The sequence below is a fragment of the Nitratireductor sp. B36 genome, assembly GCF_020833685.1.
GTDB lineage: Bacteria > Pseudomonadota > Alphaproteobacteria > Rhizobiales > Rhizobiaceae > Nitratireductor.
Genome location: NZ_JACKZY010000001.1, coordinates 1136748 through 1192217 on the forward strand (window position 1 = coordinate 1136748; position 55470 = coordinate 1192217).

The following is a 55470-nucleotide window of genomic DNA, read 5'->3' on the forward strand; positions in this document are numbered from 1 at the left end:
TTGCACTCCTGACGCCTGAGCGGAGCATACAGCATCCTATGTCAAATTGCTTCAAGCTTAAAATGATTTTTTGGAAGGGGATTGTGACGGGAGGGGATGGATGGGGGGCGAACCGATCACTCCGAAGATACGAAGCAACCTCCAGATGCCGCTGTGAGATTGAGATGGAGAAACAATCAACCCTGAACAGAACCTGAATACGCGTTCGATTAGAGGGTGGGAGAGTTTGAAACATCGCTACTGCTATTTGCAGCGCGGCATCAATCAGTAAATATCCAACGTCCGTAATAACCGTAGGGCCCGTCCCAACCTTTCGAAAGCAGCTTTTTTATCTTGTTCGCGTACGCTCTCATCATCGCGCAATATTTTTCCCAGAGCTTCTTTGTGAATTGGCCTTCCGGCTGAATATCATCGGCGTTGCGGCCGCACGGGTAGCGTGCCCAACTCTCGTTGCCCAGCGAAAGCGCCTCAAACACCCATCGATCACGATCCTTGTAAGGTATCAAGGACGAGCGATTGGCCAGCCTCCACAGGTCGTGAGTGGTGATCTCCTTGAGATAGCCATCTGAGATTGAAGATGGATTTTCGTATACAAGAAATGCCTTAAGCATGTTCTCCATAGCGAAAGCGGCCAACAAAAAAGTACCCCGGTTGGTATCATCCCAAGTGACTGATGCACGCCCCGATTGAGACAGTGTGGTTTGGCTCCGCCCGCGATTGCTCCAGAGGGCATATGCCTGATTATGCAAGTTCTCAGCAGTATAGAACCATTGATGTGGATTCGCCGCATCGACGAATGCAAGCTTCTGTTCTTGGGTGAAATTCCTTTTCCGACTAGCCGGCCCGTTCACACATCGAATCCCTAATCTCCAACAGACGCTAATCTATCATCCACATTTGTGGATCGACAGGGTTGCGCCCTAGTAACGTCAACGCAACCCATTCTCACGTTCTATTGGAACGTCGAGGTCCCACAGACGAAAGATTTCTTTCCGTTCAAGCGCGCCGAGAAGCCTTCCGCCGGTCTTGGCTTCCAAGAGGGTAAGTTCCCCAAGAATGCGATTGCGGGCATTAAGGGTGAAAGGCCCCGGTCGCAAAACACCGTTCCGCCGGAACGGCCACCGCCAATCAGGTTTATTGCGAACCTCGGCGAGCCAGTTGCGAAAGTCTAGATAAGGTTTGAGACTAGTTTCACCAGCTTCAATTAGTGCTTCGGCGGACCGGTCCCGCCGAACGACGGTGCAAGTCCAACAGCCGAACCTTCCCGAAGCGCAGGGCGGAGCATCCGGTGCTTTTATCATCGGGCATTCCCCCGAAGCACCTCTATAGATAGCTTCCAATTTTCTGTGGTCGATGCTGATGGGCCTCCCAAGCATAAAGACAGCGTCCCAGACGTTCCCGAGGTCGAGATCGATGATCGGAAGAAACAAGCGATATGCGTGCTTCCCCTCGCGCTGGAGCTGCCACATGCTGCCACCAGATTTCTTGATTGATCGGTCGCGCTGAGCACTTTCCGACCGACGCATGCCAAGAACGACGATGGCATCTTCCGCAGCTGCTTTCCCGATGAATTTTGCAACGGGTTTAATCCGCAGATTTTTTGTACACCACCTAAAACTGTTGGTAGGTGGTGGGTAACCTCGGCCTATTACCTTGACAAAAAACCGGTCACTTACCGGTGCTGTTAGAATATTTACTCTGAACGGAAGTCCTTCTTCACGGAATTCTTTTTTTAAACTGCGGAAAAGTGATCTAACGTATTGATCGAGTACGACATTTTCCACACCGGTGTCGCAGTATACGATGTCGACGAAACTTGGTCTCGGCCTCGCCTTTTGAAACGCTGCAGTGAAGATTTTAAGTGCCGCAGTAGAGTCCTTGCCCCCTGAGAAGCCAATGATCCACCGAGCGGACGCATTGTCCTCAAGTGCTGTCCTAGTCGCGGCTATTGCTTGGAGCGGATCGCTCATAGACACCCCGCAGCTTGTCCCGAAGCGTGTCGAGATGATTGTGCTCAATTATTTCGATCTGCTGCTCACCGATTGATTGATGATACTTTGTGACACTAGAAGAACAGGGAAGAGTTATAAGCGATATGCTGGCAAATAGGATTGCAGCATACCACCCTCCACTAAGCCCAACAAAGCCGCAGCCCAAGCTTGGTAATACCATCAAACCAGCTAGGACGCGTAAATCCGCAAGAGATGTCCATATATATCCATTAAAGTATGCTTGAGACGACTTTACTTTCAAACTTTGATCACCATCAACCAGTGAAAAGAAGATACCACGAATTTTCTTCCATGAATAAATGTCGGGATCGTCATTCTCCCCTGCAATTTCTATCAGACGTTTGCGAAGCGCTTCGGTAACTTTTTTGAAATAATGACGATTTGACCACCGGCGGAACGGAAGAATATAATAGACCGCGCCTATAAGTAGAATATTGACCCCTCCCGCGGCCTCCTGGGCGTTTTCGGGCCAGTAGAATCCCCAAAGCCCAGTAGCGCATCCAAGTAGTCCATTGAGGATCAGAATAATGATGCCAGGCGTAACAAGCCTGAGCCATTTAAGTGTCCCATGGGACATCCCATTTCCCGCCCCGAGCTATTTGTTCAGTTCCCCAAAGCCTGCGATTAATAAGCTATTCAATCATTGGCAACCAAGCTAGGCAATATCTGGTACCGCACGATAGTGCAGATTGTTGCTTCGGTTATCTATCTTGGTGCTGGGCTCGCGCTATCCCCATTCACCACTCGTTTAGCCCAATTTTATCCCCGCCCCCAAAACCTCACCTATAATCCCCCCCATCGCCCTTGTCGGGAACCGGGTCCGGAGCCGGGGATCAGGAAGGGCGGCGGCAGCCTCCCCCTTGGGCATCGGTGGCTCAAGGCTTGTGAGGGCCCGCGAAAGGCCGGCGGCCGGTTGCAAGACCGGTTGCGGAGAAGCCGCTAGGGCGCACCCCGCCCGAGTGATCGGCCAACAGTCGGGACAGCGGCCGGACGGGCGGCCCGAGGGTCGCATAACTACTTAAGACGCGCGACGCTTTGGCCGCCCGTCTTCCCGAAACTGTTCAAACCCCGGCGGCGAAGCCGCGCGGGAGCGGAGGTGTGCCCCCATGGAAAGCCGACCCTGCCCGCATCTCCACCCCCGTCATCCCGGAAGCCGCAGGCTATCCGGGACCCATTGGAAGAGCATGCAGGGCGCGGCCCGGGTCTCGCTCCCGCGCCAGCGCTTGCGCCCTCTGCGGCACCCGGCCCCGCTTCTCAATGGGTCCCGGGTCACGCCCGGGATGACGGGGCGTGGGGAGGGTGAACGCCGACACAGCCCTCATCCTGAGCTTGTCGAAGGGCGAGGGCGGCATGAAGTGCGGCAGCGGCAAACGTGCTGCATGCCTTCACCCCCGCCCTTCGACAAGCTCAGGATGAGGGTGAAGGCACGGTGATGCGGCGATTGAAGGAAACGCACCAGCGCTCGCCCCTCATCCGCCTACCGGCACCTTCTCCCCACAGGTGGGGAGAAGGCGGCCTTCATCACCGCCCCACCCTTCTCCCCACCCCCGAATCCCCTTAAAATCGCGGCCATGACCACAGCCCCCCGCACCATCCGCCAGCTCACCGATACCGTGATCAACCAGATCGCCGCTGGCGAGGTGATCGAGCGGCCGGCGAGTGTGGTGAAGGAGCTGGTGGAAAACGCGCTCGATGCGGGCGCGACACGCATCGAGGTGGCGACAGCCGGCGGCGGGCTTTCGCTGATCCGCGTCACCGACAATGGCGGCGGCATGCCGCCGGAAGAGCTGCCGCTCGCCGTCTCGCGCCATTGCACGTCGAAACTCACCGACGACATTCACGACATTCGCTCGCTCGGCTTTCGTGGCGAGGCGCTGCCCTCCATCGGCTCGGTGGCGCGGCTTTCGCTGCGCTCGCGGCCCGAAGGGGCCGACAGTGCGGCGGAGATTTCCGTTGAGGGCGGGCGCGTTTCGGCGGTGAAGCCCGTCGCCGCCAATCGCGGCACGACGGTGGAGGTGCGCGACCTCTTTTTCGCCACGCCCGCAAGGCTGAAATTCATGAAAAGCGAGCGCGCCGAAACCGCCGCCATCACCGAGGTGGTGAAGCGCATGGCGCTCGCCTTCCCCCATGTGCGCTTCACGCTGACAGGCACCGACCGCAACACGCTGGAGCTGCCCGCCGTGCCCGCCGATGGCGAGGGGCTTCTGCGCCGCATCGCGCAGGTGATGGGCCGCGACTTTGCCGAAAACACGCTGCCCATCGAGGCCGAACGTGAAGGCGTTGCCCTTTCAGGCCATGCGTCGATCCCCTCCTTTTCGCGCGGCAATGCGATGCTGCAATATTTCTATGTGAATGGCCGGCCCGTGCGCGACAAGCTTCTGACCGGGGCCATTCGCGGCGCCTATATGGATGCGCTGCCGCGCGACCGGCATGCGGTGGCGGCGCTGTTCATCACGCTCGATCCGGCGCTGGTCGATGTCAATGTGCACCCGGCCAAGGCCGATGTGCGCTTTCGCGATCCGGGGCTGGTGCGCGGGCTGATCGTCGGCGCGATCCGCCATGCGCTGGAAATCAGCGGCATGCGCGCCTCCACCTCCGGGGCCGACGCCATGCTCGCCGCCTTCCAGAGGACGGAGCAGCGGGCAGCGGGCCACGCCGCACCGCAGCGCTATACGCCGCCGCCGCGCCCTGAGCATGGCTGGAGTGCGACCACCTCCCCCACCCGCCCGCTGGAGATGAGCACGGCACCGGGCTTTGCCGAGCCCGGCCAGGCGGCGTTCGATGTGGGGTCGGCCCTTTCCGCCGATGCGCGTGCGGGCGAAGCGGAGGCGGCACCCGAATTGATGCGCACCCCGCTGGGGGCCGCGCGGGCGCAGGTGCATGAGAATTACATCGTCGCGCAGACGGAGGATTCGCTCGTCATCGTCGACCAGCACGCCGCCCATGAGCGGCTTGTCTATGAGGCGCTGAAAGAGGCGCTGCATGCCCGTCCGCTCCCCGCGCAGATGCTGCTGTTGCCGGAGATCGTCGACATGCCGGAGGAGGATGCCGACCGGCTGTCCGCCCATGCGGACTTCCTCGCCCGGTTCGGGCTGGGGCTGGAGCGGTTCGGCCCCGGCGCCATCGCCGTGCGCGAAACGCCCTCCATGCTTGGCAAGGTGGATGTGCCGCAGCTTGTGCGCGATCTCGCCGACGAGATTGCCGAAAACGACACCGCCGACACGCTGAAGGAGCGGATCGACCACATCGCCGCCACCATGGCCTGCCATGGCTCGGTGCGCTCTGGCCGGCGGCTCAGGGCGGAAGAGATGAACGCGCTGCTCCGCCAGATGGAGGCGACGCCCGGCTCCGGCACGTGCAATCACGGCCGCCCGACCTATATCGAGTTGAAGCTGACCGATATTGAACGGTTGTTCGGGCGGCGGTGAGGCGAGATGCTTGACCTCTGCTTCGAAATATGGCGCAAGGAACCCGATGAGAGGTTTTACCGATGAACCGTTTTGAAGGACCCGGCGCCCGCGAGGCGCGCATTCGCTATCTGGATGGCGATTTTCAGGTCATGACGCCCGGCGCCTTCGTGCGCTGCGCCGTGACCGAACAGCCGATCCAGCTCGACGATCTGAAATACTGGAGTGTTGAGCGACAGGAAGCCTATGTGAACGCCGACACCTCGCTCGCCCGCGAGCTGGAAATGCATCCGGAACTCAGGAAGCGCGGATAGAGCATTTTGCAGTCAGGTGGCATCACCTGACGTCCGCACAAATGCGGAAAAACAAGAGACACCTATTTCAGAATGCGCTCGCGCCAGGCCTCTATCGTGCTTTCGATGATGGTCACCGGCATGTCGGGCGCATCGAACTGCGCTTCCACCTGCAGCACGCGGCAGTGTTCGGCCAGCGCAGAAAGCGCCTCGCTCCCGCCGCGCAGCCGCACCATGTCCTTCTCGGTGGTGATGAGCTGAAGCTCCCCCTTCTCCGCCGCCGCGATCAGGTCGCGCGCATCGTCATCGTCAAAGGGGTGGTGATCGGGGAAACTCCGCGCCTCCACCACCGCGCCGCCGGCTTGCGCGACACTGTCGAAGAATTTCGTCGGATTGCCGATCCCGGCAAAGGCCAGAAACCGCCCGCCCTTGATCGCGCGCACGCCGCGCGGCTTGAGTCGGGCCTGAAACACCGGTCGCCCCGCCCGCGAGGCCTTGCGCACCACATGGTCGGCAGCACTCCCTTCGCCCATTGTGAGAAGGGCGTCGGCATAGCGCAGCTGGTCGATCAGCCGTGCTCTCAAAGGCCCGCCGGGAATGACATGGCCATTGCCCAGCCCGCGCCGCGCATCCACCACCATCACCGCATAATCCATGTGCAGCCGCGCGCTCTGGAACCCATCGTCCATGATGATGAAGTCGCAGCCCATGCCGATCAGCTCCCGCGCGCCCGTCAGGCGGTCGGGGGCGACCAGTGTGGGCGCATGCCGCGCCAGAAGCAGGGGCTCGTCGCCGACATGGCGCGAAAGATCCTTCTTCGCATCCACCAGATGCGCCACCGTCATCGAGCCGCCATGCCCGCGGGTGAGGAACCCGGGCTTGCGTCCGAGTTTCTTCGCCTGTTTTGCGAGCGCGATGGAAACCGGCGTCTTGCCCTCGCCGCCGACGGTGAAGTTGCCGACACACAGGACTGGCACAGCCACCTTCGCCCGCTTTGCCGAGGCCATCCGGTATCCGGCCACGAGGCCATAGAGCGCTGACAGCGGCGAAAGGCTCCAGGCCCGCCAGTCTGCCGCCTCCCACCAGAATGGAGGTGCCTCGCTAGCCATGCCCCTCGCCGCCCTCAAGCCTGCTCTTGACGATCAGCGGATGGATATAGGGGTCGAGCGCCTGCAGCGTGCGGTTCAGCGCGCCAGACATATCGTCGACTGCAGCGCGCCCCGCCTTGATCATGGTGCGGCGCGCCGAATAATTGTTGAGAAGGAAGTTCACGCCACCGGCCAGCATCTCGCCATCGCGCACCAGCCGCGCCCCGCCGGCGTCGATCAGCCGGCGATAGGCATCGCGGAAGTTCTGCACATTGCAGCCAGAAAGCACCGCTGTACCGAGCCGAGCCGGCTCGATCGGGTTTTGCCCCCCCGATTGCGCCAGAGAGCGTCCGACAAAGGCCACTTCGGTCAGTCTGAGATAAAGTCCCATCTCACCGATCGTATCGCCGAGAAGAATGTCCGTCTCCGGCAGGACCGTATCGTTACGGCTGCGCCGCGCCACCTTCAGGCCGCGCGCCGTGAATTCCTCTTCCAGCCCCTCGGCCCGCTCGGGGTGCCGGGGGACGATGATGGTCAGCAGATCGGGATGACGGGACTTGAGTTTCGTATGCACATCGGCGGCAATCGTCTCCTCGCCTTCATGGGTGGAGACGGCAGCCCAGGTTTCGCGTTCGCCGATCTGCTCTTCGAGTGTGGCGAGCGCTTCCTGCTCCACCGGCGGCGCATGGGTGTCGACCTTGAGGTTGCCCGAAACCGTCACCGGTCTCGCCCCCAGTGTGCGGAAACGTTCTCCATCCACTTCAGACTGGGCCACCACATGGGCGAGGTTCTCAAAAAGCGCCTCGGCAAGAAAGGCCCGTTTTTTCCAGCGCTCGAAGGATCGGTCCGAAAGCCGGCCATTGACGAGCACCTGCGGCACACGCCGTGCACCGAGTTCGAGAATCGTCATCGGCCAGATTTCCGACTCGGCCATGATGGCGAGATCCGGCTGCCAGTGGTTGAGAAAACGGCTGACAGCCGGTTTCAGATCGAGCGGCACATATTGATGGATCACGTCACCACCAAGGCGCTCTTCGGCCACTTGAGCCGAGGTCACCGTGCCGGTGGTCAAAACGATGTTGATCCCGTAGCCCAGAAGATGCTCGATCAGGCCGATCACGGCCATGGTTTCGCCCACACTGGCCGCATGCATCCAGATAAGAGGGCCATCGGGACGCGGGTGGCCTGCCCGGCCATAGCGCTCATGACGGCGCACACGGTCTTCCTTGCCCTTGCCGGCACGCCAGACAATGTAGCCTCCAACCATGGGAAAGGCTGCGGCACCGGCCCAGCGATAGGTTGTGAGGATGGCGCGCGCCCAGCGTTCACTCATGGCTCACTGACCGTCGACCAGAGAATAAGCCTGCCGCGTCGCTTCGTTGAGTGCCTTGGTCACCTCGCGGCGCTTTTCTTCCATCACCGTCTCATCGGCGTCCGGCGTCACATAGATAGGCTCGCCCAGGATCACCGCGCTGCGGCCGAATGGCAGGTTGATCGTGGTCTTGTCCCAGGTCCGCTCCAGCACCTTGCGGCGGCTCGTGGCAATTGCGACAGGCACGATCGGGCGGCCCGAAATGCGCGCCAGGGTGACGATGCCAAGCCCCGCCTCACGCGGCGTGCCATGCGGTATGTCCGCGATCATCGCCACATTGCATCCGCGGTCGATCGTCCTTTTCAGCATGATCAGCGCTTTGGCGCCGCCTTTGCGGATATCGCGTTCGCCTTTCCGGCCACCGGATCCGCGCACGGTCTCGAAACCGAGTTTCTCCGCCACCAGCGCGTTCAGCTCTGCATCGGCGCTGCGCGAGAAAAGCGCCACGATCTTGTGTTTTCTGGGATTGATGGCCGGGCCCAGAATGTGCTGTCCATGCCAGAGTGCGGCAATGGCGGGCGAATGTGCATCGATGGCCGCCTGCAGGTCATGCGATCCCTTGACGCGCGGATTGGTGCGGTCGATCAGGCGAATTGCGCCCGCCATGAGCGTTGCCAGCGCCTGTTTTACAAAGCGCGACTTCGCCAGCGGCTTGCGGACGCGGCGCCAGAGCTCCTTTAAGGGGCGGCGGCCAGTCTTCTTGCGATTGGCGGTCATGGCAGGAGAAGGCGCGGTCGCCTTGTTTTCCATATGCGGTTCCTTGCTACCCCTGGGGCTATCCCCGGGTCTCATCGGAGGCGGGGTCGAGCAGGCGGTGAAGATGAACAATGAAATAACGCATATGTGCGTTGTCAACGGTCTCCTGCGCCTTGGCGCGCCAGGCTTTTTCCGCGGATTTGTAATCCGGATAGATGCCGACGATATCGACATCGTCGAGATCGCGGAAAGTCACCCCGGTGAGGGACGTCAACTCGCCGCCAAAAACCAGGTGCAGAAGCTGGGAGTTCTCTTTTTTCTCGGACATGGTCAAGCCCATTTGCAGACGAATGTGGCAATAAGCAAATCGCTAATCGCCCGTGTAGAGTAATTCCTGCGATTTTGGAACCTTTTAGACCGGCTTTCCTCGCTTGCAGGCGTATCACACTCTCTCAAAGGCTACGCGCCAGGGCTTGTGTCATGATCTCAAGAAGCGGGCCGCTACCGGCGGCGAGAGCGCCCTTTTTCGGATCTCCGCACGCATAGGACGGCGCATTTCCCTCGGCATCCCGGATCGCACCGCCCGCCTCGCGCAAAATGACGTCGGCAGCGGCCAGATCCCAGTCATGGGAATTCGGTTTCACGAAAGTGGCGTCAAGCGCGCCGCTCGCAACCATGGCGATACGGTAAGCAAGAGAAGGGACATACCCATGAGCCTTGTTCTTCTGTCGAATATCGGTCGGCAGTTCAGAGACCATGGCTTTGGGGCCACCGATGACGAAACCCTCGCCAACAGGCTTCACCGCCAGCCGCTCTCCATTGCGAAATGCGCCACCGCCCGTCAGCGCGTGGTAGGTTTCGGAAAGCTCAGGACACTCAAGCACGCCCACAACGCTCACACCACGATGCACGACACCGATGCTGACACACCAGATCGGCCGCCCATCGATAAACGCCCTGGTTCCGTCGATCGGATCAACCACGAAGACCCGATCGCGGTTGAGCTCCTGCTCTGCAAGCGCGGTCTCCTCCGATAGCCAGCCATAATCAGGACGCGCTGCCAGAAGCTCGCTCCGCAAGAAACGGTCGACCGCGTAGTCGGCTTCACTGACCGGCGAAACACCTTCTTTCCACCAGACTTCCGGGTCACGGCGGAAATAACTGAGTGCAATGTTACCCGCCTCCCGCGCCACGGCTGCAATGAGATCGACATCGGCCTGAAGTGTCTGGTCGTGCGGGCTATTTTCCGGCAAGCGTCATGCCTTCCACAAGCAGCGTGGGCGCGGCTGTCCCGAAGTTGCGATCAATGTCGTTGGCCGCCGTCATGTTGAAGAACATGTCCTTAAGGTTCGAGGCGATGGTGACCTCCGAGACCGGATAGGTGATCTCGCCATTCTCGATCCAGAACCCGGCCGCACCGCGGCTATATTCTCCCGTTACAAGATTGACCCCCTGCCCGAACACTTCGGTCACGTAAAATCCAGCCCGGATTCCCTTGATCAGAGCCTCCGGGGTCTGTGTGCCGGGTTCAAGCGCGAGGTTGGTGGAAGATGGATTGACCGAAGAAGATCCACGCGTGCCGCGTCCATTGGTGGCCGGCAAACCCAACTGGCGCGCGACCGAAGTCGACAGGAACCAGTGTTTCAGGACACCGTCTTCGATCATGACAAGTTTCTCGCCGGCAACGCCCTCGCCATCGAATGGGCGAGAAGAAGAGCCCCGCCGGCGTTGCGGATCATCCGTCACCGTGATGCCGGCCGCCGCGACCTTTTTGCCCATCATGTCGCGCAGGAAACTCGATTTGCGCGCAACTGCCGCGCCATTAATGGCGGCGGCCAGATGGCCGGCGATGCCGCGCGCAACACGTGGATCGTAAACCACCGGATAGCGGCCTGTGTGCACTTTGCGCGGGTTGAGCCGCCGAACAGCCCGTTCACCAGCGCTGCGGCCAATCTTCTCCGGGGCATCGAGATCCAGAAAATGCAGGCGAGAGGAATAGTCGTAATCGCGTTCCATGCCGGTGCCTTCGCCAGCCAGAACACTCACCGATCGGGAGAAACGCGTCGCTTCATAGGCACCGATAAATCCTTCAGACGTGGCCAGCACCAGGCCGCCCGAACCGGCGCTCGCCCCGGAGCCTGATGAATTGGTAACGCCAAACACATCGAGCGCTGCTGCCTCTGCAGCCAGCGCGTCTTCCTTCAGCCGCTCGGCAGAGACTTCCGTACCATCAAAAAGATCGAGGTCGGGGATGGTGCGGGCGAGGAGGCTCTCCTCGGCCAGTCCCTGATACGGGTCTTCGGGGGATGCCTTCGCCATGGCGACGGCGCGTTCAGCCAGCGGAGCCGGGTCTGCATTGGCCGGAGCCGACACACTGGCAACCCGCCTCCCGACAAAAACCCGCAGAGACATGTCATCGCTCTCAGACGCCTCGGTTCCCTCAACCTTGCCGAGCCGCACCGATACGCTCCTGGAGCGCGCGCGCACCACCACCGCATCGGAAGCATCAGCGCCCGCCCGTTTTGCGGCCTCCACAAGCGCAACGACCCGCTCGGTGAGCTGCTTCTTTTCATTCTGATCTGTCATCACAATCCTGGCTGGAATTTGATCGCGCGTGGGGAATACCGGTCTGATCCATTTATGATTCGCAGCGCATATGTGCAATGGTAAGCTGAGATTCCTCAGTTGCGCCCTCAGATATGCCGGAGACCCGATGGCCGTCGAAACTGCTGCACCGCTTTACTATGAACCGCTGCTGCTCCTGGGCGGTGCAGTTATCGCCGCGCCACTCTTCGCACGCATAGGGCTTGGCACTATCCTCGGTTATCTTGCCGCCGGCATCGCCATCGGACCTGTGCTCCTGCTCATATCGGATGGAGAGGAGTTGCTGCACGTGGCCGAACTGGGCGTGGTGCTGCTGCTTTTCATCATCGGTCTCGAGCTCAAACCTGCGCGTCTGTGGGCCATGCGGCGCAGCATATTCGGCATGGGGTTGATCCAGGTGATGGTCACGGGCATTGCCCTTGCCGCAATCACCCTCCTGCTGACAGATATGTCCTATGGTGCGGCTTTTGTCGTCGGTTTCGGCCTTGCTCTGTCCTCCACTGCATTTTCGGTGCAAACACTTGAATCTCAAGGCGCGCTGAACAGCCGGTACGGGCAGACATCATTTTCTATCCTGCTGTTTCAGGATCTCGCCATTGCTCCCCTTCTGGCCCTGGTTCCACTACTTTCTCCCGGCGGAGAGGGTGCTGATGCCATCAGCCTTGAACGGTTCGCGCTTGCCATAGCCAGCGTGGTGGCGCTGGTTGTTGCCGGCCGCTACCTGCTCAATCCGCTCTTTCGCATCATCGCCAATACAGGCGCGAAGGAGGTGATGATCGCCGCAGCCTTGCTCGTCGTTTTGGGCTCAGCCACCATCATGCAGATGGCCGGGCTTTCCATGGCGCTTGGCGCTTTTATCGCAGGTGTTTTGCTCGCCGAATCCTCTTTCCGACACGAGTTGGAAGCCGATATCGAGCCGTTTCGCGGCATTCTTCTCGGCCTGTTTTTCATGGCAATCGGCCTTTCGCTGGATCTGAGAATCGTGCTCGAGAACTGGCTGTCCATTCTTATTGCCGTGCCAATCCTCATGCTGGTGAAAGCTGCGGTTCTCTATGGGATAAGCCGTGGCTTCGGCAGCGATCACAATTGCGCCGTGCGTGTTGCTGCGCTTTTGCCGCAAGGAGGCGAGTTCGGGTTTGTCCTGTTCACCGCAGCGGCGTCCGCCTTCATCTTTCCGCAGTCCACCGCCTCGCTGCTCATCGCCATCGTCACCGTGTCCATGGCTTTGACGCCGCTGTCCGTGCGCCTCGGAGAAATGCTGATCCGGACAGAGCCGGCTGAAGAGATGGATGAGGATTTCGAAGGTGCTGGCGCCGACGTGATGATGATCGGCTTCTCCCGCTTCGGGCAGATGGTGTCGCAGGTCTTGCTCTCCGGCGGTACGGACGTGACCATCATCGATCATTCCGCTGATCGTGTACGCGCTGCCGAGCGTTTCGGCTTCCGCATCTATTTCGGAGATGGCCGCCGCAAGGAGGTGCTGGAGGCGGCGGGTATCCGCAACGCCAAGATCGTGGCGGTGTGCACCAACGGCGCGACGGCCACGGACCAGATCGTCAACCTGATCCGCGACGAGTATCCCCATGTGCGTCTTTACGTGCGCTCCTACGATCGGGCCCACACACTCTCGCTGCGTGATCGCGACGTGGACTACGAGTTACGTGAAACGGTTGAATCGGCTCTCGTATTCGGCGGAAAAACCCTGCAGGCGCTGGGAACCAGCGAGGAAATCGCCAGCGAAATCGTCGAGGATGTGCGCCGGCGTGACGAGGAACGGTTGGCCATTCAGTCGGTCGAAGGCATCTACGCAGGAAACGACAAGATGCGTGTGCGCCCTGTCACCCCGGAACCACTGATCAAGCCAAAGCGCGAGAGCCAGCGCATTGACCAGGATGACGAACCGGTCGGCTGATGCCGACTACACCCGCTCCTTCTCATAATCGTGGACGGCAGCGTCGATCGCCTGTTTCAATTCGTCGCGAATGGCTTGTGTCTCCGCGAGAATCGCGTCGATTTTCATGAAATCAAGCACGCGAAATCGCGAAACGGCAGGGCGAATGAGAATATCGGGCCGCCCATGCTCCAGCTTCATGGCAATGATGGACTGCATCATGAGCTGACTTGCGCCGAACATGAGCTCGATGGAGGTCGGAGGCTTGCCGCCCGTGTCGTTTGGAGCGCCGACCACGTCGATGGCGATCAGTATATCGGCCTTGCCCTCGACCAGATCGAACGGCACAGGGTTGTAGATGCCGCCATCGATCAGGGTGCGCCCGCCCCGCTCCACGGGACGGAAGACCGCGGGAATGGCGGCGGAGGCCGCAAGCGCTTCCGCCAAGGCGCCGCTTTCAAGGATGGCGAGCTCATGGCGGAAGTAATCCGTGGCCGTGACGCGCAGCGGGATTTTCAGTTCTTCGAAGGTTTGCGGGACACCTTCCGGCAGGAAGGCGCTGATGATGCGTTCGGCATTGAACTGGCCAAAGCGAAACCCGCCTTCCATCATTTCCGCGAAGTTTCCGGGTCTGGCTTTCCACAGGCGGCTCGCCACCTCCGCGCGGCTTCCCAGGATGGAACGGGCATGTGCGTGAATGTCCTTGCCGCTGATCCCGGCGGCAAAGCCTGCGCCCATAAGGGCGCCGATGGAGGAACCGGCGATGACGGTCGGCGTGATGCCCAGGTCATTGAGGGTCTCGATGATATGGATGTGCGCGAGGCCGCGCGCGCCACCACCGCCGAGCGCAAGCGCGAAACTTGGGCCGCCGGTGGGCGCCTGCTGCTTCGTTTCATCGTTCGCCAACGCCGTTTCCATTCGCTAGCCTCCGTTCTGAGCCTGCTCGGCAGGTCCGATCACCAGCAGCGCTGGTTCCTGCGAAAGAATACGCTTTGCCGTTTGCTTCACATCGTCCAGCGTGACAGCGTTGATAAGGTCAGCGCGCCGCTCGATGTAATCAATTCCCAGGTCGTCCTGCTGCAGGCCGACCAGCGTCCGTGCGATGGCCATGGAAGAGTCCAGATTGTTGATCGCGTAGGAACCGATCACATAGGTCTTGGCGGCCTCGAGTTCCTCTTGCGTGGGGCCCTCGTCACGCAGGCTCGCGACCACATCCTCGATCACTGAAAGCGTTTCACCTGCCCGTTCGGCGGCGGTGGCCGTCTGAATGGCAAGCGACTGCGCATGATCGCTGGTGTTGAGGTAGGAGGACGCGCCATAGGCGAGACCGCGCTTCTCACGCACCTCGTTGAACAGGCGCGAGGAAAACACGCCCCCGCCTAGGATCTGGTTGAACAGGTAGGCCGAGAAGAACTCCGGATCGTCCCGTTTCACACCCGGATAGACAAGCTGAAGTGTGGCCTGCGGCAGGGGATAGTCGACGCGGATTTCCTGCCCGAGCTTCGGCTCGATGTCGGCAACGGGCTGGAGCTCGGCTTTCTCAGGCAGATCCCCGAACACTGTGTCGAGAACGCCGGCCAGGCGTTCAGCGTCAATTGCACCCACAACACCGATGGTGAGGTTCGAGCGGGCGAAGACGCGGGCGTGGAAGGCTTTCAGGTCTTCCGGAGAAATGTTCGACAGACTTTCGAGCGTTCCCACGTCAGGATGGGCGTATGGGTGATCACCGTAGAGTGCCTCGGAAAGCTTGAGTGCCCCCTGTTTGCGCGGATCGCGTTCATCGGCGCGGATGCCGACGGCGATCTGGCTGCGGATGCGTTCGACAGGGTCGGGATCGAAACGCGGGCTCGTGATGGCAAGCCTCACCAGTTCGAGGACCTCATCGCTGTTTTCGGCCAACATCCGTACCTGGCCGGAAATCTCGTCGGAATTGGTGCGAAACGCCATTTCAGCGCCCAGTTCCTCCAGCTTCACCTGGAACGCATCGGAATCGAGATCGCCCGCGCCTTCGTCAAAGAGGCTGGTCATGAGATTGGCCAAACCTTCCTTGCCCTCAGGATCCTGAGCGGACCCGCTCTTGAACGAGAACTGGAAGCTGATGATCGGCAGGGAATGATCCTCCACCAGCCAGGCTTCTATGCCTTTCTGTGAGGTCACATCCTGAATCTGAACGGCGGCCTGAGCCGGAACGACAACAAGGATAAGCGCGAACAGCGCGCCGGCATTGAGCAAACTGCGCATAAAGGTACCTGGACGAAAATTCGAGGTCTGTTTCACGAGCGGCCTCCCTCTTCGGGAAGGAGATAGCCCTTAACGGCGTGGCCCATGTCGAGATAGCGTTTGGCGACGGCCTGCACGGCCTCGACGGTCACTGCGTCCAGCCGCTCCGGGAGGCCGGTGATATCCTCGACCGTGCCGCCCGTCGCCAGGACAGCGCCGAAGAGATTGGCGCTGCGCACCTGGCTGTCGCGCATGAAGATCTGATCCCGCAGGATCTTCGTTCGGGCCGTGTCCAGCTCCTTCTGCGTGATGCCTTCACTTTTGATCTTCTCGATCTGGGCCACAAGCGCGGCCTCGACCGTTTCGAGATCAGCCTCACCACGGGGTTCACCGTAAATGACCAGAGCGGAGTAATCATACGAAGCGCCTTGCAAATAGCTGCCGGCGCTGGATGCGATCCCCTGTTTGACCACGAGATCCTGATAGAGGCGGCTGCGCAGCCCCTCTCCCAGCACCTCCGAAAGAATGGCAAGCGCTTCAAACTCGCCCTTCTCGGCCCTGCGAGCAGACGGCACATACCAATTGATCGACATGTTCGGGACGGTAACGCGCGGGTCCCGGAGTGTGACGTCCCGCGTGGTCTTCTGATCAGGCTCCATTGGCCGGGCGCGCGGTGGCAAATCGGGGCCGCGTGCGACCTTGCCGTAGGTCTCTTCGGCCATAGCCCGCACCTGATCGGCGTTCACATCGCCGGCCACCACCAACACCGCATTGTTGGGCGTATAGTAGCGGTCGTAGAAGCTCTTGAGGTCGTCGTGGGTGAGGCCTTCTATCTCCTGCTGCCAGCCAATGACCGGAATCCCATACGGATGGTTCTGGTAGAGCGTGGCGTTGAGTTCCTCCGACAGGATCGAAGAGGGCACATTGTCGGTGCGCTGGCGCCGCTCCTCGAGCACAACCTGGCGCTCGGTCTCGATGTTTTCTTCCGAAAGCACCAGATTGCGCATCCGGTCCGCCTCGAAGCGCATCATGTCTTGCAATTCTGTCGGAGCGATCTGCTGGTAGTAGGCCGTGTAGTCGTAGGAGGTGAAGGCGTTCTCACTGCCGCCCACGGCAGCAATCGCTGCTGAGAATTCACCCGAGGGATAAGTGCTTGTTCCCTTGAACATCAGGTGCTCGAAGAAATGAGCAATGCCGGACTTGCCGGGCTCCTCATCGGCGCTGCCAACCTTGTACCAGAGCATGTGCGTGGCGACAGGTGCGCGGTGGTCCGGGATGACAACGACTTCAAGGCCGTTCTCCAGGGTGAAGTTGGAAACGGCAGTGTCGTCCCCGGATTCCTGCGCGGGGGCGATCGACGGCACCGCGACGGTGAGGACTAAGGCGAATGCCGCGCTCAAAGCGACGCTCGCTATGGAATTTCTCATAGACAGGCCCTGTACGGTTTGTGGTGCGCCCGCGCACAATGCCACGAGCTCATGACAAGGCAAAGCTATCGGCGCAAAAGTGACGAAACTCAGGCGCACTCAGCAAAGGTTGCGCAGGAACTACCGTATTCACGCCGTTCGATAAGACGAAAGCCTTCCGGTGACTGAAAGGGCGAGTTTGCAGCTTCCTCGACCATGACCAGGGCCCCAGGCACGAGCCAGCCGCCAGCCAGCGCTGCGGCGAGCGCCTTCTCGCCCAGGCCCTTGCCGTAGGGTGGATCGGCCAGAACAACATCGAAGGGCTGGATCGTTCCCACCTCCCCGATACGGCTCGCATCGCGGCGGAAAATCTTGCTGCGCCCCTGGAGACCAAAATTCTCCACATTGGTGCGGATCAGAGCCCGGGCAGCAGCAGCCTCTTCGATGAAGAGCGCAAAGGCTGCACCGCGTGACAGCGCTTCGAGTCCCAGCGCACCCGTGCCGGCAAAAAGGTCGAGCACACGCGCATTCTCAAGTCGGCCGGCATAGCGGTGCTCGAAAATATTGAACAGCGCCTGGCGGGTCCGGTCCGTCGTCGGCCGGATCGCGTCTGACTTCGGCGTCGCCAGAGTGCGGCCGCGAAACTCACCGCCCACAATGCGCATGGGTCAGCTTTCCCCGCCGGATTTGCCCGGCTTGCGGCCGCCGGGGCGGCCCTTGCCGGGACGCGATCCACCACCCGGCTTGCCTGAGAACCTGCCTGCCGGCTTTCCCGAGGGCTTGCCGCCGGGTTTGCCGCCCTTAGAGAAGCGAGGTTTGTCGCCCGAATCCGGTCGGTCGTCGCGTGAACGGAAAGGCCTTTTCTCGCGCGTATCGCCCTCAGGCTTGCCCCCTTTTGAGAAACGGGGTCTGTCGCCACTGCGCTCGCCGCGCTCAGAACGATCACGGTCGAAAGGTTTGTCACCGCGCGGACGGAACGGCTTGTCACCACGCGCGGGAGCAGCGCCTTCCCGACGCGGTTTGCGCGCTGACTGCGAACGCTCATCCTTCTCTGCCTCGGCGGCGGCCTGTTTGCGTTTTCCCTGCGGGCGCGCGCCGGGAGCCATCCACACATGGCTGCCACGGTTCTGGCGTGGCCCGCGATCATCCTCGCGGCGGCCGGGACGAGACGTCTGCAGACGATCGCGCGCAGCCTCTCGCTTTTCCTCGCGGTCGCGCTTGCGGTTTTTGACAAAGGTCTTGCCGCCCTCGCGCTCACGGGTGCCCTGTTTTTCCGCAGCCTCGCCGTCACGCGGCTTGCGTTGGGCACGAACAGGCTTGTTGGAAAAGGGATTCACAATCGGCGCATCGAAATTGGCGCCTGCCTTTTCGATCAGACGCTCGCCAAGCTGGTCACGCAGAGTGCGACCCTTGACCTCCTGTACCTCGCCCTCGCCCAGCGTACCAAGCTGAAATGGACCGTAGGAGATGCGGATCAGACGGGTGACCTCAAGGCCAAGCGCCCCGAGCACATTCTTGACCTCGCGGTTCTTGCCTTCACGCAAACCGAGTGTCAGCCAGGCATTGCTGCCCTGCTCCCGGTCGAGGGTGGCCTCGATCGCGCCATAGAAAACACCGTCCACGGCAATCCCGTCCTTGAGACCCTCGAGTGCCGCGGCATCGACCTTGCCATGCACACGCACACGGTAGCGGCGCAACCAGCCCGTTTCCGGCAGTTCCAGCGCCCGCGCCAAGCCGCCATCATTGGTCAGGACGATCAGGCCTTCCGTGTTGATGTCGAGACGGCCGACCGTGATCAGGCGCGGCAGGCCCTCCGGCAACACGTCGAAAATGGTTTTTCGACCTTCCGGATCGCGATTCGTGGTGACCACGCCACCGGGCTTGTGGAAGAGAAAGAGCCGCGTGCGCTCAACCGCAGGCAACGGCTCGCCATCAACCAGGATACGGTCGGAGGCGCTTACATTGAACGCCGGGGACTCCAGCACCTTCCCGTTGACGCTGACGCGGCCCGCCTCGATCATCGCTTCCGCGTCGCGGCGTGAGGCAACGCCGGCCCGTGCAAGGCGCTTTGCAATGCGCTCGGCCCCTGCCTTATCGGCGTCGTTCGGGGTCGCATCTCTCCCCTTGCCCGGCTTCTTTTCCCGCTTGCTATCGTTGGGTCGGTCTTTGGTCATGATGGCCTTTTGCCCTGGGATTCCGTGTTGCGCCCCATGCGCCGGAACCACTCCAGTGTTTTAAATCAGAGATCGGATGGAAGGAAAATCCATTCCGCTTTCGCACCCGATGCTATAGAGGCGGCTGAAGCATTTGGCTGTCGGGAGAAATCATCTGGTATTCACGTTGATGCGCGAAACAACGAGATGACGCACCCTTCCGGCCGCGTGGCGCTCTAGGTATCAATTCGCACCGGCAGTTGCGAGCAAAAAGATTGATGAGACCGACGAAAGCGAACTACACCAGTTTCATGGATGACGCGCTCGAACAGGCGCGTCTCGCTGCAGCTCGCGGTGAGGTGCCGGTCGGCGCGGTGATCGTGCATGAAGGAAAGGTGATCGCGCGCGCGGGTAACCGTACCCGCGAATGCAACGATCCGACAGCGCATGCGGAAATCGTGGCGATTCGCGAAGCCTGCGCGGTGCTCGATTCGGAGCGTCTTGTCGATGCCGATCTCTATGTGACGCTGGAACCATGCGCCATGTGCGCCGCGGCCATCTCGTTTGCGCGGATCCGCCGGCTCTATTTTGGGGCAGGCGATGAGAAGGGGGGCGCGGTGACGAACGGTGCCCGCTTTTACACACAAAACACATGCCATCATGCGCCGGATGTCTATCCGGGCATCGGTGATGCAGAAGCCGCCGCTTTGTTGAGGGGCTTTTTCAGGCAGCAGCGCTAAAAAGAAAAGCGGGCACATGGCCCGCTTCTCGGAATTTCAATCAGGATCCCCAAGGCCATAGACGGCGCAGGTCGAAACCGCCGCCATCCTTCTGCGCGGCACGTTTTGCGGCGCGCTCCTTTTTGGCCTCGTCTTCACCGAGTTCACCGGTGGGGGCAGTGTCCGCAGGCTGGCGATAATCGACCGGTGGCTCGCTCAAATAACGGCGCGTGGTCGGGCTTCCCTGTGCGGTGGCAGCGCGGCGCTTGAAATACTCCTCACGCTGTTTCTTGGCTATCTCGGGGTTCACGAAGCCATCTTCGCCCCGGGCATTGACGCCAATGTCACGAACCACCGGCGATTTGTAGAACGGGTTATCCTGGTTCTCGGTCGCTTCTGCACGGATCCGGGCGAGGCGTTGTTCCGGCGATTCGGGCCAGGCAGGATTGCCGGCAGAGGCAACCTCTTCCTGAGGCGGGGGCAGAACCTCGGTTGAAGACGGCATGACAATGCCCGCGCGCGGCTTGTATTCAACGCGAGGCTTGTCTTTCGGACCAAGCGACAGAACGCCCGTCACATCTTCGAGCAATTGCTGGTCGGCGGGCTTGTCGGTTCCGTAAGTCGGTGCGCCAATACACCCGGACAAAAGAACGGCCGAGAGGCACAAAGTGCCTGAAGCTGCAACCATGCGCGCGGAACGCCGCGACGTTGTGGTTTCCGTTCTCTTCACTGCCACCTCTCTCCCAGAACGCCGCCCGTCAGGCGATGCGTTCTGCTTGTCGTCCCGTTAAATCAGACCATCGGGAAACTCAAATCACGCATGTCGCGCACGAATCCGGCGACAACGTGGCATCCTTAACCCGGCGGCATTTGTAGCGAAGGAGCGAGCGGGAAGCAATCGGCAGTGCCGAAGCGCCCCGCTGACTCCGTTCAAAGTCGGCCCAGCGCCTTGAGCTCGCGCAGCGCCGCGGCATCGCGTGCCGACACATCCGGAAATTCCGGATCGGACCCCACATCGTCCGTGTAGCGCCAGGAACGCGCGCATTTTTCGCCCGTGGCCCGCGCAAACACGACGCCGACACCCGGCACCTCATCCAGCGTGAAGGCATCCGCCGGCGGCGCCTCATGACGAATATCGATGCCGGAGGTGATGCAGATTTCGGCCATGTCGCGGTCGGCGATGGCCTGTTGCAGCCCCTCATCGTTGACATAGACGACCGGCGCGGCCTCAAGAGACGAACCGATGGTCTTTTCCTTGCGCTCGATCTCCAGCGCACCGGTCACGACGCGGCGGACCTGCCGGATTTTCTTCCACTTCTCTGCAAGTGCTGCATCGCGCCATTCCTGCGGCACGCCGGGGAACTGCTCCAAATGCACCGAACGCGCCTCCGGGTGACGCTCAAGCCATGCCTCTTCCATGGTGAAGGGCAGCATGGGCGCAAGCCAGGTCACGACACAGTCAAACAGGGTGCGGACCACCTGAAGCGAGGCCTTGCGGCGCGTGCTCGAAGGCGCATCGCAGTAAAGCGCATCCTTGCGGACATCGAAATAGAAGGCCGAAAGCTCGACCACCATGAAATCGAGCAGCGAGCGGATGATGCGCTTGAAGTCGAAATTGTCATAGCCCTTGCGCACCAGCTCATCGAGCTCGGCCAGACGATGGAGCATCAGGCGCTCCAGCTCCGGCATCTCGGCCAGCGGCACGGTTTCGCCCGTGTCATGCGCCAGCGTGCCGAGCATCCAGCGGATGGTGTTTCTGAGCTTGCGATAGGCATCGACATTGGTCTGGATAATCGCCTTGCCGAGACGCTGGTCTTCCCAGTAATCGGTGGTGGCGACCCACAGGCGCAGAATGTCCGCGCCCGACTGGTTCATGATGTCCTGCGGAAAAGTCTGGTTGCCGAGCGATTTCGACATCTTGCGGCCGTCTTCCGCCATGGTGAAACCATGGGTGATGACCGTATCGTAAGGCGCCCTGCCCCGCGTGGCGCAGCTTTCCAGAAGCGAGGAGTGGAACCAGCCGCGGTGCTGGTCGGATCCTTCCAGATACACATCGGCGGGCCATTTCAGGTCTGGCCGGTCTTCCAGTGTGAACGTGTGGGTGGAGCCGGAATCGAACCACACATCGAGAATGTCCATGACCTGCTGCCACGGCTCGCCGGCACGCTCGCCAAGGAAGCGCTCGCGCGCGCCTTCGGCAAACCACGCGTCCGCGCCCTCGGCCTCGAAGGCGTCGAGAATGCGCTGGTTGACGGCCTCGTCCTGCAGCACATTGCCGTCTTCATCGGCAAACACACAGATCGGCACGCCCCAGGCGCGCTGGCGCGAGAGCACCCAGTCGGGCCGGTCGGCGATCATGGCGCGCAGGCGCGACTGACCGGCAGCAGGCACGAAGCGGGTCTCGTCAATGGCTTTTAGGGCACGGGAGCGCAGTGTTGTAGCGTCGCCAAGGTCCTTGTCCATATAGACGAACCATTGCGGCGTGTTGCGGAAGATGACCGGCTTTTTCGACCGCCAGGAATGCGGATAGGAGTGTTTGAGCCGCCCCCGCGCGAAGAGCATGTCGCGCGCGATCAGCGCCTCAATGACGGCCTTGTTGGCGTCACCCTTCTTGCCCTTGTCGTCGATGACACGCGCCGCGCCGCCTTCGCGGTCGGGACCGAAGCCGGGAGCGTCCTTGGTGTAGTAGCCTGCGTCATCCACGGGGAACGGGATCGTGCTGTCTATGCCGCGCGCCTCAAGCTCAGCGCGGGCGTCCATCCATGCGTCAAAGTCCTCACGGCCATGGCTGGGCGCGGTGTGCACGAAACCCGTACCGGCGTCGTCGGTGACGTGATCGCCGGCAAGCAGCGGCACGGTGAACTCATAACCGCCGCCGAGGCCCTTGAGGGGGTGGGTGCAAGTGATGGCGCCAAGTTCATCGGCTGAAACATCGCGCAGGCGCTTGTACTCAAGCTTCGCCTTGGCGAAAGACTCTTCTGCCAGCGCATCAGCGAAGATCAGCTTTTCACCTGCCTGCGGGCCAAAATCGTTTTCCGCTGCGGTAACCTCGAAGAGACAGTAGGAGATGCGCGGGGAATACGCGACAGCCCTGTTGCCGGGGATGGTCCAGGGGGTCGTCGTCCAGATGACCACAAAGGCATCGGAAAGCTCGCCCTCCGCCACCGGAAACTTCACCCAGATCATGTCGCTTTCGACATCCTGGTATTCCACTTCCGCCTCGGCGAGCGCGGTCCGCTCCACCACACTCCACATCACCGGCTTGGAGCCGCGATAAAGCTGGCCGGACATGGCGAATTTCAGAAGCTCGCCGGCGATCCGCGCCTCGGCGTGGAAGTTCATCGTCGTGTAGGGGTTCTTGAAATCGCCCTCGATGCCCAGACGCAGAAACTCTTCCGACTGGACCTTGATCCAGTGGCTGGCGAAGTCGCGGCATTCCTGGCGGAACTCGTTGACCGGAACCTCGTCCTTGTTCTTGCCCTTGGCGCGGTACTGTTCCTCGATCTTCCATTCAATGGGCAGGCCGTGGCAGTCCCAGCCGGGCACGTAATTGGCATCATAGCCGCGCATCTGGAAGGAGCGCGTGATGATGTCCTTCAAAACCTTGTTCAGCGCGTGGCCGATATGGATGTTGCCATTGGCATAGGGCGGGCCGTCATGGAGTACGAACTTTTCGCGTCCCTTCGCGTCGTCGCGCAGGAGGCGGTAAAGGTCCATCTCCTGCCAGCGGGCGACGATCTCGGGCTCTTTCTTCGGCAGCCCCGCGCGCATCGGGAACTCGGTCTGCGGCAGGTTGAGGGTCTTGGAATAGTCGATCTTTTCGGACGTATCGGTCATGTTATCGCCGTGAGGTGGGCAAAGCGTCGGAGGGCCTCGCCATAGCCATTATGGAAAATCGGAAAATGCGCGTGTGACGCGCGGCAGAACCCGGACCTTCCGCAGCACTCAGGCCGCACGGAAGGCCGGGCCAATAATTCGTATGGCAATCGGTATGAAACCGGCGCGTGTCATCATGGCAACGGCTTTTAGCCGAGGCAGGCCGAAGAATAAAGAGGCGATTGCCCTCACGCCGCCAGCCCCTCAAAAGCAAGCCGCAGATCGAGGGCTGCGATGGGCTTCACCTCGGCGAGCAGAGCGCGGGCTTCCGCCTCGTCGCGCTTCATCTGGGCCACCAGCGCATCCAGCCCGTCAAACTTTTCCTCGCCACGCAGGAAGGAAAACAGAGAAACCGAGCAGGTTTCCCCGTAAAGATCACCGTCGAAATCGAACAGGAAGGTTTCCAGAAGCGGCGCACCATCCTCCATCACGGTGGGGCGGCCACCAAAACTCGCCACGCCATTGTAGAGCCTGCCATCGGCCCGGCGAAAGCGCACCGCATAGATGCCGTGGCGGAGTTCCGTTTCCAACGGCAACGCCATGTTTGCCGTCGGAAAGCCCAGCGTGCGGCCAAGCTTTTGGCCACCTGCAACTTCAGCCTCGACCGTATAGCGATAGCCAAGAAGCCCGGCAGCCTCTGCCACTTCGCCTTCCTCCAAAAGGCCACGAATGCGGCTTGATGAAATCACCGTGCCGCCTTCGTCGGAATAGGCGTCCACCACGGTCACGCCAAAACCGTTTTCCTGTCCGGCCGCCTTGAGAAGCTCGGGCGTGCCACTGCGGTTCTTTCCGAAATGAAAGTCGAACCCCGTCACCACATGGGTGATGCCTAGCCCCTCGACCAGTACGGAGCGAACGAACGCCTGCGGCGACAGGCCGGAGAATGCGCGGTCGAATTGCTGCTCGACAACCGCATCGAAGCCGAGCGCTCCCAGCAGCGCTGCCTTCATGGGCGCCGGCGTCAGACGGAAAAGCGGGACATCGGGCCGGAAGACCTGTCGCGGATGCGGTTCAAAGGTCAGTACGAGAGCGGGAACGCTGTCGCGTCGGGCAATCTCCAGTGCCGGTTCGAGCACTGACTGGTGCCCGCGATGCACGCCATCAAAATTGCCGATGGCCACCACGCCGCCGCGCAAGTCAGCGGGCATCTTGATCAGATCTGCAATGCGCTTGATCGGTCCGGCCACGCGCGCACCCTATCTGAGACGTGGTATGGCCGCCACGGGATTGTGGCCGTGGGTTTCGAGAAACGCCGCAAGGCGGTCGGGCTCCGGCCCTTCGCCATTGCCATATTCGCGCGCGTGAATGCCGTCGGTCACGAACAGAACATCGATGCCATACTGGTCGGCCCCCTTCACGTCCGTCAGCACGCCATCGCCGATGGCAAGCGCCTTTTCGCGCGCAAGTTCGCGTCCCATGATCTCGGCGGCGGCCTTGAACGCGGCCTCATAGATCGGGCGATGCGGCTTGCCGGCAATCAGCGTCCGGCCGCCCAAAAGCCCGTAATCACGTGCCAGCGCCCCGGCGCACCAGATGTGCCGGTCGCCGCGCTCTACGATAATGTCTGGGTTGGCGCAGATAAACGGCAGGTCGCGCATTCTCAGGCGCTCCAGCATGTCCGCATAATCTTCCGGCGTTTCGTTCTCATCGTCAAAGAGGCCCGTGCAGACGACACCGGAGGCTTCGAAGTCCTCCACCAGATCCACGTCGATTCCGTCGAAAATCGCCTGGTCCCGATCAGGACCGATGTGGAAAAGGCGCCGCGGCGCTGTGCGGATCAGGTCGCGTGTCACATCACCAGACGTGACGACACGATCCCACGCATCATCAGGAACACCAAGCGCTCCAAGCTGCTCTTCCACACCTCGATGCGGGCGCGGTGAGTTGGTGATTAGAACAACCGCCTTGCCGGCGGCCCTCGCCCTTGAAAGGGCGGCGCAGGCCTCGGGAAAGACGGTGACACCGTTGTGAACCACACCCCACACATCGCACAGGACGGCGTCATAAGAACCGGTGAGGCGGTCGAGCGTATCGATGATCTGCGGAGCTTGAGGCATGGGGGAACGGTCGTCTCGGATTGTTTGAAGTGCGGTGAGAATGGCTCAGGCCGGAATTATCGGATGCTGGCTTTCCTGTCACCCGGTTTTATCGCCACGGTCAGAATGCACTGCATTTGAGACAAGGAGTTAACACCCCGGGAACCACGATCACATCCGCGATCGCACCAGTTACGTCCGGTTAAGCACTTCGGGGGGATTTTGGACCAGTACCTTTAGTGGGGTGGCACAGATGTTCAGGAAATTCGCGCATGACCGTCGCGGCAATTTTGCCATGATGACGGCGCTTGCCATGGCGCCGATCATGGGGGTTGCCGCCCTCGTGGTGGACTATAGCCAGATTTCCCGACAGCGGCAGATGACACTGAACGCGCTGGACGCGGCAGGCATTGCCACGGCTCGCTATCTCACCCAGGGCGCAAGCGATGAAGACGCCAAGGCCTATGCGCAGGATTTTTTCGAAGCCAATCTTGGCAGCGTAAAACCCGAGAACACCAAGCTTCTCATCACACTGCCCAACCAGAACACTGGTGGCGGCACACTGAAGCTTGAAGCGGAGCTGAAATATGCGCCGATATTCTATCCGGTTTTCCAGAAGCTGCGGAAAGAGGCTGTCGATGAGGAAACCAAGATCGATTTTCGCGCTCAAAGCGAAATTCGCCTGAAGAACACGCTGGAAGTGGCGCTTGTGCTCGATAATTCCGGTTCGATGGACTACACCTCGACCGGATCTTTCGAGAAACGTCTGACAATCCTGAAGAAGGCCGCCAAGGAACTGGTGAAGACCATCGCCGCCGAGGGCGCGCAGATGAAACAGATCCAGAAGCCCGTGCAGTTCGGTGTCGTGCCGTTCGCGGCATCCGTGAATGTGGGGCCGGACAACGCCAGTGCAAGCTGGATGGACACGGACGGCGTCTCGCCCGTTCATCATGAGAATTTCGACTGGTCGACCATGAAGGCGGCCGATCCGAACAAGCGCGTCGAATTGTCAGGCGGCGTCTATTACAAGCGTGGCAGCGGCTGGGGAGACGAGGAAGGCCAGAAGGTCACGCGTTTTACGCTCTATGACCAGATGAAGCGCATTTCGGGCACCTCCTCGGAATGGAACTATGAATGCACCCGCTATCGAAACAACGGCTCCTGCCGGACCTGGGGGTGGGTGGAGACGAAAACCACGACATATGACCGCTTTACAAGCTGGGCCGGTTGCGTGGAGATGCGCCCCTATCCGCTGAACATAAACGACGATGCGCCCGACAGCAGCAATCCAAAGAGCCTTTTCGTGCCGATGTTCGCGCCGGATGAAACGGACCAGACCGATTCAAGCTGGCGTCCCGCCAACAACAACTGGTGGGACGATTTCACCAGCGGCTCAACCTCGGCAGCCTATGATCAGGCCTATATGCCGAAATATTTCACACCCTATGAAACAGGCAGCATGGGCATCAATGAGGGTCCGAACGCGAGTTGCAGCACCAAGCCGATCACTCCCCTCACCGATGTTGGCAAGACCGAAGGACTGAACAAGATCAATGCCGCCATCGACAGTATGGACGCCGGCGGCGCCACCAATGTGACCGAGGGTCTCGCATGGGGTTGGCGCGTTGTTTCCGGCCGCGCGCCTTTCACCGAGGGGCGGCCTGATAATGAGAAGGGCAATGACAAGGTGGTCATCGTCCTGACCGACGGGGCGAACACCTATTACACGCCCACCAGCATCACGGCCCAAAGCTATTCGGGCACCTACTACCGCTCGGGCGGCAACGACCTTGCCGGAAACAAGTCGATCTATTCAAATTATGGTTATGTGCGCAATCGCGCCGGTGAAAGCCGCCTTTTCAAGGGCGCTACCGGTGTCAGCGAATACAACTACTCCAACAGCAACTACTCGGCGGCAATGACCAGTCATATGAGCGCCATCTGTGAGAACGCGAAGAGCGACAACATCATCGTGATGACGGTCGCGCTCGATCTCGACAGCCGCGATTCCACAGAGAAAAAGCAGATCGATGCCCTGAAGGCCTGTTCGTCCGACTCGCGCACGCGCAAGGACGGAAACGGCAAGCCGGTGAAACTCTTCTGGAACGCCACGGGCGGCGATCTTGACGATGCCTTCAAGGCCATTGGCGACGAGCTTTCCAACCTGCGCATCGTCGGCTGACGCCAAGCGACCTCCCGCGTCGGCCTTGCCGCTTCGGTTCTGATCGGCTAGGACAGCCGCGCCCCCTTTCAGGGCGCGGTTTTCTTCTTTTCACGGACGGATTTCGACATGGCGAAAAAGGCTGACAAGACCCGGGCGAGGCTCCCACGCGGCTTTGTCGACCGCCATGCGAGCGACATTCGCGCGGTGGACGAGATGTGCGCGAAGATCCGCGAGGTCTATGAGCGCTATGGTTTCGACCCGGTCGAGACCCCGATCTTCGAATACACCGACGCGCTCGGCAAATTCCTGCCGGATCAGGACCGGCCCAACGAGGGCGTGTTCTCCGTTCAGGACGATGACGAGCAGTGGCTCTCGCTGCGCTACGACCTGACCGCCCCGCTGGCCCGCCACGTGGCCGAGAATTTCAACGACATCCAGCTTCCCTACCGCACCTACCGGGCGGGCTATGTGTTCCGCAACGAGAAGCCGGGACCGGGCCGTTTCCGCCAGTTCATGCAGTTCGACGCCGACACGGTGGGCGCGCCCGGCGTCGCCGCCGATGCCGAGATGTGCATGATGATGGCCGATGTCATGGAGGCGCTCGGCATTGCCCGCGGCGACTATGTGATCCGCGTCAACAACCGCAAGGTGCTCGACGGCGTGATGGAGGCCATCGGCGTCACCGACGAGGCGCAGAAGCTGACCGTGCTGCGGGCCATCGACAAGCTGGACAAGTTCGGGCCCGAGGGCGTGAAGCTCCTTCTGGGCGAAGGCCGCTGGGACGGCGGCAAGGAAGGCGAAGGCGACTTTACTAAGGGTGCTGGGCTGGATGAAGCGAATGCCCAGATCGTTCTCGACTATGTCGATGGCAAGACTGACCAGCTCGACAATGAGACCTTTCAGGCCGGTGTTTCAGAACTCGCGCAAATCGAAAACCTCTGCCGCGCAGCAGGCTACGATGAAAGCCGCATCACCATAGACCCCTCCGTCGTGCGTGGCCTCGAATATTACACCGGCCCCGTTTTCGAGGCCGAGCTGACCGCTGAAATTCCCAATGAGAAGGGCGAGATCGTGCGCTTCGGTTCCGTTGGCGGTGGCGGGCGGTATGACGGGCTCGTCTCGCGCTTTCGCGGCCAGCCGGTTCCGGCGACGGGCTTTTCCATCGGCGTGTCGCGTCTGGCGACCGCGCTCAAGAATCTCGGCAAGCTCGGTCAGGACGGCGTCCTGCCGCCGGTCCTCGTCACCGTCATGGATGGCGACACGGAGGCAATGGCGAAATACCAGCAGTTCACGCAGGCGCTGCGCGCTGCAGGCATTCGCGCAGAGATGTATCAGGGCAATTGGAAGAAGTTCGGCAACCAGCTCAAATATGCCGACCGCCGCGGTTCGCCGCTTGCCATCATCCAGGGCGCGGACGAGCGCGCCAATGGCGAGGTGCAGATCAAGGATCTGATCGAGGGCAAGAAGCTTTCCGCCGAGATCGAAAGCAACGAGGAATGGCGCGAGGCCCGCGTGGCGCAGCTGACCGTCAGCGAGGACGAGCTCGTCGAGACAGTGCACAAGATGCTCGCCGCGCAGGCCGGCGGGGCTGCGTGATGAAAGCTGCCGATGCCAACGCCGTCATCCCGGCCGACCGGAGGGAGAGCCGGGACCCATTGGAAGACCGCGACAGTGCGCGGCCCGGTTCCGATCTTGGCACCCGTCAGCGCGGCGGGCTTCTTCTGCGGTGGCCGGCCGCACCTCTCAATGGGTCCCGGCTCTCCCTCCGGTCGGCCGGGATGACGGACGTCAGCTTCTTCAGGGACACGCCCCAATGACCCTGCGCGCACCCGACTTCGCCGACGACATCTTCGCGCTCTTTGCCGAACGCGATGCGGCGCTGACCGACATCGCCATCATCCAGCCCGCCGATCCCTTTCTGGACATGGCGGGCGAGGATCTGCGCCGCCGCATCTTCCTGACGGAGAGCGAGACCGGCGCCAATCTCTGCCTCAGGCCGGAGTTCACCATTCCCGTCTGCCGCGACCATATCGAAAAGCGCGCCGCGACCCCGCAGCGCTATGCCTATCTGGGCGAGGTGTTCCGCCAGCAGCGCGAAGGCGGAGCAGAGTTCTTTCAGGCGGGCATCGAGGATCTCGGCGCGAGCGACCGCGCCGGCGCGGATGCGCGCTCTCTGGCCGATGCGCACGCGCTTTTGACGCGTGTTCTGCCGGGCCACGCGCTCTCCGTCACGCTTGGCGATCAGGCCGTGTTCGAGGCGGTGCTTTCGGCCCTTGGCCTGCCGCGCGGCTGGCAGATGCGCCTGACCCGCGCTTTCGGCTCGCAGAAGCTTCTGCAGGCCGCCCTCGATGATCTCGCCAACCCGCAGACCGCCGCAAACCTGCCTCGCACGGTTGCCGGACTTGTGGCCCGTGGCGACGAGGCGGGCCTTGCCGATCACATTGCCACGGTGATGGACGAAACCGGGATTTCTCCTTCTGCCGGTCGCACGCCACAGGAGATCGCCCGGCGGCTGATCGAGAAGGCGGAACTGCGCAGCGTGCGACTAACGGACGAAGCCATGAGCGCGCTGAAGGCTTTCGTTTCCATGCGCGTGCCCTTTGCCGAGGCCGGCGAGCGGCTCTCGGCCTTCGCCGCAGACAATGGGCTGATCCTCGACGACGCGCTCGAAACCTTCGCCGCGCGCGCTGAGCGGATTTCTGCCGAGGGCCTGCCGCTCGACGCGCTGACTTATGATGCCGGCTTTGGCCGTCCGCTCGATTATTACACCGGGTTCGTGTTCGAGATCGCCTCTCCCACAGGCACGGTGTTGGCCGGCGGCGGGCGCTATGACCGTCTTCTGACCCTTCTGGGCGCGGAGACGCCCATTCCCGGCGTCGGTTTTTCCATCTGGCTCGATCGCGTGGCAGGTCTGAAGGAGACGGCGGCATGAGCATCACCCTTGCCCTGCCCTCCAAGGGCCGCCTGAAGGAAAACGCGCTGGCACAGCTCGAAAAGGCCGGCCTGACCGTGCACCTGCCGGAAAACGACCGGCGCTACCGCGCCACGCTCGAAGGCGTGGACGGTGTCGAGATCGCCTTCCTTTCCGCATCCGAAATCGCCCGCGAACTGGAGCGCGGCACGGTCGATCTCGGCGTGACCGGCGAGGACCTGGTGCGCGAAACCATTCCCGACTGGCAGCGCAAGGTGGAGATCGCCGCGAGGCTGGGCTTTGGTCGCGCAGACGTGGTGGTTGCGGTACCGGAGGTCTGGTTCGACGTGTCGACCATGGCCGATCTCGACGATGTCGCCGCCGATTTCCGCCACCGGCACGGACGCCGGCTCAGGATCGCCACCAAATACTGGCGGCTGACCCAGCAGTTCTTCTCGCAAAAGCACGGCATTCAGGTCTACCGGATCGTGGAAAGCCTCGGCGCCACCGAAGGCGCGCCGGCGTCCGGATCGGCCGACGTGATTGTCGACATCACCTCGACCGGATCGACGCTCACGGCCAACCATCTGAAGGTGCTTGACGACGGAATCATCCTGCGTTCCGAGGCCTGTCTCGTGACAGCACTTCGGGAGCGATCGGCGTCTGACCAGGCGGCTCTTGACGCGCTGACGGAGCGGTTTTCAGGCTAGGTTCGTTTTCTGCAGTTTCGACCGGAACTCCGGAAAAATCCGCGAAATGAAACGGAATTTCCCCGTTTCAGGCGGTTTTCGGAAATTTCGGGCGCGCCATGAATGACGCCGTCCAGAACGCCCCGACCATGACCAGCGTCGCGGCGAAAGCGAGCATCAGATAAAGGTCATATCCGCCGCTTGCCGCCCACAAGGCGGCAACGCCCAGAGGCGCAACCGCCTCCACCATGCGGGATGGGGTGATCAGCGCGCCATTGATCGCGCCATAGGCCTCGCGGCTCAGCATTTCCGGTACGGCAAGCCCGCGCACGATGGTCATCATGCCATTGGCAGCGCCATAGAATGCGGCAATGGCAGCAATTACAAACATTTGCGGCGGCGCGAAAGCGTAGCCGATGAGCACCAGCGGAAAGACCCCCACCATAATCGCGCCGATGCGGCGGACGGGCGCTTCCGGAGCGAAAGTCCAGATGGCGATGCGGCCGGCAACCTGCGCCGGGCCGATGACGGCGACGATGCTGACGACTTCCCCTGCACTCAATCCACGTTCGAGGAGAAGCGGGTAAAGGTGAAAGCTCAGGCTGGAGAAAACGCCGGCATAAAGCACGAGAAACAGAACCAGCGCCCAGAAGACCGGCTGGCGAAACGCCCAGAAAACGGCAGCACGGCCGGCGAGTTCGGGCGTTCCGGTGTCCCTTGCCGGCTCTTTCGGCCTGTCTTTTGTGGGGTCGATCACCGCGAAGTAGAGGCTGGCGCACAGGAAGGCGTTGATTGCGCCCAGCACCATCAGCGCACCGCGCCATTCGAGCATGTCGATAAGCCATTGAACCAGCGGCACAAATACCGTGCTGGCGAAGCCGCCCCAAAGCGTGAGCGCGGTGATTGCGCGCCGCGCCTCCAGTGCGCCGACACGGCGGGCGAGCACAGCGAAGGCCGGTTCATAGAGGGTTGCCGCCTGCAGCGCGCCAAGCAGCGGGACGACCACGTAGAACATGGCAATGCTGTCGACCTGCGACCACAGGAGGTAGAGAAGCCCGGCTATGAGGGACGCGCCGCTCATCACCCAGCGGCCCTGCCCCCGGTCGATCGCCGCCCCGACCGGATAGGCGGCAAGTGCAGCGAGGATCAGGCCCGCCGTGGCACCGCCATAGAGAAGCGGTTTTGACCAGCCAAGCTCAATGCGCATCGCTTCGGCGATCAAAGGAAAACTGTAGAAGATCGAGCCCCAGGAACAAATCTGGGCAATGCCGAGCGCCGTGATCATGCGCCGGTATCCAGGCCGTGCGGTCAAAGCCTGCGTCATGATCAGTGCTCTCTGTGTGAAGTGATGGAGGCGCTGTCAGCACAGCACTCATCACTCAGATAATGAATCAAGGCATCCATGGCCGGGTAATGCGCACGGCAGATCAATGTGGTGCCACGCCGTTCACGCGTGATCAGCCCGGTCTCCAGAAGCTTCTTGCAGTGGTGGGAAAGTGTGGAGGCGGGCATGGACAATCGCTCCTGAAGCGCGCCGACAGCCATGCCCTCCTCGCCCGCGCGCACCAGCATGCGGTAAATTCGGAGGCGGATGGGATTGCCCAGTGCTTCAAGCTGGCCGGAGGCTGTTTCGTGTTCCATGACACGAACGCCTAATGCGTCGCCATCGCGTCGTCAACAATACTTCGAAAATATTCGAATTACTCATCCACGACGCGCAGGCGCAGCTGGCCGGAGCCCGGGCCGCCCTCGCCATCCGGCTTTTTGGGAGCGAGACGATTGTCGCTTGCGCCGGACTTCTCGGCCTCGCCCGCGCCCAGCTCCAGCGCCTCGATCTTCGCCCCCCGCTTGGTAACCTTGTCGGTCGAGGTGAGGATCATGTCGATGTCCTTGTTGGCCTGCATGAAATGCGTCTGCAGCTTGCGGACCCGGTCATCCAGCCGGCCGACATCCTCCATCAGACGCACCACTTCGGCCTGGATCAGATGTGCCTGCTCGCGCATGCGCGCATCCTTGAGCACAGCCTGAATGACCTGGATCGAGAGCATGAGCAGTGAGGGCGAAACAATCACCACGCGCGCCCGGTGCGCGCGCTGAACGAGGGTTTCGAAATTTTCGTGGATCTCGGCAAAGATCGATTCCGACGGCACGAACATGAAGGCCGTATCCTGCGTCTCGCCGGTCAGCAGATATTTCTCCGAGATCGCCTTGATGTGCACCTCCACATCACGCCGAAACGCAGACTCGGCAGCCTTACGCGCTTCGGGGCTGCCGCCCTCACCTTCGGATGCCGCGCGGATGGCATTCCACGCTTCAAGCGGAAATTTGGCGTCGATCACCAGCGAGGGCGCATCATTGGGCATCTTGACCACACAGTCGGGCCGGCTGCCATTGGAGAGCGTCGCCTGAAACTCATAGGCCGTGTGCGGCAGACCATCGGCGATGATCGCCTCCATGCGCGACTGGCCGAAGGCGCCGCGCGTCTGCTTGTTGGAGAGGATCTGCTGAAGCTGCACCACCTGGCCGGCGAGCGACTGGATGTTGTTCTGTGCCGTGTCGATGACCGCCAGACGCTCCTGCAGTTTTGCGAGGTTCTCATGCGTCGATTTGGTCTGCTCGGTGATGGACTGGCCAAGCCGCGAGCTCATGCCGTCAAGCCGGTCCGACAGCGCCTTGGTCAATTCCGCCTGCCGGCTGCCGAACACTTCGGCAATGGAGCCCATACGCCCCTGAAGCTCGGCCTGTGCCCGAGTGAGCTCGGCCATGCGCGCCTCTGCCTCGCGGGCGTGCTGGGCGGCCTCTGCCGCCGCCACCGCGCGGGCGCGCGCCGCGCGCCACAGCCCGGTGACAAGCGCAATCATCAGCGCAAAAAGCAGGAAACCGCCGGCAAGCAGGAGCTGGCCAAGCGTGAACGTGCTGGCACCAAGCTGCGCCACGGGCGTGGCAAAAATATCGGACATCTCGTTCATGCGCGGCACTCTAGACGATTCGTGATGCAACCATAAGACCAAAACGTGAACACGCGTTCCGTATTGACCTTCACGCAGGCAGGGCTTACCTGAACGCCATGACGATCAAACCGCTAGTTCTTCTTCCCGACCCGATCCTGCGCGAAACCTCCAAACCGGTCGAGCGCTTCGACGATCAGTTACGCATCTTTGCCGACGACATGCTGGCAACCATGTATGACGCGCCGGGCATCGGCCTTGCCGCCATTCAGGTGGGTGAGCCATTGCGTATGCTCGTCGTCGACGTTTCGGAAAAGGATGAAGAGCCGGCGCCCATGGTGGTGATCAACCCGGAGATCGTGGCCAGCACCGATCGGCGCAATGTGCATGAGGAAGGATGCCTTTCCATCCCCGATTACTATGCGGAAGTGGAGCGGCCTGCCGGCGTGACCGTCAACTATCTCGATCTGGACGGCAAGCAGCAGACCGTGGAGGCCGACGGCCTGCTCGCCACCTGCCTGCAGCACGAGATCGACCATCTCAACGGCGTTCTTTTCATCGATTACCTGTCGAAGCTCAAGCGCGACATGGTGGTGCGCAAGTTCCGGAAGCTTGCCAAGGACCGCCCGCCCGCGCGCATGGTCGGCTAACCAATCGGCCCATGTGAGGCAATTGGCGCTGCGGGGCTTGACCGGAAGCGGATAAATCCGCTTCAAGCACCGCAGGAGCGCGGGTGCGCTCGTTTGACTGACTGAACGCATCGGACACGCGGCATGGCACTTCGTCTCATCTTCATGGGCACTCCGGATTTCTCCGTTGCCACCCTTCAGGCACTGGCTGAGACCGGGCACGAGATCGTCGCCGTGTACTCACAACCGCCGCGACCTGCAGGGCGGCGCGGACTGGAGCTCACCAAATCGCCCGTTCATCAAGCGGCCGAAGCGCTCGGGATCGAGGTGCGGACGCCGAAATCGCTCAAGGGCGAGGATGAGCAGGCCGCCTTTGCCGCGCTTGAAGCCGATGCCGCCATTGTGGTCGCTTACGGGCTTCTTCTTCCAAAGCCCATTCTGGAAGGCACACGGCTTGGCTGCTTCAACGGTCACGCCTCGCTTCTGCCTCGCTGGCGGGGGGCTGCGCCCATCCAGCGCGCGATCATGGCCGGTGACACAGAAACCGGCATGATGGTGATGAAGATGGACGAAGGGCTCGACACCGGGCCCGTGGCCATGACATCCCGCATCGCCATCACGCCCGATATGACCGGCGGCGAACTGCACGATGTGCTGAGGGATACGGGCGCTGCGCTCATGGTGGAGGCCATGGACGCGCTCGAAAAAGGGGCGCTCACGCTGACACCGCAGCCCGAGGAGGGCGCGACCTATGCCAAGAAGATCCTGAAAGAGGAAACGCGTGTCGACTGGGCCCGCCCTGCCCGCGCGGTGAACGACCATGTTCGCGGGCTTTCACCCTTTCCTGGAGCCTGGTGCGAAATGACCTTCGGCAGCAAGCCCGAGCGCGTCAAGATTCTGCGGGCGGAGATCGGCAAGGGCGAAGGCACGCCCGGCGAAGTGCTGGACGACGCACTGACGATCGCCTGTGGCGAAGGCGCTCTGCGACTGAACGAAGTGCAGCGCGCCGGCGGCAAGCCGATGCAGGCGGTGGATTTTCTGCGCGGGGCGAAGCTCGAAAAAGGAACCGTGCTTCCATGAACCAGCTCGAAATCCGCTCCGAAGAAGCCGGTGACCGCGAAGCGATTCATGCCCTGTTGCTTGCCGCTTTCGACGGAGACGCCGAAGCGCAGTTGGTCCGAGCGCTTCATACCGATGGCGACGTGGTTCTCTCGTTTGTCGCTGAACGGGAAGGCGCACTATGCGGTCATGTGCTCTTCTCGCGCCTTCATGTGGTGAAAGACGAGACCCGCTTTCCCGCCGTTGCACTCGCACCGCTCGCCGTTTCGCCCACTGATCAACGGCAGGGCATCGGAGCGCGGCTTGTCGAGGAAGCGCATCAACGCCTGATCACCAACGGCGAAACGCTGTCTGTTGTGCTGGGCGAGCCCGTATATTACGGCCGTTTCGGCTATCGGCATGAAGATGCTGCAGCTTTTGAGAGCGACTATCAGTGCGAGGCCCTTCAGGCCCTGCGCTGGGGCTATGAAGCTCCCGACACGGGGCGGCTCGTCTACGCCCCCGGCTTTGGCGGGCTTTGACCATGGCGCGTTTTCGCATCGACATCGAATATGATGGTGGCCCCTATTTTGGCTGGCAGCGGCAGGCGACGCACCATTCCGTGCAGGCCGCACTGGAGAATGCCATTGCCGCGTTTTCCGGGGAGGAGGTGACACTGTTTGGCGCGGGACGCACCGACACGGGTGTTCATGCGCTGGCACAGGTGGCGCATTTCAACCTCTCGCGGGATTGGACCGCCCGCACCGTGCAAAATGCAATCAACGCACATCTCGCCATGGCCGAGGAGACGGTTGCCGTGATCGAGGCCGCGCAGGTGCCCGATGATTTCGACGCGCGGTTTTCCGCAAAAGCCCGGCACTATCTCTACCGCATTCACAACCGCCGCCCGCCCCTGACCGTTGACCGCGCCCATGCCTGGCATGTGGCGGCACCGCTCGATGCGGAAGCCATGCACGAGGCGGCGCAGCGGCTGGTGGGAACCCATGATTTCACCACGTTCCGCGCCGCTCAGTGTCAGGCAAAAAGTCCGATCAAGACACTGGAAAAGCTGGAAGTAACGCGCAACGGCGAATTCGTGGAAATCCGCGCCTCGGCCCGTTCCTTCCTGCACAATCAGGTGCGCTCCTTTGCAGGCACGCTGAAGCGGGTGGGCGAAGGCGGCTGGAGCGCAGACGACGTGACCCGGGCGCTCGAAGCCCGCGACCGCAAGGCCTGTGGCCCGGTCGCGCCACCGCACGGGCTGTATCTGACGGGCGTGGATTATTGATCTGCCTTGGTTCCGCGTGCGCGTTGCTTCCGGCAGTCCCTATCCCGCGCGTGACAGGCTCAGCAACCCTTCAAACGTGAAGAGAATGGCAAGCGAGGCCGCAAACATCGCTCCAAAGACCGCTGTGGCGACGGCCGGCCCTTTGCCGATGGCGACATTTGTGAGCCGCCAGGAGAGAACCATCGTTGCAAGGAAGATCAGGAAGGTGACAAGATTTGCAAGGTCGGCGGCCTCGGGGAAAAGCAGCCGCATGAGCATCGCCGGGAGCGTGATCCAGGCGAACAGCGCGGACGCCCAGTTGTTTGCCACCACGTAGTGCACAAACCGGTCGGCAATGCCGGCCGGACGCGCTGCAAGCGCCAGGATGGCATAGGGCAGAATCCAGGTGGCCAGGTCCGTCAACATCAACCGCGTGAACAGCGAGAAGCGGGAGGTGAAGATCTCGATTCCCGCCAATTCGTTGGAAATCGCCACCCACCCCACCACCATGGGAGGGAAAGCGACAAGGATGGCGAAGAACGAGTTCCAGAAACCGTCCGCCGACAGATCGAGAAGGCGAAGGCCTTCAGACCGCCCCATCATCATGCGCCAGACACCGGCAAAATACCGCTGGATCTCGGCGAATGAAGGCATCGTCAGCCAAACCAATCTTCTAGGAAACGCAGATAGACCTGCGTCAGGGTTTCGAGGTCGGACAGCGCCACCCGCTCATCGACCATGTGCATGGTCTGGCCAACGAGGCCGAATTCCACCACAGGGCAGTAATCCTTGATGAAACGCGCATCCGATGTACCGCCGGAGGTGGAGAGCTGTGGACGCGAGCCGACCACAGACTCGATCGAAGCCGACAGGGTTTCAACCAGTTTTTCGTCGCGCGTCAGGAAAACAGGGCTCGGGCGACCAAGCCAGTCGATGTCGAAATCGACCGGGTGTTCGGCGCCCTTGCGCAAACGGTTCTCCTCTGCGGCACGGTCGAGCCGGTTGTGGATTTCGGCCTGCAGGCTCTCCACGCTCCACGTGTCGTTAAAGCGGATGTTGAAGACCGCTGTCGCCTTTGCGGGAATGACGTTTGTCGCCGTGTTGCCCACGTCAACCGTGGTGACTTCCAGATTGCTTGGCTGGAAATCTGCCGTGCCTTCATCGAAGGGTTGACCGAGAAGCGCATCAAGCAGCTGCATGAGGCCGGGCACCGGATTGTCTGCCCGGTGCGGATAGGCAACGTGCCCCTGACGGCCATTGACGGTGATGCGACCGGTAAGCGAACCGCGCCGGCCGATCTTGATCATGTCGCCGAGCCGATCCGGGTTTGTGGGTTCGCCGACGATCGAAGCGTCCCACTTTTCGCCACGCTCCACGGCCCATTCCAGAAGCTTGACCGTTCCGTTGAGCGCCGGGCCTTCCTCATCTCCGGTGATGAGGAAGGAGACGGAGCCTTTCGGCTTGCCGTGGGCTTCCACATAGCGGGCGAGCGCGGCGACGAAACAGGCGATGCCACCCTTCATGTCGACGGCACCCCGGCCATACATCTGGCCATCGGCAATGGCGGCGGCAAAGGGCGGATGCTTCCAGGCGCTCTCATCGCCGGGCGGCACCACATCGGTGTGACCGGCGAACATGAGGTGCGGGCCCTCGCCTGCGAGCTTGCCATAGAGATTTTCGATGTCGGGCGTGCCCTCTTCGGAAAAGATCGGGCGCTCGACCGAGCAGTCAAGCGCCTTCAACATGCCCTGAAGCACGGAAAGCGCCTGACCTTCCACCGGCGTGACGGAAGGGCAGCGAATGAGTTCGGCGAGATTGGCGGCGGGATCTGTCGGCAGTGTCATGCGCAAGGGATAATCCAACCGGACGTGCCTGTCACGCGGCAAACCTTTTATTGCTTCGGCGCGTTTGTCCGATCGCCATATTCGTTGGCGCCAGCATCGCCCGGATAAAGGCAGAGCACGATGAAGGCGAGGATCGACACCATCGGGATGAAGAGCGCGACAGCAAAAATGCCGGGCTTGCCGAAATCATGAAGGCGCTTGACGCCGAGCGCCACCGAAGAAAAGACCGAAACGAAGAAGAGGCCCCAGAAAAGCAGTGCCCACATGCCGCTGGCGCCGCTTCCCTCCGGCGCCAGGGTGAAGCGATAGAGCGCGAAGGCCTGCAGGACAGCCAGAAGCATGCCTGCCAGAAAGAATGCGGCGCGGCTTACCCTTCCGGAAAAACCGAAAAACAGCCAGGCGATCTGTCCCTTGGGCATTGCGCTTCTCCGTCGCTCGTCAATCGCGCAGGAGTTCGTTGATCGACGTCTTGGAGCGGGTCTTCTCATCGACGCGCTTGACGATCACGGCGCAGTAGAGGCTGGGGCCCCAGTTCTCGCCCGGTACGTTCTTGCCGGGCATGGTGCCTGCGACGACCACCGAATAAGGCGGTACTTCGCCGTAGAAGATTTCGCCCGTGGCGCGGTCGACGATCTTGGTGGATTTGCCGATATAGACACCCATGCCGAGCACCGAGCCTTCGCGCACGATGCAGCCTTCAACCACTTCGGAGCGCGCGCCGATGAAGCAGTGGTCCTCGATGATGGTGGGGCCGGCCTGCATGGGCTCCAGAACGCCGCCGATGCCGACACCGCCGGAAAGATGCACATTCCTGCCGATCTGCGCGCAAGAGCCGACGGTGGCCCAGGTATCGACCATCGTGCCCTCACCCACATAAGCGCCGAGATTGACGAAGGAGGGCATCAGCACCACGCCGGGCGCGATATAGGCGGAGTGGCGCACAACGGCGTTTGGCACGGCGCGGAAGCCGGCCTTCTCGAACTCGTTTGCGCTCCAGCCGTCGAATTTCGACGCCACTTTGTCCCACCAGACGGAATCGCCCGGTCCGCCCTTGATGACCTGCATCGGGTTCAGCCGGAAGGAAAGAAGCACAGCCTTCTTGAGCCACTGGTTCACCTTCCAGGAGCCGTCCTCCTGACGCTCTGCCACACGTGCCTTGCCGCTGTCGAGCAGGTGCAGCGAAGCTTCTACCGCATCGCGGATCTCGCCGCGGGTGTCGGTCGAAACGCCGTCGCGCTCGTCAAATGCCTTTTCGATTGTTGTTTCCAGCGCGGCGACATCGATACTCGTCATGCTTGCGGCTCCATTGAACAAGCTGTTAAGGGCTCAGCCATAGTGTGGGAAAATGACCCAGGTCGGCGCGGAAACTATGCGAAGCGTCACTGGGGGTCAATCTCGGGATCGCGCGGGGACGCGCCAAAGGACGGATAAATGACGATGGATTCGAAAGACGAGAACGGCTGGACGCCCCTACCGCATTCCGATGAGGATCTGCGCCGTTCGCGGCAAGTGCCCGACACACCGCAGACACGTGCGGAAACCTATCGTCTTGCCTGGGACGACGAAGACTTCATGACCCGGCGCGAACTGCGCCCGGTGCGCCTGCAACTGGAACTCCTGAAACCGGAGATGGCGCTTGCCGAGCGTGGCATTCGTTCGACGGTCATTCTATTCGGCGGCGCGCGCCTGCCCGAACCGGGCGGCGAGGCCTGGGCTGCCAAGAACGAGACGCAGAAGAAGAACCTTGAAAAGAACAGCCGCTACTATCAGGAGGCCCGGAATTTCGCGCGGCTTTGCTCGGAGGAATCGGCCAAATCCTATTACCGCGAATATGTGGTGGTGACGGGCGGCGGACCCGGCGTGATGGAAGCCGGCAATCGCGGTGCTGCCGATTGCGGCGCGCCCTCCATCGGCCTCAACATCGTGTTGCCGCATGAGCAAGCGCCGAACCTATATGTAACGCCGGAGCTGTGCTTCAACTTCCACTATTTCGCGATCCGCAAGATGCATTTCATGATGCGGGCGAAGGCGGTCGCGGTGTTCCCCGGTGGCTTCGGCACGATGGACGAGTTGTTTGAGACGCTCACGCTGATCCAGACCGGACGCATGGAACGGGTGCCGGTGGTTCTGTTCGGCAAGGAGTTCTGGGAAGGTGCGATCGACCTCGGTTTTCTGGCGGAACAGGGGACGATCTCGCCCGGAGACGATGAGCTGATCACTTTCGTGGACACGGCCGAGGAAGCCTGGGCGAAGATCGCCGAGTTCTACGAACTCTAAGCGCTGATGCCGCAGCCGGTGAGGCTGGCGGGGTGCCCAGCAATCGGCTAGGCATGCGCTATGACGCAATGGCTGGGTAACAAAAGCTGGTTTGAGAGCCTGCGCCGCGATGCAAAACTGTTCGCGGCGGTTGGCATCATCTCGCTGCTCATGGGGCTATTGCAGCCGCTGGCTCTGGCTGCGGCCACACCGGTCTCCTATGGCTTCGTCATTTGTACGACCTACGGAATCGGCACGGTAACCGATGACAGTCGCGAGCACCCGCGTGCGGCTCAATGTCCGCTGTGTGTGAGCGGCCATGCGTGCGGCTACCTGTTCTCATCGGCCTCACCGCAAAACCCAGTGCTGGCACTGCCCATATGGCAGAGGAATGGCGCTATCGCACCCCGTTGGGGCAACCGCATTCACACCAACCCCGCCAGCGCGACAGCACACGGCATCCGCGCTCCTCCTGCCCTTATCTGATCTATTTACGCCCAGTTTTTCGGGCAGTTCAAAGCTCAGTTATAAAAGGCAGAACCATGCGCTCAAATATTTTCCTCGCGGCGGTCGCCGCACTTCCCCTGCTCGGCTCGGCTATCGCAGCGCAGGCCACGGACCATCAGACAGAGCACGTCATCCAGGCCGGAGACCTGAAAATCGCAGACGCCCGCGTGCGGGCCATGCTGCCCGGACAACCTTCAGGCGGCGGTTATATGGTGATCGAAAACACCGGCGCGGTCGATGACCGGCTCCTGTCGCTGACCTCCCCACGGGCAGGCAAGGTGGAGGTGCACAGCATGGAAATGAACAATGACGTGATGGTTATGCGTCCTGTGAAAGGAGGCCTGACCATACCAGCCGGAGAGACGGTGACGCTGGAGCCCGGCGGCCTGCATGTGATGTTCATGCAAGTGGAGAAGGGTTTTCAGGAGGGCGAGTCCATACCGCTCAGGCTGGAATTCGAGAATGCGGGGACGATCGATCTGAGGCTTGTCGCAGGCCCCGCACGCGGTGAAACCTCCGGGACGGGGCACAGCCACTGACATACGTCGCCTCTTGCTAACCGCTGGCGTCGGCCCGACCGGCGCCAGCCGGAAAATCCTTCAAAGGGGCTTCATCAGGCGTTCGAGGACGATGAACCACCGATACCAGAACGAAGGATATGATCATCAAGAGGTACCACGAACCGAGCTTGGAGATGGAAACCGGTGTCCATCCACCGGACTGATCCGGGTAGATCCAGGCACGTGACCAGGTGCCGATGTTCTCTGCAAACCAGATAAACACCGCCACCAGCAGAAACCCAAGCAACAACGGCATTCGATGGCGAAACCGGAACACGCGGTAGTGCACGGTGGTGCGTGCGAAAAGCAGCGCCGTGGCTGCAAAGAGACCATAACGCACATCGACCGTATAGTGATGGGCGAAAAAGTTCACATAGATCGCTGCGGCGAGCACCAATGTCATCCACAAAGCCGGATAGTGCGTATAGCGCATGTCGAAAATCCGGCTGACGCGCGCGAGATAGGATCCCACGGCGGCATACATGAAACCCGAGAAGAGCGGCACTGCAGCGACGCGAAAGACGCTCTCTTCCGGATAGATCCATGAGCCGGCTGAAGTTTTGAAGACCTCCATCACCGTGCCGACCACGTGAAAAATAAGGATGACCTTCGCTTCGGACGGTTGCTCAAGACCGCCAGCCAGCATGAGCACCTGTATGACAACCGCAGCCAGAAACAGATAATCGTAGCGTGCCAGGACGGCGTTTTCCGGCCACAGATAATGTGTCGCGATGATCAGCGCGAGCAGTAACCCGCCAAAAAGACAAGCCCATGCCTGCTTCAATCCGAAGACGGCGAACTCGACCAGCGCGCCCGCCGGGCCCTGTGCAGGCAACGTGTCGAGAACGCGATGCGCAAGGGAGTCGATGCGCGTTTCAAGAGACGTGAAACGCCGCATCGGCGTCAGGCCTTCATCGCCGTTTCAAGAAATTCCGCAAGATTGTCGGTCACGAAGTCGACATCGTCTTCCTCGTTCGCGTCCTGCTCCCATATCTCGGTGAAGGTCGGCTCGAAATTGTTGGGCACCACCAGAACCGTGGTCATTCCAAGCTTCTTCGGCACTGCGAGATTCCGCGCCAGATCCTCGAACATGACAGCATTTTCGCCCGCCACCCGATGCAAGGCCACAAACTTGTCATAGGTGGCGGCAGCCGGTTTCGGGAGCAGATCGGCCGCTACGATGTCGAAAATGTCGTCAAAATGGTCGAGCACGCCGAGCTGCCGCGCCGCACGTTCCGCGTGACCCCGATCACCATTGGTGAAGATGAACTTGCGGCCTGGAAGAGCGCGAATGGCTGCGCCAAGCCGCGGATCAGGGTCGAGCCACGAATAATCGATGTCGTGCACCTTCTCGAGAAAATCGTCGGGGTCGATGTCATATCGCGCCATCAGACCGTTGAGCGTGGTGCCGTGCTCCTTATAGAGCTGCTTTTGAAGCACTCTGGCCTCATCGCGCCCAAGTTGGAGAAATTCGGACACATAAGCCGTCATTTTCACATCAATCTGGGAGAACAGATTGCTGTGATGCGGATAAAGCGTGTTGTCGAGATCGAACACCCAGTCGGTGACATGAGCGAAACGATCGGGAGCGGGCCGATTTGTCATGGCCCCTTATGCCAGAGCCGAGCTGTGCATCGCAATCGTCCAGCAGGCTTTTCCGCTTCAAACAAATGCCACGATGCACAAGGAACGTGTCACTATCGCAAATCGAAGTTCAGCCCATGGTCCGTTTCTCCTGTCTTTGCCTTGCCCTGCCGATTTTTGCCTCCGCAACAGCAGCTCTCGCCCAGCCTGAGCCGAGTTTCGAAGCAACGTGTGCGCAGTTGCGAGACAAGCTTTCAACCCTTGATGCCTCAAATGAGGAATGGATCACCATTGACGTGGTGGGGGAGCTGCGCGCCGTGGAACACGACGGCACGCTGGGCTACATGCTGACCTGCGCCGCGCCAGACCCTGAAGTGGTGTGCGTGACCTATGAGGTCAACGATTACAGGGCGGGAGATCGCGTGGTTTTGAGCGGAACGCTAAATCAGATCGATGCCGATCATGTAAGCCTCGACCCCTGTCTTCACTACCCGGCGGATACTGAGCAAACCCTTCCACTTCGGTAGCCCGAACTGGTATACCACTTTGACCCAACTGCTCTCTTGCGCGTTTGAAGCATGGGCTGCAAAAGACGCAGCATGGAATTGTGGATTCCCATCACCATTGCCGCAGCCTTCCTGCAGAACCTGCGTTCCGTCGGGCAAAAGCACCTTAAAGGCGTCATGGGCACGACCGGAGCGACATTCGTGCGCTTCGGCTTTGGCATGCCGTTCGTGCTCGTCCTGTGGCTCGCACTTCACTTTGCTGCCGGTTATGAATTCCCGGAACTTCACGGGACGTTTCTTGCCTGGACGCTGCTCGGCGGGCTGGGTCAGATCTCCGCGCAATTTCTCCTCATTTATCTCTTCTCCTTCCGCAATTTTGCGGTGGGGACCGCTTATTCACGCACCGAGCCGGCCCAAGCCGCCATCTTCGGCCTCGTGCTTCTTGGTGAGGTGGCCGGCTTTGGTGCGCTGGTCGCCATCGCCGTCACCGTGGTTGGCGTGATGCTTATCTCAGTGGCGCGTGTGCCGATGAGCTGGGGCAACCTGTTCCGCTCGCTCATCAGCCGCACAGCACTGATCGGACTGGCCTCGGGCACGCTGTTCGGCATAACGGCCGTCGCCTATCGCGGAGCGTCGCTTTCGCTGGGCGGGCCCAATTACCTGATGCAGGCGACCACGACGCTGGCCGTGACCATCACCTTTCAAACCGTGATCATGCTCATCTGGATGCTATGGCGCGACCGCGCCGAAGTCGGCCGGATTGCGAAGGCATGGAAACCGTCACTGTTTGTCGGCTTCGTTGGTGCGGCGGCTTCGCTTGGCTGGTTCAGCGCCATGACGCTACAACAGGCGGCGGTGGTGAAGGCGCTGGCGCAGATCGAAATGATCTTCACCTTCGCCTCCTCCGTTTTCTTCTTCCGCGAGCACATCAACCGCACGGAAGTGGCGGGCTGCCTGCTGATCGTCGCGGGGATTGTTCTGCTGGTGCTGTTGTAAGCCTGTCTACGTGGACATTCTTCGCAATTTGGAAACAAGTTCATCGATACTCGAGCACCGTCGAGTTGATCTAACCTGCATTGTTAAGGCTGAGAAGAACCTTCGTCCCGGCACGGATCACGCCAGATTTGCCACTCCATGAAGAGCCAGCATGAGGAACGAAACGCATAGAAGCAGGAGACCAACGCGCAGGCAGCGACGCTCGAAACCCATCTCCTTAAGGGCTCTGTCGAGCAATTGTTTCATCTGTTTCTGATAGGCGTTCGGCTGTGTTCTTGATGTCTGTAGCCTTTGTAGCTGCAGCATGGTCATGCGGGAATCACTGGACATGATGGACGGGAGCACAAGCAGGGCAGAACCCGTCAGGCCAAGAATTCCAGAGATTATGGGGGCAAATTGCCCTACCGCGAGATCCCAGGTCATGGCACCCTCCAAACTTGTGACGACAATGAGAGTGTCTCCGCCATTTGCTGACGCGCTACATATTTTACCAGTAAATGCGGTACGCTCCGCTCCCGCATTTCGCAGGAATCGGTCGAACGTATCCTGAGCCAGGCCGCCACCCTGACCATTTAACGGCTCTTAAGGCTCTGTTCCGGTTCAGCGGCCACTTCCGCCTCGGAAATTGCGCTATCGACGTTCGCCTCGCCAAACAACGTGTCGTCTGGTGAGCCCCTTCCAAACTCCGCCTCAGAAGCGGGTTGTGGATTTCGTTTGCCGCGCCTCCTATCCGATCGACGCCTTTTTTCTTCCTGCTCACGCTCGTGACGGGCCCAGCTGTTGCGGGAAGCATGAAACTCAAGTCGACCACCACAGGCAACAGCAAAGGCGCAGGCAAAATCGATCGAAGGCGCGTGGTCAAGCAGACCACTTTCGACCTGCGAGATCCGGGCCTGTGAAACGCCGAGTTTCTTTCCCAACTGCGTCTGCGTAAGGCCGGCCTCCCGGCGCAGGGCCAGCAGAGCCTCTGCCATCCGCCGCGCGCCCTCCGCGCGCGCGAACGCCAACTTCAGATGCGGCTTTTGTCTTGCCGCTGAAGTGAAGGAATCAAAGCTCATGGTTCCACCTTTCCGGCCTACCAATGCGCATCCTATCCCGAGCGATATTCAACAGCGCTGAAACAGGGTCCGGATCTGCGTGATGATTGATGACCCGGGCGACGACAACACAGACATCCTTGGTCTCGGCTCTGCCGTCTCCTGGAAAATTTGCGATCATGTGGAACTGCCTGTCCTTGAAGAGCCAGAATTCAGCCTCCAGTTTTCGCCAATTGTTGCGTCTAAGCTGGTTATAAAACCCATAATCGGCGATGAGCTCCAATTCGAGCAAACCACTGATAACACCGTCCAGTTCACCGGCATCGATGGTTTTCTCATCCATCAGGCGGCGGAGCTCCTCTTCAGCATCGAAGCCATCGCCCCGGAACACCCAGATCGCCACTATTGCCCCCCCCAATATAAGCTATAGCTTTTAATTTATCCAGTCCTGAAGGTCATGTTAATGGTGAAGCCGCGAACGGAGCAACCTTGGATTGAATGAACCCTTACGGGACGATCAGGGTTCCTGCGCCATGCTCGGTGAAAAGCTCGAGCAGGACAGCATGCGGGGTCTTGCCGTTGAGGATGACGACACCTTCCACGCCGCGCTCGATGGCCTGAATGCAGGTCTCGACCTTGGGGATCATGCCGCCGGAAATCGTGCCATCCTTGATGAGGGCGCGAGCTTCGGCGACCGTCAGCTCGTCGATCAACTTCTTGTCCCTGTCGAGCACGCCAGGCACATCGGTGAGGAAAAGAAGACGCGTGGCGCGCACGGCGCCGGCAATCGCACCGGCAAACGTATCGGCATTGATGTTGTAGGTGTGGCCGTCGCGGCCGGGTGCCACCGGGGCGATGACAGGGATCATCTCGGAATGGGCGAGCAGATCGAGCAGCGTGCGGTCGACCTCCACCGGCTCGCCGACAAATCCCAGATCGAGCACGCGCTCGATGTTGGAATCGGGATCGACCACGGTCTTGTGCGCCTTTTCGGCAAAGACCATGTTGCCATCCTTGCCGCACAGACCAATGGCCCACTCGCCCTCGGCGTTGATGAGCGCCACGATTTCCTTGTTGATGGAGCCGGCCAGAACCATCTCGACGATCTCGACGGTCTTTTCGTCGGTGACGCGAAGGCCGCCCTCGAATTTCGATTCGATGCCCATCTTCTTGAGCATGGCCGCGATCTGCGGGCCGCCGCCATGGACGACGATGGGGCTGACGCCGGACTGTTTGAGGAGCGCGATGTCGCGGGCGAAGGCCTGACCAAGTGCAGCATCGCCCATGGCGTGCCCGCCATATTTCACCACGATGGTCTTGTTCTCATAACGCTGCATGTACGGCAGTGCCGCCGAAAGAAAGCGGGCCTGGGCTTCAGCAGTTTCCGTCATGTCCGTCATCGTGTAGTTCCCCAAAGTCAAAACGGCGGTTTCTTAAAGCATTTTTCGCTGCAAGTGAAACGATCTTGCAGGTCGGCCGACAAAAAGCTGCTTTTGCTGATCGTGGGTCGGCTTGCCTTTGCGTTGCATCGCCCTAACTCTCACGTTTCTCCGCCTTTCCCGCCATCCCGTTTGAGCCTAGTCTCCCAGTATGATCCCGGATGATATAACGAAGCTGATTTTCCGCACCGCGCTCAAGGAGCGTGCGGCATTTGATCTTCTTTATCGCCTCACGAGTGCGAAACTCTTCGGTGTCTGCCTGCGTGTCTTGAAGGACAGGGCGGAAGCAGAGGAGGCGCTGCAGGACGTCTATGTAAAGATATGGACCAAGGCGGACCGGTTTGCCGCGACGGATCTCAGCCCGATCACCTGGCTGGTTGCGGTGGCGCGCAATCACGCAATCGACAGGCTGAGGGCGCGCAAGGCGCCTGCCGCGGAACTGGATGAAGCGCAGGCCATTGCCGATCCGAAACCGAACCCGGAAAGCCTGGCGGAAGCGGGCAGCGAACGGCGGCGGATCGATGCCTGCCTCGGCGAACTGGAAACCGATCGTGCAATGGCGGTGCGCGGAGCCTATCTCAACGGCGACAGCTACGCCGAACTTGCGGCCCGTTTCGACGTGCCGCTCAATACGATGCGAACCTGGCTGCGGCGCAGCCTCTTGAAGCTCAGGGAATGCCTGGAACGATGACGGTGGCAGACGAACACGGACCGGAAAGGCACGACGACGATCTCGTCGCTGCCGAATATGTGCTCGGCGTTCTGGCAGCCGAAGAGCGGGCAACGGCCGCGCGCCGGATCGAGACGGAACCAGCCTTTGCGCGCCTTGTGGAAGACTGGGAAGCCCGGCTCGCCCCCATGGCAGAAGCCTATGAAGGGGTGGAGCCCCCAGCGAACGCGAAGTCTGCCATCGACGCACGGCTTTTTGGTGCCGCGCCGGCAGCGGAAAGGCTCGGCCTTTGGTCGAGCCTCGCCTTCTGGCGAAGTGCCGCGCTGGCCGCCCTTTTGGCTTTCGCCGCCTATGTGGGCCTCACTTACACAAATCTGCCGATTGGCAATCAGCCGCTCCAGGAGCAGCGTTTCGTTGCCTCGCTTGCCCATGACGACACCGATGTGCGTTATCTCGCGGTCTATGACAGTATCAAGCGCGACGTGGCGCTCTCCCATGTTTCCGGAGCGCGGCCCGATGGGCGCGATTTCGAGCTCTGGGCGATCGAGGGCGACAAGCCGCCGGTTTCCCTCGGGGTCATTCCGGTCGGATCGAGCGTTCATGTGGCGCTGAGCGAAGCGCTTGGCGCCGCAATCGAGGCCGGCGCCGTGTTTGCCATCACCACGGAACCGCTGGGCGGTTCGCCGGACGGCACACCCACCGGGCCGGTCGTCGCACTTGGCGATCTGCGCGACATCTGATTTCGGCTTTTCTAAAAAATCTGCTTTTTTTTGAAACTTCCCGGAGTGCCTCTCCGTGTCTCCTCATGTTCCCAAAACGGGCCAGCCAGAATGGCGGTCCCAAAATGACCTGAGGAGTTCAAACATGCGCAAGATCACTGTTTCCATTCTCGCCGGCTCGATTGCTCTCGCTTTCACAGGTACAGCTCTCGCTGAAAACCCGATGGTTGGCGGCGCGGCCATGTACGCCGACAAGACCATTGTCGAGAATGCAGTCAATTCGAAGGATCACACCACGCTCGTTGCTGCTGTGAAGGCTGCCGGCCTGGTCGACACGCTTTCGGGTGAAGGGCCTTTCACCGTTTTCGCGCCGACCAACGCAGCTTTCGAGAAGCTGCCCGCCGGCACTGTCGACACGCTTCTGAAGCCCGAGAACAAGGAAACGCTCGCGACGGTCTTGACCTGCCACGTGGTGGCGACCGAAGCCATGTCTGACGCCATTGGCAAGATGATCTCCGATGACGGCGGCAACCATCCGGTCAAGACGGTTGGCGGCTGCATGCTCGAAGCCAAGATGGACGGCGACAAGATCACGCTGACCGACGAAAACGGCAATGTCGCAACCGTGACGATTGCCGATGTCGATCAGTCGAACGGGGTTATCCACGTGATCGACACAGTGCTTCTGCCGAAGAGCTGAGCTACGAAAGCAAAAGCCAGACAGGTTCCGATCGGGGGCTTTCGGAACCGCAAGGGGTGGAGCAGCGCCACCCCCTGCACTCACACGGACTTGACTTTGAGGTGATAGCCCAGCGGACCTAATGTCCGGCGCAGGCGACACGAGCCAACCATGCAAGAAGGAGCTATTCGATGAAACGCCGCAATTTTCTGTATGGTACGGCTGGCGCGCTGGCAGCACTCACCGGCGGAGCCTTTGTGCTGCGTGGCCGGACCGGCGGCAGCGCCATGGCTGAAACCTTCGAGATCACCAAAAGTGAGGAAGAGTGGCGCGCGATCCTGACCGATCAGCAATTTGCCGTGCTGCGGCAGGAAGCGACGGAAAGGGCCTTCACGAGCCCGCTCAACAATGAGAAGCGTGCCGGTCTCTTTCATTGCGCCGGCTGCGACCTGCCGCTTTATTCATCCGAGGCGAAATATGATTCAGGCACCGGCTGGCCGAGCTTCTGGGAAGCACTTCCGGATGCCATCGGCACCAAGCCGGACAACTCGCTCTTCATGACCCGGACCGAATGCCACTGCCGGCGCTGCGGCGGCCACCAGGGACACATTTTCGATGACGGCCCGCCGCCGACCGGCAAACGCCACTGCATCAACGGCGTCGCCTTGACGTTCAAACCGGGCGCGACAATGCCGAGCTAGGGATCTGGCATTCAGCCATCGGTTACGGCGCGGGCGATGGCATCACGCAACTCGTCCATGCCTTGACCCTTTTCCGATGAGGTTGCGACAATCTCGGGAAAAGCGGCTGCACGCTTTCTCAGTTGCGCTTCCGTGGCGGCAAGCAGCTTTTCAACCGCCGGCGGCTTGATCTTATCGATCTTTGTCAGCACCACCTGATAGGAAACCGCCGCCTTGTCGAGCAGATCCATGACCTCCTCGTCATTCTTCTTGATGCCGTGGCGGGCATCAATCAGCAGGAACACACGCTTGAGCGTGACACGGCCCCTGAGATAGTCGAAGACCATTTCGGTCCAGGCGTCGACCTGCGCCTTGGGCGCCTTGGCAAAGCCGTAGCCCGGCATGTCGATGATCGCCATGGGCGGAAGATCACCATCAGCACCGGTATATCCATCGGGAACGAAGAAGTTGAGCTCCTGGGTGCGGCCGGGCGTGTTGGATGTACGGGCCAGGCCGCGCTGTACGATCAACGCATTGATGAGCGATGACTTGCCCACATTCGAGCGCCCGGCGAAGGCCACCTCGGGGGGACCTTCAGGCGGTAGAAATTTCATGGCCGGTGCACCGCGCAGGAAGACCCACGGACGCAGGAAGGTTCCGCGATCGATCTGCGCCTTGCCGGCGGCTGCGTCATCGTGTGATGCGTTCACGCCATCATCTCCATTACCGTTCAAATGACGGCATCAAGACTGGCGGGGCATTTGTCAACTGCGCTGTTGCTGAAACCGTGTTTCAGAAGTCACTCAAGCGTTGCCGAGAACCTGCATTCCACCGAGCCACCGTGAGCGGGGCCTGCGGCTGGCTTCGCACAAAGTCTCATGGAGGCGTCCGAGGTCCCTGGACTCTTGCGGGCGCCATCCGCAAGGACAACAGGATGTCTCGCAGTGCGCTTCCGCCGTTTCGCGGTAGATCGTTCCAAGGGCTCGCGCAGCCTCAAGCATCAGAACCATTGGCGGCAGGCCGGTCCGACGCATGATCTCGCTCATTTCCTTCATCATCTGAAGCTTCAGATGTGTTTCCGCTTGTTGGCGGCGACGTTCAAACTCGCTCATCGATACCGCCCAGTCCTCGTAAGTGTTCAGAAGGGCTGCGCATGCACCCTTCAATCGCCTTCATACCGGGTGTCATCACGTGCAATTCGCCGCAGGCCTCGTCCAGTTCCCTCATCGCCTCGAAGAGCGCTTCGCGGTCCCGACAGTGGGTATCGAAGAGAGCAACGAAAATCATGTTGCTGCCATCATGTGGCTCCGGCGTCTCATTCGCGCGTGAAAGGCTCTCGGCGGCTGCACGCTTGGCGGCCTGCACCTTGGACCGCAGCCGCTCTACACGCAGGAATTTTCCACGGTGGCGTTCGAGCTCATCAGCCTCACAGGCATGATGAGACGCAAACTCCTCAATCGGGCTCAGATGCATCATGGCAGTTACCTCTTGGCCTCCGGCCGGTCGGATTAGCGACACGGCCGAAGACACAAACACAATACTATACTAAAAATGTCAAGTTTAATGATGCCGCCTGGCAGTCCTGTTAGACGGCGTTTTCAAGGGCAACGAGATCAGCGCCGCGTATGGCAGATAGGTTGCGGCTTATCTTGTCTACCGGCCAGTTCCACCAGCCGATCCCGACGAGGGCTGCGACCGTCTCGGGCGCGAAGCGCAGGCGAAGAACGCGCGCCGGATTGCCCACGGCGATGGCGTAAGGCGGAATATCGGAGGCAATGACGGCATGGGCCCCGATCACGGCTCCATCTCCAATAGTGACGCCCGGCATGATCTGCGCCTGCCGTCCGATCCACACATCATTGCCCACGGTGGTGTTGCCGCGGCTATGCTCGAGATAAACCTGGCCATCAAAACCCTCCTCCCAGCCGTGGCCGAAGATATTGAACGGGAAGGTGGAGAAGCCAGTCATCAGATGGTTGGCCCCGTTCATCACAAGTGTGGCGCCGTGGGCGATGGCCACAAACTTGCCGATAACCAGTCGATCGCCGAGAAAGTCGAAGTGATAAAGGACGTTTCGTTCCTCAAAACGCTCGGCGCCGACGGGATCGTCGTAGTAGGAAAAATCTCCCACCTCGATATTAGGCCGGGTGATGAAGTTCTTAAGAAAAATGGTTCTGGGAAAGCCCGCCATCGGGTATGGCGTTGCCGGATCAGGTCCATGCATGGGGACCTCCTTGGTCAAAACAGGGGAATAACCCACCGCCTCCGTCAAAACGGCAAAGGGCCGGACCTCAAGTCCCGGCGGCGTGTGCTTCGGTCCCCTTATTTGATCATCGAGGCAACTCCCTTGGTGCAGATGCTGTCCTTAGCGGAAATACGAGAGGACAGCAATCATGACCACTCAACCAGCGCCATCGCATAGCTTGCAAGCGCGAGCAGTGAGGCGACTGCACGCACATGGTTCCACATCACCCATCGGGAGAGATACTCCCGCCACAGTTCTGCCCCTTGCGTTGTTGCTGGCTCAACCTTTGCCAGAGCCTCGTTCATGGGAACGTTGAAAACAACGGTGACGAGAAATGTGCCCACCACATAGAAAAGTCCGCCGAGAAAAAGCCAGATGCCGCCGGACGGCACCAGCCCGAGCAGGGCGAAAACACCAAGCAGGATTCCCAGAGCCGCTGTGCCGAAGAACGCCGCAAAAAAGACGGGGTTGAGCACGGTGACATTGATCGTCTGCATCGTCTGAATGCCTGCCGGAACCGGCATCCGCCGAAGAGCCTGCATAACCGTGTTTGAGAATGCGAAGAAAAACCCGGCCGTGAGACCAGCACCCAGCGTGGCGAGCAACAGCGACGCAAAAACAAGGCTATCAGCCATAGCGATCTCTCCGTTCCACACGAGAATACCCAATTCTTCAGGATCGCGTCAGAGAGGGGTGAGAGGCTCCAGACATTTTCTGCCAAAGCCCGGTGATGGAGATCCATGCGGATGGCAAAGCTACAAAAAAGGCCCGCTTACGCGAGCCTTTTCGATTTTTTCGGCTATTCGGCCGGTTTCGGCTTTTTCTTGAACAGACCAGCCAGATTGTCCCAAAGCTCAATCTTGGCGCCCTGGCGTTTCATGATGACGCCCTGCTGGACGATGGACAGGAAGTTGTTCCATGCCCAGTAGATCACCAGGCCTGCCGGGAAGGTGGCCAGCATGAAGGTGAAGATCACCGGCATCCAGTTGAAGATCATCGCCTGTGTCGGATCGGGCGGTGTCGGGTTCATGCGCATCTGCAGGAACATGGTGATGCCCATGATCAACGGCCAGACGCCAATCATAAGGAAGGTTGGCACGTCATAAGGCAGGAGACCGAACAGGTTGAAGACCGAGGTCGGATCGGGCGCCGAAAGGTCCTGAATCCAGCCGAAGAACGGCGCGTGGCGCATCTCGATGGTGACGTAGAGCACCTTGTAGAGCGCGAAGAAGACCGGGATCTGAATCAGGATCGGCCAGCAGCCGGCGATCGGATTGATCTTCTCTTTCTTGTAGAGCTCCATCATCGCCTGCTGCTGCTTCATCTTGTCATCCGCATATTTCTCGCGGATTTCCATCATGGCAGGCTGGACCTTCTTCATGTTCGCCATGGACTTGTAGGACTTGTTGGCGAGCGGGAAGAAGATGAGCTTCACAACGACCGTGGTTGCAAGGATGGCCACGCCGAAATTGCCGAGCAGCTTGAACAGCCAGTCGATGAGATAGAACATCGGCTTGGTGATGAAATAGAACCAACCCCAGTCGATCAGAAGCTCGAACTTACGGATGCCGCGGTCTTCTTCATAAGCATCGACGACATTGACCTCCTTGGCACCGGCGAAGACCATGAGCTCGCTAGTGGCGGAAGCGCCATCGGCGACCGTGATTTCGTCGGTCAGATAGTCGGCCTGGTAGCGCGGCTTGCCGTCGCCCGAATAGGTGTAGCGCGGCTGGAATTCGCGGCCGTTCTGCGGGACCATGGTCACCGCCCAGTATTTGTCGGTGATGCCCAGCCAGCCGTCAGAGGACATCGCCGGCGTAATGCGCTTTTCCTCTTCGACATCCGAATAATCGATTTCCTGCAGGCCTTCCTCGCCGGTGACGCCGATCAGGCCTTCGTGCAGGATGTAGATGCCGGAGGTCTTGGGCGTGCCGATGCGAGTGGTGCGGCCATAATTGCGCAGTGCGACAGGAGCACCAGAAGCGTTTTCCACCGTGTCGGACACCGTGAACATGTAGTTCTCGTCGACCGAGAAGGTGCGCTTGAAGGTCAGGCCCTTCTCATTGGTGAAGGAGAGCGTGACGGGGCTCGACGGGGTGAGCGTCTCGCCTTCGGCAAGCGTCCACTCGGTCGAAGGACCCGGCAGCGTTCCGGCGGCCTCCCCACCAACATAACCCGTCTCGACATAATAGCCGTCAGGACCAGTTGAGGGGTTCAGAAGCTGAATGTTGGGTGAATCCTTCTCAACAGTCACCCGGTAGTCCTTGAGGAGCAGGTCATCGAGACGCGCGCCCGTCAGATTGATCGAACCGGAAATGCGCGGCGTCTC

Annotated in this window: 57 protein-coding genes (1 of these 57 cut by a window edge); 21 read left to right on the forward strand and 36 right to left on the reverse strand. The window is 60.8% G+C overall.

Annotated features, from left to right (window positions below; genetic code table 11):
* Window positions 1-260 precede the first annotated feature (260 nt).
* The 3 genes from H7H48_RS05550 to H7H48_RS05560 form a co-directional block, all read right to left on the reverse strand.
* Window positions 261-851 carry a hypothetical protein gene (locus H7H48_RS05550; RefSeq protein ID WP_229447785.1) on the reverse strand — a complete coding sequence of 197 codons (591 nt, stop codon included), beginning with the start codon at window positions 849-851 and terminating at the stop codon, window positions 261-263.
* A gap of 78 nt (window positions 852-929) precedes the next feature.
* Window positions 930-1970, reverse strand: coding sequence for a phosphoadenosine phosphosulfate reductase family protein (locus H7H48_RS05555; RefSeq protein ID WP_229447786.1), 1041 nt, complete (start codon window positions 1968-1970; stop codon window positions 930-932).
* The gene (locus H7H48_RS05560; RefSeq protein WP_229447787.1) at window positions 1936-2589 is read right to left on the reverse strand and encodes a hypothetical protein; all 654 of its coding nucleotides are present in this window, start codon (window positions 2587-2589) and stop codon (window positions 1936-1938) included. The genes H7H48_RS05555 and H7H48_RS05560 overlap by 35 nt, the downstream gene beginning before the upstream one ends.
* Window positions 2590-3583: 994 nt before the next feature.
* Here H7H48_RS05560 and mutL point away from each other — a divergent pair.
* Together mutL and H7H48_RS05570 are read left to right on the forward strand one after the other, a co-directional pair.
* Window positions 3584-5440, forward strand: coding sequence for a DNA mismatch repair endonuclease MutL (gene mutL / locus H7H48_RS05565; protein WP_229447788.1), 1857 nt, complete (start codon window positions 3584-3586; stop codon window positions 5438-5440).
* A 62-nt stretch (window positions 5441-5502) separates the two neighbouring features.
* Entirely contained in the window at window positions 5503-5733 is a 231-nt protein-coding gene (locus H7H48_RS05570; RefSeq protein WP_229447789.1) for a DUF2093 domain-containing protein, read from the forward strand.
* 62 nt (window positions 5734-5795) lie between these two features.
* On the opposite strand, the gene lpxK is transcribed toward H7H48_RS05570, so the two are convergent.
* The 6 genes from lpxK to H7H48_RS05600 form a co-directional block, all read right to left on the reverse strand.
* Window positions 5796-6821 (reverse strand): tetraacyldisaccharide 4'-kinase, encoded by a 1026-nt coding sequence (gene lpxK, locus H7H48_RS05575; protein WP_229447790.1) that lies wholly within the window; start codon window positions 6819-6821, stop codon window positions 5796-5798.
* Window positions 6814-8133, reverse strand: coding sequence for a lipid IV(A) 3-deoxy-D-manno-octulosonic acid transferase (gene waaA / locus H7H48_RS05580; protein ID WP_229447791.1), 1320 nt, complete (start codon window positions 8131-8133; stop codon window positions 6814-6816). The genes lpxK and waaA overlap by 8 nt, the downstream gene beginning before the upstream one ends.
* A 3-nt stretch (window positions 8134-8136) precedes the next feature.
* A complete protein-coding gene (locus tag H7H48_RS05585; protein ID WP_370633310.1) occupies window positions 8137-8922 on the reverse strand; it encodes a lysophospholipid acyltransferase family protein in 786 nt (261 codons plus the stop codon).
* 25 nt (window positions 8923-8947) lie between these two features.
* Window positions 8948-9196 (reverse strand): DUF4170 domain-containing protein, encoded by a 249-nt coding sequence (locus H7H48_RS05590; protein ID WP_223019884.1) that lies wholly within the window; start codon window positions 9194-9196, stop codon window positions 8948-8950.
* Between the two features lie 124 nt (window positions 9197-9320).
* Entirely contained in the window at window positions 9321-10121 is an 801-nt protein-coding gene (locus H7H48_RS05595) for a 3'(2'),5'-bisphosphate nucleotidase CysQ (protein ID WP_229447792.1), read from the reverse strand.
* Complete coding sequence (locus tag H7H48_RS05600; protein WP_229447793.1) at window positions 10108-11454, reverse strand: TldD/PmbA family protein; 1347 nt, start codon at window positions 11452-11454, stop codon at window positions 10108-10110. The genes H7H48_RS05595 and H7H48_RS05600 overlap by 14 nt, the downstream gene beginning before the upstream one ends.
* Before the next feature lie 127 nt (window positions 11455-11581).
* Between H7H48_RS05600 and H7H48_RS05605 the strand changes: the two genes are divergently transcribed.
* A complete protein-coding gene (locus H7H48_RS05605) occupies window positions 11582-13384 on the forward strand; it encodes a monovalent cation:proton antiporter-2 (CPA2) family protein (protein WP_229447794.1) in 1803 nt (600 codons plus the stop codon).
* A 6-nt stretch (window positions 13385-13390) separates the two neighbouring features.
* Here H7H48_RS05605 and H7H48_RS05610 read toward each other — a convergent pair whose 3' ends face one another.
* From H7H48_RS05610 to H7H48_RS05630, 5 genes are all read right to left on the reverse strand, one after another.
* Window positions 13391-14281: a patatin-like phospholipase family protein gene (locus H7H48_RS05610; protein WP_229447795.1), complete on the reverse strand. Its 891-nt coding sequence runs from the start codon at window positions 14279-14281 to the stop codon at window positions 13391-13393.
* Window positions 14282-14284: 3 nt separating this feature from the next.
* Window positions 14285-15640, reverse strand: a complete 1356-nt coding sequence (locus H7H48_RS05615; protein ID WP_229447796.1) for a pitrilysin family protein — start codon at window positions 15638-15640, stop codon at window positions 14285-14287.
* Window positions 15637-17010 (reverse strand): pitrilysin family protein, encoded by a 1374-nt coding sequence (locus H7H48_RS05620; protein ID WP_229447797.1) that lies wholly within the window; start codon window positions 17008-17010, stop codon window positions 15637-15639. Before H7H48_RS05620 ends, H7H48_RS05615 begins: the two co-directional genes overlap by 4 nt.
* A gap of 89 nt (window positions 17011-17099) precedes the next feature.
* Entirely contained in the window at window positions 17100-17654 is a 555-nt protein-coding gene (gene rsmD, locus H7H48_RS05625) for a 16S rRNA (guanine(966)-N(2))-methyltransferase RsmD (RefSeq protein ID WP_229447798.1), read from the reverse strand.
* Window positions 17655-17657: 3 nt separating this feature from the next.
* Window positions 17658-19163, reverse strand: a complete 1506-nt coding sequence (locus H7H48_RS05630) for a pseudouridine synthase (RefSeq protein WP_229447799.1) — start codon at window positions 19161-19163, stop codon at window positions 17658-17660.
* A gap of 257 nt (window positions 19164-19420) precedes the next feature.
* Here H7H48_RS05630 and H7H48_RS05635 point away from each other — a divergent pair, with 257 nt between their 5' ends.
* On the forward strand, window positions 19421-19882 hold the full coding sequence (locus H7H48_RS05635; RefSeq protein ID WP_229447800.1) for a nucleoside deaminase: 462 nt from the start codon (window positions 19421-19423) through the stop codon (window positions 19880-19882).
* A gap of 40 nt (window positions 19883-19922) precedes the next feature.
* Here the strand turns inward: H7H48_RS05635 and H7H48_RS05640 are convergent, their stop codons facing one another.
* The 4 genes from H7H48_RS05640 to H7H48_RS05655 form a co-directional block, all read right to left on the reverse strand.
* Complete coding sequence (locus H7H48_RS05640) at window positions 19923-20591, reverse strand: hypothetical protein (RefSeq protein ID WP_229447801.1); 669 nt, start codon at window positions 20589-20591, stop codon at window positions 19923-19925.
* A gap of 200 nt (window positions 20592-20791) precedes the next feature.
* On the reverse strand, window positions 20792-23698 hold the full coding sequence (gene ileS / locus H7H48_RS05645) for an isoleucine--tRNA ligase (protein ID WP_229447802.1): 2907 nt from the start codon (window positions 23696-23698) through the stop codon (window positions 20792-20794).
* A 227-nt stretch (window positions 23699-23925) separates the two neighbouring features.
* Window positions 23926-24885 (reverse strand): bifunctional riboflavin kinase/FAD synthetase, encoded by a 960-nt coding sequence (locus H7H48_RS05650; RefSeq protein WP_229448127.1) that lies wholly within the window; start codon window positions 24883-24885, stop codon window positions 23926-23928.
* A gap of 48 nt (window positions 24886-24933) precedes the next feature.
* The gene (locus tag H7H48_RS05655) at window positions 24934-25794 is read right to left on the reverse strand and encodes a TIGR01459 family HAD-type hydrolase (protein WP_229447803.1); all 861 of its coding nucleotides are present in this window, start codon (window positions 25792-25794) and stop codon (window positions 24934-24936) included.
* 232 nt (window positions 25795-26026) lie between these two features.
* Here H7H48_RS05655 and H7H48_RS05660 point away from each other — a divergent pair, with 232 nt between their 5' ends.
* The 4 genes from H7H48_RS05660 (at window position 26027) to hisG (ending at window position 31558) form a co-directional block, all read left to right on the forward strand.
* A complete protein-coding gene (locus H7H48_RS05660) occupies window positions 26027-27955 on the forward strand; it encodes a pilus assembly protein (protein ID WP_229447804.1) in 1929 nt (642 codons plus the stop codon).
* A 108-nt stretch (window positions 27956-28063) separates the two neighbouring features.
* Window positions 28064-29533, forward strand: a complete 1470-nt coding sequence (gene hisS, locus H7H48_RS05665) for a histidine--tRNA ligase (protein ID WP_229447805.1) — start codon at window positions 28064-28066, stop codon at window positions 29531-29533.
* 217 nt (window positions 29534-29750) lie between these two features.
* A complete protein-coding gene (locus H7H48_RS05670) occupies window positions 29751-30869 on the forward strand; it encodes an ATP phosphoribosyltransferase regulatory subunit (RefSeq protein WP_229447806.1) in 1119 nt (372 codons plus the stop codon).
* The gene (hisG, locus tag H7H48_RS05675) at window positions 30866-31558 is read left to right on the forward strand and encodes an ATP phosphoribosyltransferase (RefSeq protein WP_229447807.1); all 693 of its coding nucleotides are present in this window, start codon (window positions 30866-30868) and stop codon (window positions 31556-31558) included. Before H7H48_RS05670 ends, hisG begins: the two co-directional genes overlap by 4 nt.
* Before the next feature lie 67 nt (window positions 31559-31625).
* Here hisG and H7H48_RS05680 read toward each other — a convergent pair whose 3' ends face one another.
* Genes H7H48_RS05680 through H7H48_RS05690 form a run of 3 tightly spaced genes read right to left on the reverse strand, consistent with a single transcriptional unit; the run spans window position 31626 to window position 34506 of the window.
* The gene (locus tag H7H48_RS05680; RefSeq protein ID WP_229447808.1) at window positions 31626-32861 is read right to left on the reverse strand and encodes an MFS transporter; all 1236 of its coding nucleotides are present in this window, start codon (window positions 32859-32861) and stop codon (window positions 31626-31628) included.
* A gap of 2 nt (window positions 32862-32863) precedes the next feature.
* Window positions 32864-33178, reverse strand: a complete 315-nt coding sequence (locus tag H7H48_RS05685) for a helix-turn-helix transcriptional regulator (RefSeq protein ID WP_229447809.1) — start codon at window positions 33176-33178, stop codon at window positions 32864-32866.
* 59 nt (window positions 33179-33237) lie between these two features.
* A complete protein-coding gene (locus tag H7H48_RS05690) occupies window positions 33238-34506 on the reverse strand; it encodes a DNA recombination protein RmuC (protein ID WP_229447810.1) in 1269 nt (422 codons plus the stop codon).
* Between the two features lie 98 nt (window positions 34507-34604).
* On the opposite strand from H7H48_RS05690, the gene def reads away from it, so the two are divergent.
* From def to truA, 4 genes are all read left to right on the forward strand, one after another.
* Window positions 34605-35135, forward strand: coding sequence for a peptide deformylase (gene def / locus H7H48_RS05695; protein ID WP_229447811.1), 531 nt, complete (start codon window positions 34605-34607; stop codon window positions 35133-35135).
* A 123-nt stretch (window positions 35136-35258) separates the two neighbouring features.
* Window positions 35259-36194 (forward strand): methionyl-tRNA formyltransferase, encoded by a 936-nt coding sequence (gene fmt / locus H7H48_RS05700; RefSeq protein ID WP_229447812.1) that lies wholly within the window; start codon window positions 35259-35261, stop codon window positions 36192-36194.
* Window positions 36191-36694 carry a GNAT family N-acetyltransferase gene (locus H7H48_RS05705; RefSeq protein WP_229447813.1) on the forward strand — a complete coding sequence of 168 codons (504 nt, stop codon included), beginning with the start codon at window positions 36191-36193 and terminating at the stop codon, window positions 36692-36694. The genes fmt and H7H48_RS05705 overlap by 4 nt, the downstream gene beginning before the upstream one ends.
* A gap of 2 nt (window positions 36695-36696) precedes the next feature.
* A complete protein-coding gene (gene truA / locus H7H48_RS05710; protein ID WP_229447814.1) occupies window positions 36697-37440 on the forward strand; it encodes a tRNA pseudouridine(38-40) synthase TruA in 744 nt (247 codons plus the stop codon).
* 39 nt (window positions 37441-37479) lie between these two features.
* On the opposite strand, the gene H7H48_RS05715 is transcribed toward truA, so the two are convergent.
* Genes H7H48_RS05715 through dapD form a run of 4 tightly spaced genes read right to left on the reverse strand, consistent with a single transcriptional unit; the run spans window position 37480 to window position 40556 of the window.
* Window positions 37480-38073: a transporter gene (locus H7H48_RS05715; RefSeq protein WP_229447815.1), complete on the reverse strand. Its 594-nt coding sequence runs from the start codon at window positions 38071-38073 to the stop codon at window positions 37480-37482.
* 2 nt (window positions 38074-38075) lie between these two features.
* Window positions 38076-39263 carry a succinyl-diaminopimelate desuccinylase gene (gene dapE, locus H7H48_RS05720; protein WP_229447816.1) on the reverse strand — a complete coding sequence of 396 codons (1188 nt, stop codon included), beginning with the start codon at window positions 39261-39263 and terminating at the stop codon, window positions 38076-38078.
* 47 nt (window positions 39264-39310) lie between these two features.
* A complete protein-coding gene (locus H7H48_RS05725) occupies window positions 39311-39682 on the reverse strand; it encodes a DUF805 domain-containing protein (RefSeq protein WP_229447817.1) in 372 nt (123 codons plus the stop codon).
* A gap of 19 nt (window positions 39683-39701) precedes the next feature.
* Window positions 39702-40556 (reverse strand): 2,3,4,5-tetrahydropyridine-2,6-dicarboxylate N-succinyltransferase, encoded by an 855-nt coding sequence (dapD, locus tag H7H48_RS05730; RefSeq protein WP_229447818.1) that lies wholly within the window; start codon window positions 40554-40556, stop codon window positions 39702-39704.
* 144 nt (window positions 40557-40700) lie between these two features.
* Between dapD and H7H48_RS05735 the strand changes: the two genes are divergently transcribed.
* The 3 genes from H7H48_RS05735 to H7H48_RS05745 are packed head-to-tail and all read left to right on the forward strand — an operon-like array spanning window position 40701 to window position 42565.
* Window positions 40701-41540: an LOG family protein gene (locus tag H7H48_RS05735; RefSeq protein ID WP_229448129.1), complete on the forward strand. Its 840-nt coding sequence runs from the start codon at window positions 40701-40703 to the stop codon at window positions 41538-41540.
* Window positions 41541-41600: 60 nt separating this feature from the next.
* Entirely contained in the window at window positions 41601-42005 is a 405-nt protein-coding gene (locus H7H48_RS05740) for a hypothetical protein (protein ID WP_229447819.1), read from the forward strand.
* A gap of 56 nt (window positions 42006-42061) precedes the next feature.
* Window positions 42062-42565 (forward strand): copper chaperone PCu(A)C, encoded by a 504-nt coding sequence (locus H7H48_RS05745; RefSeq protein WP_229447820.1) that lies wholly within the window; start codon window positions 42062-42064, stop codon window positions 42563-42565.
* 16 nt (window positions 42566-42581) lie between these two features.
* Here H7H48_RS05745 and H7H48_RS05750 read toward each other — a convergent pair whose 3' ends face one another.
* Together H7H48_RS05750 and H7H48_RS05755 are read right to left on the reverse strand one after the other, a co-directional pair.
* Window positions 42582-43484 carry a DUF817 domain-containing protein gene (locus H7H48_RS05750; protein ID WP_229447821.1) on the reverse strand — a complete coding sequence of 301 codons (903 nt, stop codon included), beginning with the start codon at window positions 43482-43484 and terminating at the stop codon, window positions 42582-42584.
* A 5-nt stretch (window positions 43485-43489) separates the two neighbouring features.
* Complete coding sequence (locus tag H7H48_RS05755) at window positions 43490-44191, reverse strand: pyrimidine 5'-nucleotidase (protein ID WP_229447822.1); 702 nt, start codon at window positions 44189-44191, stop codon at window positions 43490-43492.
* A 116-nt stretch (window positions 44192-44307) separates the two neighbouring features.
* Here H7H48_RS05755 and H7H48_RS05760 point away from each other — a divergent pair, with 116 nt between their 5' ends.
* Window positions 44308-44697, forward strand: coding sequence for a hypothetical protein (locus tag H7H48_RS05760; protein WP_229447823.1), 390 nt, complete (start codon window positions 44308-44310; stop codon window positions 44695-44697).
* A 72-nt stretch (window positions 44698-44769) separates the two neighbouring features.
* Window positions 44770-45672: a DMT family transporter gene (locus H7H48_RS05765; protein ID WP_229447824.1), complete on the forward strand. Its 903-nt coding sequence runs from the start codon at window positions 44770-44772 to the stop codon at window positions 45670-45672.
* A 117-nt stretch (window positions 45673-45789) separates the two neighbouring features.
* Here the strand turns inward: H7H48_RS05765 and H7H48_RS05770 are convergent, their stop codons facing one another.
* The 4 genes from H7H48_RS05770 to argB all read right to left on the reverse strand — a co-directional run bounded on the left by H7H48_RS05770 (window position 45790) and on the right by argB (window position 48109).
* Window positions 45790-46095, reverse strand: a complete 306-nt coding sequence (locus H7H48_RS05770) for a hypothetical protein (protein WP_229447825.1) — start codon at window positions 46093-46095, stop codon at window positions 45790-45792.
* Between the two features lie 149 nt (window positions 46096-46244).
* Window positions 46245-46730, reverse strand: a complete 486-nt coding sequence (locus H7H48_RS05775; protein WP_229447826.1) for a helix-turn-helix transcriptional regulator — start codon at window positions 46728-46730, stop codon at window positions 46245-46247.
* Window positions 46720-47052 carry a hypothetical protein gene (locus H7H48_RS05780; protein ID WP_229447827.1) on the reverse strand — a complete coding sequence of 111 codons (333 nt, stop codon included), beginning with the start codon at window positions 47050-47052 and terminating at the stop codon, window positions 46720-46722. Before H7H48_RS05780 ends, H7H48_RS05775 begins: the two co-directional genes overlap by 11 nt.
* A gap of 163 nt (window positions 47053-47215) precedes the next feature.
* Window positions 47216-48109 (reverse strand): acetylglutamate kinase, encoded by an 894-nt coding sequence (gene argB, locus H7H48_RS05785; RefSeq protein ID WP_229447828.1) that lies wholly within the window; start codon window positions 48107-48109, stop codon window positions 47216-47218.
* A 190-nt stretch (window positions 48110-48299) separates the two neighbouring features.
* On the opposite strand from argB, the gene H7H48_RS05790 reads away from it, so the two are divergent.
* The 4 genes from H7H48_RS05790 (at window position 48300) to msrB (ending at window position 50917) form a co-directional block, all read left to right on the forward strand.
* Complete coding sequence (locus H7H48_RS05790) at window positions 48300-48839, forward strand: sigma-70 family RNA polymerase sigma factor (protein ID WP_229447829.1); 540 nt, start codon at window positions 48300-48302, stop codon at window positions 48837-48839.
* Complete coding sequence (locus tag H7H48_RS05795) at window positions 48836-49558, forward strand: anti-sigma factor domain-containing protein (RefSeq protein ID WP_229447830.1); 723 nt, start codon at window positions 48836-48838, stop codon at window positions 49556-49558. Before H7H48_RS05790 ends, H7H48_RS05795 begins: the two co-directional genes overlap by 4 nt.
* Before the next feature lie 124 nt (window positions 49559-49682).
* Window positions 49683-50237, forward strand: coding sequence for a fasciclin domain-containing protein (locus tag H7H48_RS05800; protein ID WP_229447831.1), 555 nt, complete (start codon window positions 49683-49685; stop codon window positions 50235-50237).
* Window positions 50238-50407: 170 nt separating this feature from the next.
* On the forward strand, window positions 50408-50917 hold the full coding sequence (gene msrB, locus H7H48_RS05805) for a peptide-methionine (R)-S-oxide reductase MsrB (RefSeq protein ID WP_229447832.1): 510 nt from the start codon (window positions 50408-50410) through the stop codon (window positions 50915-50917).
* A gap of 11 nt (window positions 50918-50928) precedes the next feature.
* Here msrB and yihA read toward each other — a convergent pair whose 3' ends face one another.
* The 5 genes from yihA to yidC form a co-directional block, all read right to left on the reverse strand.
* Window positions 50929-51606 carry a ribosome biogenesis GTP-binding protein YihA/YsxC gene (yihA, locus tag H7H48_RS05810; protein ID WP_370633311.1) on the reverse strand — a complete coding sequence of 226 codons (678 nt, stop codon included), beginning with the start codon at window positions 51604-51606 and terminating at the stop codon, window positions 50929-50931.
* A gap of 388 nt (window positions 51607-51994) precedes the next feature.
* Window positions 51995-52372 (reverse strand): hypothetical protein, encoded by a 378-nt coding sequence (locus H7H48_RS05815; protein ID WP_229447833.1) that lies wholly within the window; start codon window positions 52370-52372, stop codon window positions 51995-51997.
* Window positions 52373-52481: 109 nt separating this feature from the next.
* The gene (locus H7H48_RS05820; protein WP_229447834.1) at window positions 52482-53120 is read right to left on the reverse strand and encodes a CatB-related O-acetyltransferase; all 639 of its coding nucleotides are present in this window, start codon (window positions 53118-53120) and stop codon (window positions 52482-52484) included.
* Window positions 53121-53287: 167 nt separating this feature from the next.
* On the reverse strand, window positions 53288-53776 hold the full coding sequence (locus tag H7H48_RS05825; RefSeq protein ID WP_229447835.1) for a DUF1772 domain-containing protein: 489 nt from the start codon (window positions 53774-53776) through the stop codon (window positions 53288-53290).
* 164 nt (window positions 53777-53940) lie between these two features.
* Window positions 53941-55470, reverse strand: the 3' portion of a protein-coding gene (gene yidC / locus H7H48_RS05830; protein ID WP_229447836.1) for a membrane protein insertase YidC. 288 nt of this gene lie beyond the right edge of the window; 1530 of the gene's 1818 nt are visible here — the last part of the coding sequence; its start codon lies off the right edge, out of view; the stop codon is at window positions 53941-53943.

Coding starts and splice junctions, on each gene's coding strand:
- H7H48_RS05555 (WP_229447786.1), bottom strand. CDS start 1,970: ATGAGCGATCCGCTCCAAGCAATAGCCGCGACTAGGACAGCACTTGAG.
- H7H48_RS05560 (WP_229447787.1), bottom strand. CDS start 2,589: ATGTCCCATGGGACACTTAAATGGCTCAGGCTTGTTACGCCTGGCATC.
- mutL (WP_229447788.1), top strand. CDS start 3,584: ATGACCACAGCCCCCCGCACCATCCGCCAGCTCACCGATACCGTGATC.
- H7H48_RS05570 (WP_229447789.1), top strand. CDS start 5,503: ATGAACCGTTTTGAAGGACCCGGCGCCCGCGAGGCGCGCATTCGCTAT.
- lpxK (WP_229447790.1), bottom strand. CDS start 6,821: ATGGCTAGCGAGGCACCTCCATTCTGGTGGGAGGCGGCAGACTGGCGG.
- waaA (WP_229447791.1), bottom strand. CDS start 8,133: ATGAGTGAACGCTGGGCGCGCGCCATCCTCACAACCTATCGCTGGGCC.
- H7H48_RS05585 (WP_370633310.1), bottom strand. CDS start 8,922: ATGGAAAACAAGGCGACCGCGCCTTCTCCTGCCATGACCGCCAATCGC.
- H7H48_RS05590 (WP_223019884.1), bottom strand. CDS start 9,196: ATGTCCGAGAAAAAAGAGAACTCCCAGCTTCTGCACCTGGTTTTTGGC.
- H7H48_RS05600 (WP_229447793.1), bottom strand. CDS start 11,454: ATGACAGATCAGAATGAAAAGAAGCAGCTCACCGAGCGGGTCGTTGCG.
- H7H48_RS05605 (WP_229447794.1), top strand. CDS start 11,582: ATGGCCGTCGAAACTGCTGCACCGCTTTACTATGAACCGCTGCTGCTC.
- H7H48_RS05610 (WP_229447795.1), bottom strand. CDS start 14,281: ATGGAAACGGCGTTGGCGAACGATGAAACGAAGCAGCAGGCGCCCACC.
- H7H48_RS05620 (WP_229447797.1), bottom strand. CDS start 17,010: ATGAGAAATTCCATAGCGAGCGTCGCTTTGAGCGCGGCATTCGCCTTA.
- rsmD (WP_229447798.1), bottom strand. CDS start 17,654: ATGCGCATTGTGGGCGGTGAGTTTCGCGGCCGCACTCTGGCGACGCCG.
- H7H48_RS05630 (WP_229447799.1), bottom strand. CDS start 19,163: ATGACCAAAGACCGACCCAACGATAGCAAGCGGGAAAAGAAGCCGGGC.
- H7H48_RS05635 (WP_229447800.1), top strand. CDS start 19,421: ATGAGACCGACGAAAGCGAACTACACCAGTTTCATGGATGACGCGCTC.
- ileS (WP_229447802.1), bottom strand. CDS start 23,698: ATGACCGATACGTCCGAAAAGATCGACTATTCCAAGACCCTCAACCTG.
- H7H48_RS05650 (WP_229448127.1), bottom strand. CDS start 24,885: ATGCCCGCTGACTTGCGCGGCGGCGTGGTGGCCATCGGCAATTTTGAT.
- H7H48_RS05655 (WP_229447803.1), bottom strand. CDS start 25,794: ATGCCTCAAGCTCCGCAGATCATCGATACGCTCGACCGCCTCACCGGT.
- H7H48_RS05660 (WP_229447804.1), top strand. CDS start 26,027: ATGTTCAGGAAATTCGCGCATGACCGTCGCGGCAATTTTGCCATGATG.
- hisS (WP_229447805.1), top strand. CDS start 28,064: ATGGCGAAAAAGGCTGACAAGACCCGGGCGAGGCTCCCACGCGGCTTT.
- H7H48_RS05670 (WP_229447806.1), top strand. CDS start 29,751: ATGACCCTGCGCGCACCCGACTTCGCCGACGACATCTTCGCGCTCTTT.
- hisG (WP_229447807.1), top strand. CDS start 30,866: ATGAGCATCACCCTTGCCCTGCCCTCCAAGGGCCGCCTGAAGGAAAAC.
- H7H48_RS05680 (WP_229447808.1), bottom strand. CDS start 32,861: ATGACGCAGGCTTTGACCGCACGGCCTGGATACCGGCGCATGATCACG.
- H7H48_RS05685 (WP_229447809.1), bottom strand. CDS start 33,178: ATGGAACACGAAACAGCCTCCGGCCAGCTTGAAGCACTGGGCAATCCC.
- H7H48_RS05690 (WP_229447810.1), bottom strand. CDS start 34,506: ATGAACGAGATGTCCGATATTTTTGCCACGCCCGTGGCGCAGCTTGGT.
- def (WP_229447811.1), top strand. CDS start 34,605: ATGACGATCAAACCGCTAGTTCTTCTTCCCGACCCGATCCTGCGCGAA.
- fmt (WP_229447812.1), top strand. CDS start 35,259: ATGGCACTTCGTCTCATCTTCATGGGCACTCCGGATTTCTCCGTTGCC.
- H7H48_RS05705 (WP_229447813.1), top strand. CDS start 36,191: ATGAACCAGCTCGAAATCCGCTCCGAAGAAGCCGGTGACCGCGAAGCG.
- truA (WP_229447814.1), top strand. CDS start 36,697: ATGGCGCGTTTTCGCATCGACATCGAATATGATGGTGGCCCCTATTTT.
- H7H48_RS05715 (WP_229447815.1), bottom strand. CDS start 38,073: ATGCCTTCATTCGCCGAGATCCAGCGGTATTTTGCCGGTGTCTGGCGC.
- dapE (WP_229447816.1), bottom strand. CDS start 39,263: ATGACACTGCCGACAGATCCCGCCGCCAATCTCGCCGAACTCATTCGC.
- H7H48_RS05725 (WP_229447817.1), bottom strand. CDS start 39,682: ATGCCCAAGGGACAGATCGCCTGGCTGTTTTTCGGTTTTTCCGGAAGG.
- dapD (WP_229447818.1), bottom strand. CDS start 40,556: ATGACGAGTATCGATGTCGCCGCGCTGGAAACAACAATCGAAAAGGCA.
- H7H48_RS05735 (WP_229448129.1), top strand. CDS start 40,701: ATGGATTCGAAAGACGAGAACGGCTGGACGCCCCTACCGCATTCCGAT.
- H7H48_RS05740 (WP_229447819.1), top strand. CDS start 41,601: ATGACGCAATGGCTGGGTAACAAAAGCTGGTTTGAGAGCCTGCGCCGC.
- H7H48_RS05745 (WP_229447820.1), top strand. CDS start 42,062: ATGCGCTCAAATATTTTCCTCGCGGCGGTCGCCGCACTTCCCCTGCTC.
- H7H48_RS05750 (WP_229447821.1), bottom strand. CDS start 43,484: ATGCGGCGTTTCACGTCTCTTGAAACGCGCATCGACTCCCTTGCGCAT.
- H7H48_RS05755 (WP_229447822.1), bottom strand. CDS start 44,191: ATGACAAATCGGCCCGCTCCCGATCGTTTCGCTCATGTCACCGACTGG.
- H7H48_RS05760 (WP_229447823.1), top strand. CDS start 44,308: ATGGTCCGTTTCTCCTGTCTTTGCCTTGCCCTGCCGATTTTTGCCTCC.
- H7H48_RS05765 (WP_229447824.1), top strand. CDS start 44,770: ATGGAATTGTGGATTCCCATCACCATTGCCGCAGCCTTCCTGCAGAAC.
- H7H48_RS05770 (WP_229447825.1), bottom strand. CDS start 46,095: ATGACCTGGGATCTCGCGGTAGGGCAATTTGCCCCCATAATCTCTGGA.
- H7H48_RS05775 (WP_229447826.1), bottom strand. CDS start 46,730: ATGAGCTTTGATTCCTTCACTTCAGCGGCAAGACAAAAGCCGCATCTG.
- H7H48_RS05780 (WP_229447827.1), bottom strand. CDS start 47,052: ATGGATGAGAAAACCATCGATGCCGGTGAACTGGACGGTGTTATCAGT.
- argB (WP_229447828.1), bottom strand. CDS start 48,109: ATGACGGACATGACGGAAACTGCTGAAGCCCAGGCCCGCTTTCTTTCG.
- H7H48_RS05790 (WP_229447829.1), top strand. CDS start 48,300: ATGATCCCGGATGATATAACGAAGCTGATTTTCCGCACCGCGCTCAAG.
- H7H48_RS05795 (WP_229447830.1), top strand. CDS start 48,836: ATGACGGTGGCAGACGAACACGGACCGGAAAGGCACGACGACGATCTC.
- H7H48_RS05800 (WP_229447831.1), top strand. CDS start 49,683: ATGCGCAAGATCACTGTTTCCATTCTCGCCGGCTCGATTGCTCTCGCT.
- msrB (WP_229447832.1), top strand. CDS start 50,408: ATGAAACGCCGCAATTTTCTGTATGGTACGGCTGGCGCGCTGGCAGCA.
- H7H48_RS05815 (WP_229447833.1), bottom strand. CDS start 52,372: ATGATGCATCTGAGCCCGATTGAGGAGTTTGCGTCTCATCATGCCTGT.
- H7H48_RS05820 (WP_229447834.1), bottom strand. CDS start 53,120: ATGCATGGACCTGATCCGGCAACGCCATACCCGATGGCGGGCTTTCCC.
- H7H48_RS05825 (WP_229447835.1), bottom strand. CDS start 53,776: ATGGCTGATAGCCTTGTTTTTGCGTCGCTGTTGCTCGCCACGCTGGGT.